General features: G+C 71.7%; 51 protein-coding genes and 1 tRNA gene (1 of these 52 running past the window's edge). 27 read left to right on the top strand and 25 right to left on the bottom strand.

The features are described from left to right. A protein-coding gene (locus tag ACFVHO_RS17715; RefSeq protein ID WP_385714864.1) for a ketose-bisphosphate aldolase crosses the window boundary here: on the top strand, window positions 1-435 show its 3' portion. The gene continues 411 nt to the left of window position 1, outside the view; only the last 435 of its 846 coding nucleotides appear in the window; its start codon lies off the left edge, out of view; it ends in the stop codon at window positions 433-435. 43 nt (window positions 436-478) lie between these two features. On the opposite strand, the gene ACFVHO_RS17710 is transcribed toward ACFVHO_RS17715, so the two are convergent. Both ACFVHO_RS17710 and cdgB read right to left on the bottom strand, forming a co-directional pair. Further along, window positions 479-1,528, bottom strand: a complete 1,050-nt coding sequence (locus ACFVHO_RS17710; RefSeq protein WP_385714861.1) for a carbohydrate-binding protein — start codon at window positions 1,526-1,528, stop codon at window positions 479-481. Between the two features lie 264 nt (window positions 1,529-1,792). Beyond that, entirely contained in the window at window positions 1,793-3,469 is a 1,677-nt protein-coding gene (gene cdgB / locus ACFVHO_RS17705) for a diguanylate cyclase CdgB (RefSeq protein ID WP_385714858.1), read from the bottom strand. A 583-nt stretch (window positions 3,470-4,052) separates the two neighbouring features. Between cdgB and ACFVHO_RS17700 the strand changes: the two genes are divergently transcribed. After that, window positions 4,053-4,571, top strand: a complete 519-nt coding sequence (locus ACFVHO_RS17700; protein ID WP_385714855.1) for a flavin reductase family protein — start codon at window positions 4,053-4,055, stop codon at window positions 4,569-4,571. Between the two features lie 85 nt (window positions 4,572-4,656). Here ACFVHO_RS17700 and arfB read toward each other — a convergent pair whose 3' ends face one another. Next, complete coding sequence (gene arfB, locus ACFVHO_RS17695; RefSeq protein WP_030363499.1) at window positions 4,657-5,100, bottom strand: alternative ribosome rescue aminoacyl-tRNA hydrolase ArfB; 444 nt, start codon at window positions 5,098-5,100, stop codon at window positions 4,657-4,659. Between the two features lie 301 nt (window positions 5,101-5,401). Here arfB and ACFVHO_RS17690 point away from each other — a divergent pair, with 301 nt between their 5' ends. The 4 genes from ACFVHO_RS17690 to ACFVHO_RS17675 all read left to right on the top strand — a co-directional run bounded on the left by ACFVHO_RS17690 (window position 5,402) and on the right by ACFVHO_RS17675 (window position 8,608). Further along, entirely contained in the window at window positions 5,402-5,977 is a 576-nt protein-coding gene (locus ACFVHO_RS17690; RefSeq protein ID WP_030363500.1) for a TerD family protein, read from the top strand. Between the two features lie 229 nt (window positions 5,978-6,206). Beyond that, window positions 6,207-6,698 carry a PadR family transcriptional regulator gene (locus ACFVHO_RS17685; RefSeq protein WP_385714851.1) on the top strand — a complete coding sequence of 164 codons (492 nt, stop codon included), beginning with the start codon at window positions 6,207-6,209 and terminating at the stop codon, window positions 6,696-6,698. After that, window positions 6,695-7,783, top strand: a complete 1,089-nt coding sequence (locus ACFVHO_RS17680; RefSeq protein ID WP_385714848.1) for a hypothetical protein — start codon at window positions 6,695-6,697, stop codon at window positions 7,781-7,783. The genes ACFVHO_RS17685 and ACFVHO_RS17680 overlap by 4 nt, the downstream gene beginning before the upstream one ends. 300 nt (window positions 7,784-8,083) lie before the next feature. Then, window positions 8,084-8,608, top strand: coding sequence for a GNAT family N-acetyltransferase (locus ACFVHO_RS17675; protein ID WP_385714845.1), 525 nt, complete (start codon window positions 8,084-8,086; stop codon window positions 8,606-8,608). 156 nt (window positions 8,609-8,764) lie between these two features. Here the strand turns inward: ACFVHO_RS17675 and ACFVHO_RS17670 are convergent, their stop codons facing one another. Continuing rightward, window positions 8,765-10,228, bottom strand: coding sequence for a M1 family metallopeptidase (locus tag ACFVHO_RS17670; RefSeq protein ID WP_385714842.1), 1,464 nt, complete (start codon window positions 10,226-10,228; stop codon window positions 8,765-8,767). An 81-nt stretch (window positions 10,229-10,309) separates the two neighbouring features. Next, on the bottom strand, window positions 10,310-10,867 hold the full coding sequence (locus ACFVHO_RS17665; RefSeq protein ID WP_385715151.1) for a heme-binding protein: 558 nt from the start codon (window positions 10,865-10,867) through the stop codon (window positions 10,310-10,312). A gap of 652 nt (window positions 10,868-11,519) precedes the next feature. On the opposite strand from ACFVHO_RS17665, the gene ACFVHO_RS17660 reads away from it, so the two are divergent. The 6 genes from ACFVHO_RS17660 (at window position 11,520) to ACFVHO_RS17635 (ending at window position 18,797) form a co-directional block, all read left to right on the top strand. Then, a complete protein-coding gene (locus ACFVHO_RS17660) occupies window positions 11,520-12,977 on the top strand; it encodes a sensor histidine kinase (RefSeq protein WP_385715148.1) in 1,458 nt (485 codons plus the stop codon). After that, complete coding sequence (locus ACFVHO_RS17655) at window positions 12,967-13,677, top strand: response regulator (RefSeq protein WP_385714839.1); 711 nt, start codon at window positions 12,967-12,969, stop codon at window positions 13,675-13,677. Before ACFVHO_RS17660 ends, ACFVHO_RS17655 begins: the two co-directional genes overlap by 11 nt. 201 nt (window positions 13,678-13,878) lie before the next feature. Beyond that, window positions 13,879-14,379 carry a hypothetical protein gene (locus ACFVHO_RS17650; RefSeq protein ID WP_385714836.1) on the top strand — a complete coding sequence of 167 codons (501 nt, stop codon included), beginning with the start codon at window positions 13,879-13,881 and terminating at the stop codon, window positions 14,377-14,379. A 236-nt stretch (window positions 14,380-14,615) separates the two neighbouring features. Next, the gene (locus ACFVHO_RS17645; protein WP_385714833.1) at window positions 14,616-15,869 is read left to right on the top strand and encodes an NAD(P)-binding protein; all 1,254 of its coding nucleotides are present in this window, start codon (window positions 14,616-14,618) and stop codon (window positions 15,867-15,869) included. Window positions 15,870-15,951: 82 nt separating this feature from the next. Beyond that, window positions 15,952-17,019, top strand: a complete 1,068-nt coding sequence (locus ACFVHO_RS17640) for a zinc-binding dehydrogenase (RefSeq protein WP_385714830.1) — start codon at window positions 15,952-15,954, stop codon at window positions 17,017-17,019. 305 nt (window positions 17,020-17,324) lie between these two features. After that, window positions 17,325-18,797, top strand: a complete 1,473-nt coding sequence (locus ACFVHO_RS17635; RefSeq protein ID WP_385714827.1) for a GNAT family N-acetyltransferase — start codon at window positions 17,325-17,327, stop codon at window positions 18,795-18,797. Window positions 18,798-18,881: 84 nt separating this feature from the next. Here the strand turns inward: ACFVHO_RS17635 and ACFVHO_RS17630 are convergent, their stop codons facing one another. Then, the gene (locus ACFVHO_RS17630) at window positions 18,882-19,391 is read right to left on the bottom strand and encodes a GNAT family N-acetyltransferase (RefSeq protein ID WP_385714824.1); all 510 of its coding nucleotides are present in this window, start codon (window positions 19,389-19,391) and stop codon (window positions 18,882-18,884) included. Window positions 19,392-19,446: 55 nt separating this feature from the next. On the opposite strand from ACFVHO_RS17630, the gene ACFVHO_RS17625 reads away from it, so the two are divergent. After that, entirely contained in the window at window positions 19,447-20,235 is a 789-nt protein-coding gene (locus ACFVHO_RS17625) for an endo alpha-1,4 polygalactosaminidase (protein WP_385714821.1), read from the top strand. A gap of 62 nt (window positions 20,236-20,297) precedes the next feature. On the opposite strand, the gene ACFVHO_RS17620 is transcribed toward ACFVHO_RS17625, so the two are convergent. Both ACFVHO_RS17620 and ACFVHO_RS17615 read right to left on the bottom strand, forming a co-directional pair. Beyond that, entirely contained in the window at window positions 20,298-21,200 is a 903-nt protein-coding gene (locus ACFVHO_RS17620) for an aminoglycoside phosphotransferase family protein (protein ID WP_385714818.1), read from the bottom strand. 182 nt (window positions 21,201-21,382) lie between these two features. After that, on the bottom strand, window positions 21,383-22,252 hold the full coding sequence (locus ACFVHO_RS17615; protein ID WP_385714815.1) for a DsbA family protein: 870 nt from the start codon (window positions 22,250-22,252) through the stop codon (window positions 21,383-21,385). 113 nt (window positions 22,253-22,365) lie between these two features. Between ACFVHO_RS17615 and ACFVHO_RS17610 the strand changes: the two genes are divergently transcribed. Beyond that, on the top strand, window positions 22,366-23,766 hold the full coding sequence (locus ACFVHO_RS17610) for an NAD(P)/FAD-dependent oxidoreductase (protein ID WP_385714812.1): 1,401 nt from the start codon (window positions 22,366-22,368) through the stop codon (window positions 23,764-23,766). A 154-nt stretch (window positions 23,767-23,920) separates the two neighbouring features. Continuing rightward, entirely contained in the window at window positions 23,921-27,109 is a 3,189-nt protein-coding gene (locus ACFVHO_RS17605; protein ID WP_385714809.1) for a Tat pathway signal protein, read from the top strand. 62 nt (window positions 27,110-27,171) lie between these two features. Here the strand turns inward: ACFVHO_RS17605 and ACFVHO_RS17600 are convergent. Then, window positions 27,172-27,245: transfer RNA gene (locus tag ACFVHO_RS17600), tRNA-Thr, on the bottom strand. Between the two features lie 208 nt (window positions 27,246-27,453). Between ACFVHO_RS17600 and ACFVHO_RS17595 the strand changes: the two genes are divergently transcribed. From ACFVHO_RS17595 to ACFVHO_RS17585, 3 genes are all read left to right on the top strand, one after another. Next, the gene (locus ACFVHO_RS17595) at window positions 27,454-28,590 is read left to right on the top strand and encodes an ABC transporter ATP-binding protein (protein WP_385714806.1); all 1,137 of its coding nucleotides are present in this window, start codon (window positions 27,454-27,456) and stop codon (window positions 28,588-28,590) included. Between the two features lie 240 nt (window positions 28,591-28,830). Further along, the gene (locus ACFVHO_RS17590) at window positions 28,831-29,289 is read left to right on the top strand and encodes a hypothetical protein (RefSeq protein ID WP_087884697.1); all 459 of its coding nucleotides are present in this window, start codon (window positions 28,831-28,833) and stop codon (window positions 29,287-29,289) included. A gap of 94 nt (window positions 29,290-29,383) precedes the next feature. After that, the gene (locus ACFVHO_RS17585) at window positions 29,384-30,118 is read left to right on the top strand and encodes an NDP-sugar synthase (protein WP_385714803.1); all 735 of its coding nucleotides are present in this window, start codon (window positions 29,384-29,386) and stop codon (window positions 30,116-30,118) included. Window positions 30,119-30,241: 123 nt separating this feature from the next. On the opposite strand, the gene ACFVHO_RS17580 is transcribed toward ACFVHO_RS17585, so the two are convergent. The 7 genes from ACFVHO_RS17580 to ACFVHO_RS17550 form a co-directional block, all read right to left on the bottom strand. Beyond that, the gene (locus ACFVHO_RS17580; protein WP_385714800.1) at window positions 30,242-31,975 is read right to left on the bottom strand and encodes a DoxX family protein; all 1,734 of its coding nucleotides are present in this window, start codon (window positions 31,973-31,975) and stop codon (window positions 30,242-30,244) included. A gap of 127 nt (window positions 31,976-32,102) precedes the next feature. Next, window positions 32,103-33,047, bottom strand: coding sequence for a 23S rRNA (guanosine(2251)-2'-O)-methyltransferase RlmB (rlmB, locus tag ACFVHO_RS17575; protein WP_385714797.1), 945 nt, complete (start codon window positions 33,045-33,047; stop codon window positions 32,103-32,105). Between the two features lie 124 nt (window positions 33,048-33,171). Continuing rightward, window positions 33,172-34,575, bottom strand: coding sequence for a cysteine--tRNA ligase (gene cysS / locus ACFVHO_RS17570; RefSeq protein ID WP_385714794.1), 1,404 nt, complete (start codon window positions 34,573-34,575; stop codon window positions 33,172-33,174). A gap of 90 nt (window positions 34,576-34,665) precedes the next feature. After that, a complete protein-coding gene (locus ACFVHO_RS17565; protein WP_385714791.1) occupies window positions 34,666-35,070 on the bottom strand; it encodes a PPOX class F420-dependent oxidoreductase in 405 nt (134 codons plus the stop codon). Between the two features lie 94 nt (window positions 35,071-35,164). Continuing rightward, complete coding sequence (gene ispF, locus ACFVHO_RS17560) at window positions 35,165-35,707, bottom strand: 2-C-methyl-D-erythritol 2,4-cyclodiphosphate synthase (RefSeq protein WP_385714789.1); 543 nt, start codon at window positions 35,705-35,707, stop codon at window positions 35,165-35,167. After that, window positions 35,697-36,542 carry a 2-C-methyl-D-erythritol 4-phosphate cytidylyltransferase gene (ispD, locus tag ACFVHO_RS17555; RefSeq protein ID WP_385714786.1) on the bottom strand — a complete coding sequence of 282 codons (846 nt, stop codon included), beginning with the start codon at window positions 36,540-36,542 and terminating at the stop codon, window positions 35,697-35,699. The genes ispF and ispD overlap by 11 nt, the downstream gene beginning before the upstream one ends. Before the next feature lie 384 nt (window positions 36,543-36,926). Beyond that, window positions 36,927-37,409 carry a CarD family transcriptional regulator gene (locus tag ACFVHO_RS17550; protein WP_003953493.1) on the bottom strand — a complete coding sequence of 161 codons (483 nt, stop codon included), beginning with the start codon at window positions 37,407-37,409 and terminating at the stop codon, window positions 36,927-36,929. A 776-nt stretch (window positions 37,410-38,185) separates the two neighbouring features. Between ACFVHO_RS17550 and ACFVHO_RS17545 the strand changes: the two genes are divergently transcribed. Continuing rightward, entirely contained in the window at window positions 38,186-38,956 is a 771-nt protein-coding gene (locus ACFVHO_RS17545) for a DUF461 domain-containing protein (RefSeq protein WP_385714783.1), read from the top strand. Between the two features lie 85 nt (window positions 38,957-39,041). On the opposite strand, the gene ACFVHO_RS17540 is transcribed toward ACFVHO_RS17545, so the two are convergent. Together ACFVHO_RS17540 and ACFVHO_RS17535 are read right to left on the bottom strand one after the other, a co-directional pair. Beyond that, window positions 39,042-39,722: a response regulator transcription factor gene (locus tag ACFVHO_RS17540; protein ID WP_030362171.1), complete on the bottom strand. Its 681-nt coding sequence runs from the start codon at window positions 39,720-39,722 to the stop codon at window positions 39,042-39,044. After that, window positions 39,719-41,035 carry a sensor histidine kinase gene (locus tag ACFVHO_RS17535; protein WP_385714780.1) on the bottom strand — a complete coding sequence of 439 codons (1,317 nt, stop codon included), beginning with the start codon at window positions 41,033-41,035 and terminating at the stop codon, window positions 39,719-39,721. Before ACFVHO_RS17535 ends, ACFVHO_RS17540 begins: the two co-directional genes overlap by 4 nt. A gap of 349 nt (window positions 41,036-41,384) precedes the next feature. Between ACFVHO_RS17535 and phoU the strand changes: the two genes are divergently transcribed. Then, a complete protein-coding gene (gene phoU, locus ACFVHO_RS17530; protein ID WP_190116020.1) occupies window positions 41,385-42,065 on the top strand; it encodes a phosphate signaling complex protein PhoU in 681 nt (226 codons plus the stop codon). Window positions 42,066-42,476: 411 nt separating this feature from the next. On the opposite strand, the gene ACFVHO_RS17525 is transcribed toward phoU, so the two are convergent. Then, a complete protein-coding gene (locus ACFVHO_RS17525; RefSeq protein WP_030362183.1) occupies window positions 42,477-43,238 on the bottom strand; it encodes a phosphoglyceromutase in 762 nt (253 codons plus the stop codon). Window positions 43,239-43,391: 153 nt separating this feature from the next. Between ACFVHO_RS17525 and ACFVHO_RS17520 the strand changes: the two genes are divergently transcribed. From ACFVHO_RS17520 to ACFVHO_RS17510, 3 genes are all read left to right on the top strand, one after another. Further along, window positions 43,392-44,801 carry an MDR family MFS transporter gene (locus tag ACFVHO_RS17520; protein WP_385714776.1) on the top strand — a complete coding sequence of 470 codons (1,410 nt, stop codon included), beginning with the start codon at window positions 43,392-43,394 and terminating at the stop codon, window positions 44,799-44,801. Between the two features lie 7 nt (window positions 44,802-44,808). After that, a complete protein-coding gene (locus tag ACFVHO_RS17515) occupies window positions 44,809-45,057 on the top strand; it encodes a hypothetical protein (RefSeq protein WP_385714773.1) in 249 nt (82 codons plus the stop codon). A 65-nt stretch (window positions 45,058-45,122) separates the two neighbouring features. Next, window positions 45,123-45,323, top strand: a complete 201-nt coding sequence (locus tag ACFVHO_RS17510; RefSeq protein WP_385715145.1) for a hypothetical protein — start codon at window positions 45,123-45,125, stop codon at window positions 45,321-45,323. Window positions 45,324-45,330: 7 nt separating this feature from the next. Here the strand turns inward: ACFVHO_RS17510 and ACFVHO_RS17505 are convergent, their stop codons facing one another. The 3 genes from ACFVHO_RS17505 to mshA all read right to left on the bottom strand — a co-directional run bounded on the left by ACFVHO_RS17505 (window position 45,331) and on the right by mshA (window position 49,263). Then, window positions 45,331-46,995, bottom strand: coding sequence for a glycosyl hydrolase family 28-related protein (locus tag ACFVHO_RS17505; RefSeq protein ID WP_385714770.1), 1,665 nt, complete (start codon window positions 46,993-46,995; stop codon window positions 45,331-45,333). 425 nt (window positions 46,996-47,420) lie between these two features. Then, window positions 47,421-47,921, bottom strand: coding sequence for a YbjN domain-containing protein (locus ACFVHO_RS17500; protein ID WP_385714767.1), 501 nt, complete (start codon window positions 47,919-47,921; stop codon window positions 47,421-47,423). Next, window positions 47,914-49,263: a D-inositol-3-phosphate glycosyltransferase gene (gene mshA / locus ACFVHO_RS17495; RefSeq protein ID WP_385714765.1), complete on the bottom strand. Its 1,350-nt coding sequence runs from the start codon at window positions 49,261-49,263 to the stop codon at window positions 47,914-47,916. The genes ACFVHO_RS17500 and mshA overlap by 8 nt, the downstream gene beginning before the upstream one ends. A gap of 186 nt (window positions 49,264-49,449) precedes the next feature. On the opposite strand from mshA, the gene ACFVHO_RS17490 reads away from it, so the two are divergent. The 3 genes from ACFVHO_RS17490 (at window position 49,450) to ACFVHO_RS17480 (ending at window position 53,412) form a co-directional block, all read left to right on the top strand. Further along, a complete protein-coding gene (locus ACFVHO_RS17490) occupies window positions 49,450-50,256 on the top strand; it encodes a class I SAM-dependent methyltransferase (protein ID WP_385714762.1) in 807 nt (268 codons plus the stop codon). Between the two features lie 198 nt (window positions 50,257-50,454). Then, window positions 50,455-51,519 (top strand): NlpC/P60 family protein, encoded by a 1,065-nt coding sequence (locus ACFVHO_RS17485; RefSeq protein ID WP_385714759.1) that lies wholly within the window; start codon window positions 50,455-50,457, stop codon window positions 51,517-51,519. Between the two features lie 327 nt (window positions 51,520-51,846). Beyond that, window positions 51,847-53,412 carry a SpoIIE family protein phosphatase gene (locus ACFVHO_RS17480; RefSeq protein WP_385714756.1) on the top strand — a complete coding sequence of 522 codons (1,566 nt, stop codon included), beginning with the start codon at window positions 51,847-51,849 and terminating at the stop codon, window positions 53,410-53,412. A 67-nt stretch (window positions 53,413-53,479) separates the two neighbouring features. Here ACFVHO_RS17480 and ACFVHO_RS17475 read toward each other — a convergent pair whose 3' ends face one another. From ACFVHO_RS17475 to ACFVHO_RS17465, 3 genes are all read right to left on the bottom strand, one after another. Beyond that, window positions 53,480-53,812 carry a DUF2516 family protein gene (locus tag ACFVHO_RS17475; RefSeq protein WP_164328415.1) on the bottom strand — a complete coding sequence of 111 codons (333 nt, stop codon included), beginning with the start codon at window positions 53,810-53,812 and terminating at the stop codon, window positions 53,480-53,482. Between the two features lie 149 nt (window positions 53,813-53,961). Beyond that, window positions 53,962-54,585: a hypothetical protein gene (locus tag ACFVHO_RS17470; protein ID WP_385714753.1), complete on the bottom strand. Its 624-nt coding sequence runs from the start codon at window positions 54,583-54,585 to the stop codon at window positions 53,962-53,964. A 37-nt stretch (window positions 54,586-54,622) separates the two neighbouring features. Next, window positions 54,623-55,207, bottom strand: a complete 585-nt coding sequence (locus ACFVHO_RS17465) for a helix-turn-helix domain-containing protein (protein ID WP_385714750.1) — start codon at window positions 55,205-55,207, stop codon at window positions 54,623-54,625. A 290-nt stretch (window positions 55,208-55,497) separates the two neighbouring features. On the opposite strand from ACFVHO_RS17465, the gene ACFVHO_RS17460 reads away from it, so the two are divergent. Next, window positions 55,498-56,046 carry a DUF1062 domain-containing protein gene (locus ACFVHO_RS17460; protein WP_385714748.1) on the top strand — a complete coding sequence of 183 codons (549 nt, stop codon included), beginning with the start codon at window positions 55,498-55,500 and terminating at the stop codon, window positions 56,044-56,046. Window positions 56,047-56,132: the final 86 nt, after the last annotated feature.

Genomic DNA, 56,132 nt, shown 5'->3' with positions numbered 1-56,132 from the left:
GGCGAGGTCCGCGGCAAGGACGGCGAGACCCCCCTGGACGCCCACGCCCCCGGCGCCCGCACCGACCCCACCGAAGCCGCCGCCTACGTCACCGCCACCGGCGTCGACGCCCTGGCCGTGGCGGTCGGCTCCGCCCACGCCATGACGGAACGCACCGCCACCCTGGACCACGCCCTCATCCGCTCCCTACGGGACGCCGTCCCCGTGCCCCTGGTCCTGCACGGATCGAGCGGCGTCCCCGACACGGAGATCCGCGCGGCCCTCGCGTCGGGCATGACGAAGATCAACGTGGGGACCGCCCTGAACGCGGCGTTCACGGGCGAGGTACGCGACCACCTGGCGGCGGACCCGAGCGTGGTCGACCCGCGGAAGTACCTGACCCCGGCCCGCGAGGCGATGGCCGGGGTGGTGGAGTCCTTCCTGCGCCTCATGTGAGCCCGTCCGGCGGGCATCGAGGAACGCCTTACTCCTTGACGGACTACTCCTTGACGTGCCCGGCCTTCAGCCACACCCGGTCCAGCACGGCGTCACACTTGTCCCCCGCCTGGCAGGACACGGACACCGTGTTGGTGCCCTTGTTGAGCTGGACGAAGGCGAACGTCTTCGTCCACCCCTTGTCCCAGGCCCCTTCCTTCGCCCCCGTGAAGTTGTCCATGTTGAGCTTCCGCCCGGACGCGGTCCCGTTGATCCCCAGGGTCGTCTCGGCGGCCTTGCCGGGCACGGAGTACCCCACGAACACGGTGTAGGCCCCGCTCTTGGGAATCCCGTCGACGGTCCATGTGACCTGCGCGCCGGGCTTGTTGAGCCCGGCGACGTACACGCCGCCCGAGGACTGCGCCCCCTCGATGTCGGAGGCGGTGGTGGTGCCGCCCTCCAGCTTGAGGGCCTTGGCGTCGGACTTGGGCAGCTCGGCGTCGTCCTTGTCGTCGTCCTTGGGCGCGGAGGGGCTCGGCGCGTCGGTCTCGGACTGGCTGACCTTCGACCCCGGCTTCTTCGCGTCGTCGCTGCCGCCGTCGTCGTCACCCCCGCCGAAGACCATCGCGGCACCGATGCCGACGGCCACGACCGCGACGACGGCGATGGCGCCGATCAGCAGCCCCTTGGTGTTGGGCCCGCGCCCGCGGCCACCGCCACCGGCGGGGGCGTGCGAGCCGGGGGCCCCGGGCCCGCCGGCCTGCCGCATGGGCGCGGTGACACCGGCCTGCGCCTCTGGAGCCGCGTAGTGGGCGTTGGGCTGTCCGTAGGCCTGCTGCGGGGCCTGGCCGGGCTGCTGGCCGTACGCGGGCTGCTGACCGTACGCCGGGGCCTGACCGTAGGCGGGAGGCTGGCCCTGGGCCTGCTGCCCGTACTGGCGCTCTCCGACCGCGCGTACGTGGTTGTACGAGGACCGCGGCCCCGGGTAGCCGTACCCGCCGCCCGAAGGCGGTGTCGCACCGGCCGCCTGGCCGTCTGCGTACAGGTAGCCGAACGGGTCGTCATCGCCCTCTGGCGCGCGCGGCGTGTGCTCGCCGTTATTGCCGGGCGTCATTCGCAGGTCACTCCCTCGCATCGCGGATGCGGGCGAGCCTACCCGCTCCGGGTGACCGCCCGAGTTGACGTTGACTTCTTCCAGGACATAGGTGGGGACATGGGCGGGGGCATCGGCCGGAACACCCGCGGTCACGCCCGCCGGGACAGCCGCCCGGGCGCCCGCGCCGGGGCACTCCGCGCACCGCATCCGTTACCGCGTACGGGAGTTCACACCCCTACCGCGCGCACGGCGCACAAGCGGCGCCCGCCTGTGCGCACACGCTCACCCGGCCCGCCGGTGCTGCTTGGCCCGCGACCTTTTCTCCACATACATCCGCTGGTCGGCGGAGTGCAGCACTTCGTCCGCGGACATCCCGCAATGTGCCCATCCGATGCCGAAGCTGGCGCCGACGCGCACCGCGCGCCCGTCCACCCTGATCGGCGGGATGATCGCGTTCCGCAGCCGCACCGCGAGGTCCTGCGCGTCGGCCCGGCCGAGCCCGTCGGCGAGCACCACGAACTCGTCGCCGCCGAGCCGCGCCACCGTGTCCCCGTCCCGGACACCGTTGGTCAGACGCCGTGCGACCTCGATCAGGACGGCGTCGCCGGTGTGGTGCCCGAAGCGGTCGTTGATCGACTTGAAGCCGTCCAGGTCGCAGAAGAGGACGGCGAGGCCCTTGGTGCCGTCGTCGGGGGCGGCCTCCTCGGGCGGGGCAACTGTATGGACGTGGTGGTCATAGCCGTCGCCGTGCGCCCCCGCGTGCGCGCCCCCGGAGGGCCCGTGCCCGTGGCCGAGGGCGTGCCCCGACGCGTAGAGCCCGCTGTTGTCGTACGCCGCGTCCAGCGAGTCCACCGGCGACGGCTGACCCGCGTGCGGCCTGCGACAGAGCCGGGAGCTGAGGCGGGCGCGCAGCTCCGCGGAGTTCGGCAGGCCGGTCAGGGAGTCGTGCGAGGCGCGGTGCGCGAGCTGCAGCTCGCGGCGCTTGCGCTCCTCGATGTCCTCGACGTGGGTGAGCAGAAACCGGGGCCCGTCCGCGGCGTCCGCGACCACCGAGTTCCGCAGCGACACCCACACGTACGTCCCGTCGCGCCGCGCGAACCGCAGCTCGGCCCGCCCGCCCTCGGCCGATGTGCGAAGCAGCGTCCCGATGTCCTCGGGGTGCACCAGGTCGGAGAAGGAGTAGCGGCGCATCGCGGACGCGGGGCGGCCGAGCAGACGGCACAGCGCGTCGTTCGTCCGCAGGATCCGCCCGTGCTGGTCGCCGCCCATCTCGGCGATCGCCATGCCGCTCGGCGCGTACTCGAAGGCCTGCCGGAAGCTCTCCTCGCTGGCGCGCAGGGCCTGCTGCTCGCGCTCGAGGCGGACCAGGGCGCGCTGCATGTTGGCGCGCAGCCGCGCGTTGCTGATCGCGATGGCGGCCTGGAAGGCGTACATCTGGAGCGCCTCGCGCCCCCACGCGCCGGGGCGCCGCCCGTTGCGCGGGCGGTCCACGGAGATCACGCCGATCAGCTCGCCGCCGGACGACCCGGTCGCGTACATGGGCGCGAAGAGCCGGTCCGAGGGGTGCCACTCGTCCTCGAAGCGGGGCTCGGGGCCTTCGGTGTACCACTGCGGCACGTCGTCCTCGTCGAGGACCCAGCCCTCCGTGTACGGGATGAAGCGCAGCGCCCCCCAGGCCTCCCCCATGGCCAGGCGGCGCTCCCAGGACTCCCGGGAGCCGACGCGGCCGGTGATCAGGGCCTCGGCGGCCGGGTTGCCCGCGAACGCGGCGACGACGAGATCGCCGTCCGGGCGTACGAGATTGACGCACGCCAGTTCATAGCCAAGGCCGTTGACCACGCCGTCGGCGACGGTCTGCAGCGTGTCCGCGAGGCTGCGGGCCGTGTTGAGGTCCGCAACCACCTGATGCAGCTGCCGCAGGGTCGCAAGACGGACGTACGGCTCCGACTCGGTCTCCATGCTCGCTCTCCCCGAGACCTCGACAGCAACTCCAGGATCCGCAGCGTCCTCAGTGTCCGTAACTCTGAAACTCTGAATCTCTAGCTCTGACTCTGAATCTCTGACTCCGCTGTGCGTTCCTTCGCGCCCCGTCGCGCTGTGGCGCCCCAGCGTCTGTGCCTGTACGTGCCTGTTCCGTGCCTGTCTGATTGCCACCGTCACTGAATCACAGCGAGCTGCCCACCCGGTACACAGGGTCAACAAAATATGGCCCCTGTGACTCAAGTCACAGGTGAGAGGTCCGATTTGAGCCCTGGAGTTGAGACAAATTTGAGCTATGTGGAGGGTGATGCACAAGCCTTGGCCAAGGGGCCACGGCACTGCACCACCGGAGTCGACGCCCGACACCGGAGCCCCGCGCACGATACGCCTCTCCGGAGCCCGCCACCCCCGGAAGTCCTAGGTCTCGTCCTAGGTCCACCCTCGGCCCGGGGTCCGATGCGGAGCGCCCGAATCCGCGACTAGCGTCAACAATGTGGCTGCCGATCTGACCCTCAAGACCCAGACCCCGACCCGGGCTCCGTCCACCCCTCATCCTGTGGGGGTGAGCAACGACGAGTTCCGCGCCGCCATGTCCCGCCTGGCCGCGGGCGTGGTCCTGGTGACGGCCCAAGAGCCCCCGCTGGACCCGGACGACCCGACGGCCCCGGGCGGCGAGGACGTCGGCATGACGGCGACGGCCTTCCTCTCCGTGTCCCTGGACCCGCCCCTGGTCATGGTCAGCCTCCGCGAGGGCTCCCGCATGGACGACCTGCTCGCGGAGCAGCCGCTGTGGGCGGTGTCGGTCCTGACCGAGAGCCAGCGGCACATCGCGGGCCGCTTCGCCATGAAGGGCCGCATCAGCGACCGGCTCCTCTTCGAGGACATCCCCTACGTACGCGGCGACATCACCGGCGCCCCCCTCGTCGGCGGCGCCCTCGCGACACTTGAGTGCCGCACGGAACAGACCGTGACGGCGGGCGATCACACACTGGTCATCGGCCGCGTACTGACGGCCGAGCTGCCGAGCGCGGACGGGGGCCCGCTCCTGTACTTCAAGGGCCGCTACCGCCAGCTGGACTAGCCGCCCGGACGGGCTGGGCCTTGACGACCTGGAGCCGGACAGCCCGGACTCCGGACAGCCCGGGCAGCATGGAGCCGGTCCTGGACTAACCCCAGTCCTTCCCCGACCGCCCCTGCTTCGTCTCCCCGCGCCGCTTCTTCTCGCGCAGCCGCCGCTCGTTGATCCCGCGCGGGATGCGGGTGGCGCGGCGCGGCTTGGGCGGCGGAGCGGTGGCCTCCGCGAGCAGGGAGGCGAGGCGGGTGGCCGCCATCTCCCTGTTCCGCCACTGCGACCGGTGCTCGCTCGCCCGTACGCTGATGACGCCGCCCACGAGCCGCGACTCGAGCCGCTCGAGCGCCCGCTGCTTCCACACCTCGGGCAACGCCTCCGTGCGCGCGAGGTCGAAACGCAGCTCGACCTGCGAGTCACTGGTGTTGACGTGCTGCCCGCCGGGCCCCGAGGACCGCGAGAAACGCCACATCAGCTCGGCCTCGGGCAGCGAGACGGAGCCACGGATGACGTAAGCGCGGTGACCGGACATGTGCTCCATGGTCCCGCGTCCGAACACCCCACGTCACCCGCTTTTCCCGCCCGCACCCCGCCCTCCCCGAAGACCGGGCCGACCGCCCCGTCAAGGACCCACATCAAGGACCCTCATCCAGGCCCCGCATCCAGGACAGCTCCGGTCCGCATCGAACGAGTAAAGAAAGTAAAGACAGTCCTCGGCATATGGAACCTTCGATACCCCCCTCGGCGTTCATAGGGGTGTCGGTAGCTTCGTCCCAGCACGAAGCCCGCAAAGTACGCACGTACTACACGGTTGTACTCACGCTAGGAAGGGACTCCCAACAATGGCTGTAAGCCTGTCCAAGGGCGGCAACGTCTCGCTCACCAAGGAGGCACCTGGCCTGACCGCCGTCACGGTCGGCCTCGGCTGGGACGTCCGCACCACCACGGGCACCGACTTCGACCTGGACGCCTCCGCCATCGCGGTGAACCCCCAGGGCAAGGTCTACTCGGACGCCCACTTCGTCTTCTTCAACAACAAGGCGACCCCGGACCAGACCATCGTCCACACCGGCGACAACGTCACCGGCCAGGGCGAGGGCGACGACGAGCAGATCAACGTCAACCTCGCGGGCCTCCCCGCCGACGTCGAGAAGATCGTCTTCCCGGTCTCCATCTACGACGCCGAGAACCGCTCGCAGAACTTCGGCCAGGTCCGCAACGCGTTCATCCGCATCGTGAACCAGGCCGGCGGCACCGAGATCGCCCGCTACGACCTCTCCGAGGACGCCGCCACCGAGACCGCCATGGTCTTCGGCGAGCTGTACCGCAGCGGCGCCGAGTGGAAGTTCCGCGCCGTCGGCCAGGGCTACGCCTCCGGCCTCGTCGGCATCGCGCAGGACTTCGGCGTCAACGTCTGAGGTTCCACCGCCTAGCGGACCAGCACCAAGCAAGGGCCCCGACCCCACCAGGTCGGGGCCCTTCGCCATGCCCCCACCCACTCCACCCCTTCTTGCCCCGCCTCCCCGCCTCCCCGCCTCCCATCACCCCATCACCCCATCACCCGGACTAGCACTAACCCCCCTCTCCAACTATTCTAAATTCCCAACTAGTCGAGAAGACGTGACCAGAGAGGAAGGGGGACCTGGAATGCCAGAAGCCCCGAAAGCAGCCGCCGCCACGGGCACCGGCGCCGTCAACACCGCCTGGACCCGAGCCGCCCTGCCCCTCTGCCTCCTGGCCATCCTCGACACCGAGAAGCAGAGCTACGGCTACGCCCTCCTCAACCACCTCGCCACCGCAGGCATCCACGGCGTCAAGCCCGCCACCCTCTACCCGGCCCTCACCCGCCTCGAAGAGGACGGCTCCGTCGAGATCGAGTGGGGCGCCGGCGAGGGCGGCCCCGGCCGGAAGTACTACCGCATCACCGACGCGGGCCGAGCCCGCCTGCACCACGACCGCACCGCCTGGGCCTCCTTCACCCACTCCGTCGCCACCCTCACCGGAACCGACACACCCGGCACGCCCAGTGCACCCAGTGCGCCCAGTGCATCCGGCGCATCCGGCGCATCCGGCGCACCCAGCGAGCCCGGTACGGCACAGCTCACACCTCACGCAGCGGAACCGGGGGAACCGACATGACCAAGGACCGCCAGCCGAAGCTCACTTGGGAGCGCAAGGAGGACGAGGCCTGGGCCGCCTCCGTCGAGCTACGCCTCGTCCTCGACCACGACGCCCCCGCCGGACTCGCCGACGCCGTCCTCGCCGAGGCGTACGAACTCGTCCACGAGGAGGGCCGCCCCGCCCTCGACCTCCTCGGCGACCCCGACGCCTACGCCCAGTCCGTCGCCGACGAACGCATCCCCGAAGAACACCGCGCCCGCGTCGACGCCCACGGCCTGACCCCCGGCGAACGCGTCTCGGCCTCCTTCGTCTCCCTCGGCATCGGCGGGCTCCTCTTCTGCGGCTTCGAGTGGCTGCGCGACGGCCTCCAGGTCGGCATCGGCTGGCCCTCCTTCACCATCACGGCGGCCGTCGTCCTCGGCGCCACGCTGGCCACCGCGGCCCTCGCCGCCCGCGCCGCCGGCCGGGTCCGCGGCGCCTGGTATTTCGCAGCCGCCGCAGCCGGAGCCGTGTGCGCGGGAGTCAGCGCCACCCCCTTCGTCCCCGCGGGCCAACTCTTCGCCGTACCCGCCCCCATCCTGATGCTCGCCTGCTTCGCCCTCATCACCGCAGCCGTGAAGTTCCCCGACGCCACCATCGACCGCTGGTTCACCCCCGCACCTCCCAGCGATGACGACGAGGCCTGGTTCACCCGCCTCGACGGCCTCCTGCGCGGCCGCCACGCCATGCCGTCCGCCCAGGCCCGCGACCACATACGCGAGGCCCGCCACCACCTCGCCGCCACCCCCGGCACCGAACCCGCCGCCGACGTCTTCGGCGACGTCGAGGTCTATGCCCTCCGCCTCTCCGAAGGCCCCCGCCGCACCCAACGCCTCGCCCGCCGCCAGTTCTACGGTTCCTGCCTCCTCGCCGCCTGCCTCACCATCCTGCTCATCGACAACCTGACCGACCCCGACCCCTCCCCCTTCTGGCTCGCCGCCAACACGGGTGCCCTCGGCGCGACTCTCTGGTCCCTCCTCGGCGAATGGCGCCGCTCCACCAAACGCGACACCCCCACCACCCCGGACCGCGGCAACTCCCCCTCCCCCGACACCCCGTCCTAGCCCCAACCTCGACGCATCCCCTGGAACCACTGGAACCACTGGAACCACTGGAGGCGGCCTTCATCCTCTGGACGCGGTTCATCCTCTGGACGCGGTTCATCCTCTGGACGCGGCCCTCACCCTCCGCCCGCTCCCCTGGACGTCGTCATCCACTCGCTCGCCCTCGACGCCGCTCCACCCCCGCTTCCCCTGGACGCCCATCAACCGCCCGCTCACTCGGCCCCGTCGTCCCGGAAGGCCGGCCCACGCCGCTCCCGGACGGCCACCCCGTTCCCCTACCGGGCGGCTAGCCTGCGCCGCATGATCCTCGAACCGCTCGTCTCCGCCGCCGACAGCACCTCCCCCGGCGACCTGCCCGGCCCTCTCCTCACGGAACTCACCGCCCTCTACGCCTCCAACCACGAGTTCTTCGCACTCAGCGGAGACTTCCCGGACGCGCACGACATCAGCACCGAACAGGTCGCCACCGCACTCGCCGACGAACTCTCCCAACCCGGCGCCGAAGTGCTCCTCGGCCGTTCCGAGGGCCGGCTCATCGGCGTCGTCGTCACCCTCGACCGCCACCCCGACCCGGCCGACCCCGACCCCTGGATCGGCCTCCTCCTCGTGGACGCCCGGGTCCAACGCACCGGCCTCGGCCGCCGCTTGGCCACCGCCACCGAGGACCGCTTCCGCACCGCGGGCCGTACCGCCGTGCGCCTCGCCGTCCTCGACAACAACCCCAAGGCCCTCGCCTTCTGGACCGCCCTCGGCTACGAACTCCTCGACCACCGCAAGGACACTCAACTCGGCCGCCCCTGCGCCGTACTGCGCAAGCCTCTGTAAGCGCGCGGCATAGGCTTCTGCAAGTACGGGGCACAGAGGGGCTCACGCAGTGGTCGCACTCTGCGGACCCGTCCCTTGGGCAGGTGTCCTGCGGACCGACGCCCTGTGGGCCCACGCCCTGCGAACCGACATCCTGTGGGCCAACGGCCAGTGGACCTACGGCTTGTCCGGCTTCCCGTCGCCGTAGAGCCAGTCCGCCCACACCTTCTTCAGTTCCTCACGCGCTTCATCGTCTCCCGCGTGCTTCTCGACGTATGTCGTGAAGTCCTTGGTGTTCGCGTTCCGGTGGCGGTAAGTCTTCGCCCAACCCTGGATGATCTCGTAGAAGGTTTCGTCGCCGACCGTCTCGCGGATCTTGTGGATCACCATCGCTCCCCGGTCGTACACCGGATCGCTCGAGATGTGCGCGGCGTCCGGCTGCCTGGCCGGCGGGAAGGCCCAGAGGTCTTCGTCTTCCCCCTCCTCGTACAGCGCGTCGAAGATGTCCTGCGCGCTGTCCCCTCCGCTGTCCTCCTCCCACAGCCACTCCGCGTAGCTCGCGAAGCCTTCGTTCAGCCACATGTCCTGCCATGTCTTCGGCGTGACCGAATTGCCGAACCACTGGTGTGCCAGCTCGTGGACAAGCGTCGACGTGTTGACCTCGGAGACAGGAAACACCGGCTTGGTCTGGGTCTCCAGGGCATAGCCCAGCTTCACCCGGTCTTCGACGATCGCTCCGGTCGAGGAGAAGGGGTAGGTGCCGAAGTTCAGCTCCGCCCAGTCCATGATCTCGGGGATCTTCGAGAGGACCTTCTCGGTCTTCTCGCGCTCGTCGTCCGGCAGTGTCCAGTCGATCGCCGTGAACACCGGGATTCCGGAGTTCGACTTGGCCGTCATGGACTTCTTGGTGTCGTACTTACCGATCGCCACGGTCGCCAGGTAGGTCGCCATGGGCTCGGCGTTATGCCAGGCGAACGTGGTGCGGCCGTTCGTCGTGGTCTCGTGCGTCAACTCGCCGTTGGAGATCGCCTTCAGCCCCTTGGGCACGGTGATCTTTATGTCGTATGCGGCCTTGTCGCTCGGGTGGTTGTTGCTCGGGAACCACGCCATCGAACCGGCCGGCTCGCCGACCGCGAGCGCACTCTCCTCCCCCTTCAGCCAGCCCTCCTTGGAGTGGTCCGCATCGGTGACCGTCTGCGGTGTCCCGGAGTAGCGAACGGTCGCGCGGAACGTCTCGCCCCGGTCGAGATCGTCACGCGGGCGCACGGTCAACTCGTCACCGGTGCGGTTGAAGCGGGCTTCCTTGCCCTCGACGGTGACTTCCTTGACCTCCAGGCCCTTGAAGTCGAGGTTGAAGGCGCTGAGCTTCTTGGTGGCACGGGCCGTGATGTCCGCCGTGCCGGTGAGGTGGCGGTTCTCCGGGTCGTAGCCGAGAGTCAGGCCGTAGTGCGCGACGTCGTATCCCCCGTTGCCGAGCTTCGGGAAGAACGGGTCGCGCACACCTGCGGCGCCGGGGGTTCCGTCGACCCCGCCGCCGGTGCAGGCGGTGAGGGCGGTCAGCGTCAGGGCGGCCAGGGCTGCGGGGGCGATACGGCGGGCGCGGGGCCCCTTGGTCAGGGGGGCGGTGGCTCGGTAGTTCACCTCGGTGATCCTATGGCCACCGCCCCGCGAGACCTCATGTCAGGGGCGTCAGCTGAGCGGCGTCCGCTGGGGCCGGAGCAGTCAGCGGTTGAGCGCCGCCACTCCCGCCTTCGCGAACTTCTCGTCCAGGTCACCGCTGGGCGCGCCCGCCACGCCTATGCCCGCGATCGGGGCGCCCTTGGCGGTGACCGGGGCGCCGCCCGCGAGGAAGAGCGTGCCCGGGATGTCCTTCAGGTTCGGCGTCTGGGTGAGGCGCTTGGCGAGCTCGGAGGTGGGGGCGTTCCACGACACGGCCGTGTAGGCCTTGCGCTCGGCGGACTCGTACGACTGCGGGCCGGCGCCGTCGCCGCGCAGTGTGACGACGGTGTTGCCGTTGCGGTCGACGACGGCGACCGTCACGCGCTGGTTCTCCTTCTTCGCGGCGTCCAGGGCGGCCTCCGCGGCCTTGGTCGCGGCGGCCACGTTGAGGTGCGTGGAGGTGGTGAGGTGGCGGTTCCCGGCGTCGGCGGTCACGGCGGCCTTGGCGGCGGCGTCCGGCGTGCCGGCCGTGGCCGAGACCGTGCCGAACGTCGCGGCGCCGACCGTGGCGAGGGCCGCGGCAGCAGTGAGGATTCGGGTGCGCGGGGAAAGCTGCTTCATCGACTTCATGTCCGTTGACTCCTGTGCGGATGCGGGCTGTTGAGAGTGGGCGGTGAGTCGATCTCCGCCTCGCAATCCATCGTCCGGCCGCTGACCGCCTCTCCTCGTCGGCACTACGGCTGCCTGCCGCGCGCGATTCGGCTGACGGCCATGTCAACCGATCGGTTGATCCGGGCGCTCGATGCCACAGGCCAGAATGGGGATGTCTTCCCAGTTCAGGCGTGTGCGATCGAGCGCGTGCGGTCATGCGCGTCATCGTGTGAGGTCAAGCGGGCGAGCCAGTCAGGCGCGTCGGATCGAGCACTCGGGACCAGACGCTCAAGATCAGACGCACAAGGCCAGCTACTCAAGACCAGATGCGCAAGATCAAGTGCACAAGGTCGAGCGCATGGGCCAGGTACACGGGATCGGGCGCACGGGATCAGGCCCGTGCGGTCAAACGCCAGCGGCGGCCGAGAAGGAGGCCAGCGTGGAACGGCACACAGACGGCCTCGGCGCCGTCGAGCAGGACCCGGACGGCCTCAGCGCCATGGATCAAGGCAAGGACGGCCTGCGCGGGACGCGGCAGGACGAGGACAACACCCACGCCGTGGATCAGCGGACGGCCGGACTCCACCCGGCGGACCCCGAGTCGCGCTGGCTCGGCCCCGTCATGCACACGGCGTTCTTCCTCCTCCTCGCCGCCTCCCTCACCCGCTTCCTCCTCCGCCACCCGGGCGAGCCCCGCACCCCAGGCATCGTCGCCCTGTCCGTCGCCCTCGCCGTCCTCTATCTCCTCGGACCCTCGCCAGGCGCCACGCCCAGCACCCGCCGCCCGCTCTGGCTGGGCTCGGTGGTCGGCGCGTGGGTGGTCCTGGTCGTCCTCGCGCCGAGCTTCGCGTGGTGCGCGGTGCCCCTGTTCTATACGGGACTGCGCACGCTCCCGACGCGAGCGGCGCTCATCCTGGTCACCGCCCTCACCGCCCTCGTGGTCGCCGCACAGCTCAGACTCGCCGGCGGCTTCGACCCGAACCTGGCCTTCGCACCCCCCGCCGTCGCAGCCGTGGCCACCGCCGTGTTCATCCACATGCAGCGGCAGACAGCGCAGCAGCGCGCCTTGATCGACGACCTGATCCGCACCCGACGCGAGCTGGCAGCGACCGAAAGACGCGAGGGCACCCTCGCCGAGCGCCAACGCCTCTCAATGGAAATCCACGACACCCTGGCCCAGGGCATGTCCAGCCAACAGATGCTGCTGCAGGCCGCCGAGCGGGTATGGGACGCCGACCCGGCGACAGCCCGCACCCACGTCCGGACAGCGGCAGCCATCACCGAGCGCGGGCTGGCAGAAGCCCGCAGGTTCGTCCACGATCTGGCGCCGGCGGACCTCGCGGACGCCGGTTCCGACGACGGCGAAGCCCTGCCATCGGCCCTGAGCACCCTGGCCGCACGCGAATCGGAAGCGGAGCTGGCCATCCGGTTCCACGCCGAGGGCAAGCCCGTCCCTCTGCCCGGCAGAGCCCAGTCGGCGCTGCTCCGGATCGCACAGGGCGCGCTGGCGAACGTACGCGAGCACGCGGACGCGAGCGCGGCGGCGCTGACACTGACGTACCTGGACGACCAGGTGGTTCTCGACATCGCGGACAACGGGAAAGGGTTCATGGTCGCCGGGGACGACGTGGGTGTCGTCGGCGGGCAGGACGAGCAGGTGTCGGAGGCCGAGGGCGACGTACGAGGGGCCCCGGCCACGGACGGTCGGCGAGGGCTCAGTTCACGCGAGCCGGGTGCGCGGGCCGGACGAGGGCATGGACTGCCTGCGATACGGGCACGGGCTCGGCAGCTCGGGGGGACGCTGACGGTGGAGTCGGCGCCGGGCGAGGGGACGGTTCTGTCGGTCTCGATCCCCTTGACCGCGCCCTCGGCCTCGGGCACGGGCACGCTGGCGGCGACGCCTTCGCCCACGCCGGGGGTGACTCTCTCGACTCCGTCCACGTCGACGCTTCCGCCCACAGCCTCGTCCGCACCACCACCCTCGTCCCCGTCCCCGTCCCCAGCCTCGCCGTCGAGCCCGCCGTCCGCGGCGCCGCCACCCTCCGATCCACCGTCATCCGGGAGTGCCCATGAGCAGTAGTACGCCCACGAGTGAGCCGGTCCGGCTGTTGGTGTGTGACGACCATGTGGTGGTGCGTGCCGGGTTGCTGGCGCTGTTGGCCAGTGCGTCGGGGATCGAGGTGATCGGCGAGGCCGGGACAGGTGAGGAGGCGGTGGCGCTGGCGGCCAAGCTGGCGCCGGACGTGGTGCTGATGGACCTGCAGCTGGGTCCGGGGATCGACGGTGTGGAGGCGACGCGGCGTATCGCGGCCGGGGAGGGCGGTGGCGGCAGCGACCGCGGTGACGATGACGGTGGCGGCAGTGGGGAGGGGGGTGGCGGTGGGGCGCCGCGGGTGCTGGTTCTCACCACGTACGACACCGATGCTGACATCACGCGGGCCATTGAGGCGGGGGCAACGGGGTATCTGCTGAAGGCCGAGCGGCCCGAGGAGTTGTTCGCGGCGATCCATGCGGCGGCGCAGGGGCGTACGGCGCTGTCGCCGCCCGTCGCGTCCCGGGTGATGGCGCAGATGCGGGAGCCGCGGCCGACGCTCACGGCCCGGGAGCTGGACATTCTGAAGCAGCTCGCGCAGGGGATGGGTAATCGGGAGATCGCGAGGACGCTGTTCATCAGTGAGGCGACGGTGAAGACGCACCTGGGGCGGATCTACGAGAAGTTGGGGGTGGATACGCGGGCGGGGGCGGTGGCGGTGGCCAAGGAGCGGCGGTTGCTTCCCTGAGGGCGCCCCGGGATCGCTCCGGGGCCGACCGAGACCGACCCGAGGGTGAGGCGAGGCCACCCCGAAGGTGCGCCAGGGATCCCCGGGAGTGAGGCGAGGGCGTCCCGAGGGTGAGGCGGGAGCGGCTCGGGGTGAGGCGGGGGCGGCTTGGGGGTGAGGCGAGGGCGGCTTGGGGATGGGGAGCGTGGCACCATCGGGCGCGTGCTCGATATTGGTTACGCCCTTTCTCGCCGTTTTCCGGACCCGCCGCAGATGGACTACCGCGTGGCGGATGTTCACGCGCTGCGGCACGACCTGTTCTGCGGGGATGTGTATCTGGCGGACACCAAGGCGGACCGGGAGGTGGGTACGGCGTGGGGGTGGGTGCCGGTGCTCGACTTCGCTTGGGCGCTGTGCGACATCGTGGAGCAGTTGGACCGGGATCCGCTGGGGAGCCGGGCGTCGCGGTCGCAGTTCGCGGAGCTGGACTTCACGGAGTCGACAGACCGGATGTTGTTCGAGCGGCGGTTCGGGTGGGTGGACATCGAGGCGGACTGGATGAGGGCGGAGGAGGAGCCGCTCACGTTCTCGCACGGGGAGCTGCGGAAGGAGGCGCGGGATTTCCTGCACGACTTGTTGGCCGACCTCATCGACATGCATGAGGGGCTGGGGGCGAATCCGGTGATCTGGACGTTGCAGGCGCAGTTCCCGCGGGTGGGCTGACGTCCGGTCGGCAGGGTGGGCCGGGGGTGAGACTCGGTCGTGGGCGAGGTCCCGTCGTGGGCGAGGCCCGGCCATAGGCGGCCCGGTCGTGGGCGGCCCCGTCGTAGGCGAGGCCCGGGCACAGGCGGCCCACTCGTGGGGCCCGGTAGGGGGATGTCACATTCGGGGTGGGGCGTCCGTCGTAGTGGTGAACGCGTTCTCGTGCCCGTGAGGGTTGACTGAAACGGAGGCCGCCCATGGCCCGCGCCACCCGTGCTCCCCACTCCCCCGGCCGTTCCCAGACCCACATCAGCGTGGTCGGTGGCGGGTTCGCCGGCCTCACTGCGGCCATTACGGCTGCGGAGGCCGGTGCACGTGTCACGTTGCACGAGGCGCACCACACGTTGGGCGGCCGGGCCCGGACGGCAGAGGGGGCGTACAAGACGAATGAAGGGCCGCACGCGCTGTACAACGGTGGGCCGCACTGGACGTGGTTGAAGCAGCGGGGGCTGATCGGGGAGCTCGCGCCGATCCCGCCGATCGAGGGGACGCGGCTGCGGCTGCGGCACCACGGGGCGCTGCGGCGTACGCCGCCGTTCGCGATGCTGAAGTTGTTGCGAAGGGCGCCGGAACAGGCGCCGGTGGATGTGGACTTCGCGACGTGGGCGGGGGCGCAGGTGGGTGAGGAGGGCGCGCGGGCGGCGGCGCACTACTCGGCGGTGGCGTTGTTCCACCACGACCCTGGTTCGCTGTCGGCGCGGTTCGTGCACACGCGGTTGCGGCGGGCGGCGAAGTTCCCGCCGGAGGCGCACTATCCGGTGGGTGGCTGGGGTGCGGTCGTCGACCGGATGGCGGGCCTGGCGTGGAACCTGGGGGTGCGGGTGGAGACGCTGGCGCGGGTGGACGACGTGGGAGAGCTCACGGAGCGGGGCCCGGTCGTCGTGGCGACGTCGCTGGACGCGGCACGGCGGCTCCTGAAGGACGACACGCTGCGGTGGGAGAGCGGGCGTACGGCGCTGGTGGATGTGGCGGTCAGGAGTCGCCGCGGGGACCTGTTCGCGGTGTCGGATCTGGATGCGACGGGGTGGGTGGAGCGGTTCACGACGCAGGACCGCACGCTCGCGCCCGCGGGAGAGCAGCTCATCCAGGCCCAGATCCCGATCGGCCCCAAGGAGTGCAAGGCGGACGGGGTCGCGCGCGCCGAGGAACTGCTCGACCTCGGTTTCCGGGACTGGCGTGAGCGCGTGACATGGCGGCGGACGAGCGTGGCGAACGGCCGCACCGGGGCGCTCGACCGCCCCGGCACCACCTGGCGCGACCGGCCGGCGGTGGACCGGGGCGGGGACGTGTATCTCGCGGGGGATCAGGTGGCGGCGCCCGGACTGCTTTCGGAGGTGTCGTTCAACAGCGCGATCGAGTCGGTGACGCTGGCGCTGACCAGGAGGAGGGGGCTGGCCGGTGGGGGACGGCCGGGCGACGACACCCCCTGGGTTGACCTCAAGTCTGCTTGAGGTTGAAGAGTGGCGAGGATCAGCAGTCCGGGCAGCCCCCAGCGACCCGGACGGACCCCGACGTCACCCGCAGGGAGACCTCATGCACGCCGTCCGCCTCCACGCCTTCGGCCCCGCCGAGAACCTCACGTACGAGACGGTCGAGGACCCTCGCCCGACGGCAGGTCAGGTGCGTATAGCCGTCGCCGCGACGGGAGTTCACCTCGTCGACACGGCGATCCGCGCGGGCGACAAGGGGCCGATGCCGGAGCTGCCAGCGCTGCCCACGGTCCCGGGTCGCGAGGTCGCCGGAACCGTCGAGTCCGTCGGCGCGGGCGTGCCCGCGGACTGGCTCGGGAAGCGTGTGGTCGCGCACATCGGCTTCGCGCCCGGCGGGTACGCCGAGCTGACCGTGACGGACGCGGCCCGGCTGCACGAGCTCCCCGACGGCATGGACTTCGCGGAGGCGGTGGGGTTGATCGGGACGGGGCGCACGACGATGGGGATCCTGCAGTTCGCGGAGTTGGACGAGGACTCGGTGGTGGTGATTCCGTCGGCGGCGGGCGGCATCGGGACGCTGCTTGTGCAGTACGCGAAGCATGCCGGGGCGACGGTGGTGGGCCTGGCGGGCGGCCCCGCGAAGGTGGCACGGGTGCGGGACAACGGGGCGGATCTGGCGGTGGATTACACCGACGCGGGGTGGCCGGACGAGGTGCGGGCGTACTTCAAGGGGCTCGGCGACGGCGGGCGCGGGGACGCCGAGGGCAGGAACGCCGGGCGCGGGGCAGGAGGGCGCGGGGACGCCGGGCGTGCGGCGACCGTGGTGTTCGACGGGGTCGGCGGGGCCGTGGGGCGGGCGGCCGTGGATTTGCTCGGGGCGGGTGGGACGCATGTGACGTTCGGGTGGTCGGGGAAGGAGGGGCCGGTGACGCTCGGGGAGGGCGAGCTCGCGGAGCGGGGGATCACGCAGGTCAACCCCTTGGGGCCGGCGATGATGCAGAGGGCGGGCGGGGAGAATCCGGTGCGGGTGCTGGAGCTGGCGGCGTTGGAGGCGTACGCCGGGGGGTACTTCACGCCCGCGGTGCAGCGGTTCCCGTTGCGGGAGGCGGCCGCGGCGCATCGGGCGCTGGAGTCCCGGGGGACGTCGGGCAAGGTGGTGTTGATCCCGTAGCCGGGTGGGGTGGTGCCCCGTGGTTGGTGGTACTCCGTGCCGCGTGGTGGGGTGGTGCCCCGTGGTGGAGGTGGTACTCCGTGCCCCGTGGTGGGGCGGTGCCCCGTGGTGGGGTGGCACTCCGTGGCGGGGCCACCCCGAGCCCCACCCCGATCAGCGGGCCCCGACCAGCGGGCCTCGCCCCTCGGGCCCCGACCTCGCAGGCCTCGCCCCTCGGCCCCGACCCTCGGGCCCAGCCCCCACCCCCGCCCATGCGTGGCGAAAACAAGGTGCTCGTACGACAAACGGGAACTACCGTCCGTTATATGGACTCCGCACGCCCCGCTGCCCACACCCCTGGCGCCCACACTCCCGCCACCCACACCACCCACACCCAAGCCCCCACCACCCCCCTCACCATCCGCCCCCTCCCCGAGACCGACATCGACCGCGCCCTCGACCTGGCGTACCTCGTCTTCCACGACACCCCCGAGGAAGAGAAGCGCAAACACCACCACGACCTGCTGCTCGGCTGCGACCGCATCGGCGCGTACGACGGGGACGCCCTGGTCGGACTGATCGCCGCGTTCCGGTTCACGGTGTCGGTGCCGGGCGGCGAACTCCCCTGCCCCGGCCTGACGTTCGTGTCCGTGGCGCCGACGCACCGCCGTCGCGGCGTGCTCTCCGGGATGATCGCGAAGCTGTACGAGATGTGCCGGGAGGAGGGCCGCCCCGTGGCCGCGCTCTGGGCCTCCGAGGACGCGATCTACGGCCGCTTCGGCTTCGGCCCGGCCACCCACGGCAACACCGTCGAGATCAACTCCGAGCGCCCGCTGGCCCTGCGCGTCACCCCGGACGACGGCCCCCTGCGCCTCGTCGACCCGGCGGACGCCCCGGCCCTGCTCGGCGCGTACTACGACCGCACCCGCGCCGACCGGGGCGGCCGCATCGCCCGCAGTGAGGCGTGGTGGAGCGAGGAGTGGCTGGTCACGGAGGACGAGGAGGACGACGAGCTTTCGCCGCCGCGGGTGGTCGTGCTCGGCGCCGGGCCCGGCGGCACGCAGTCCGACGCCACGCAGGCAGCCACGCAGGCCGACGCCGCACAAGCCGCCGCACAGACCAACGGCACGCAGTCCGACGGCACGCAGTCCGACGGCAACCCCGACCCCATCAAGGGCTACGCCCTCTACCGCACCAAGGCCCGCGACGACGCCCCCGGCCTGGTCCGCCTCGACGAGCTGGAGGCCGACACCCCCCAGGCCGCCGCCGCCCTCTGGCGCTACCTCGCGAACATCGACCTCACGGGCGTGATCCGCGCCTGGGGCCGCCCCGTGGACGACTCCCTGCTCCTGTTCGCCGGGGACCGCGACCAGGTCCGGGTGACGGGACACTTCCCGGCGCTGTGGCTGCGGCTCGTGGACGTACGCGCCGCGCTCCTCGCGCGCGACTGGGCCGCCCCCGCCGCCCTCGTCCTGGAGGTCACGGACACCCAAGTCCCGGCGAACGACGGCCGCTTCCGCCTGACGGTGTCGCCGCAGGACACCACGCAGGACACCACGGACGACGGCACGCACGCGGAGACGTACAAGGACACGTACAAAGCCACGTACGAGCCCACCACCGCCCCCGCCGACCTCAGCATCGAGGTCCGCGACCTGGGCGCCGCCTACCTGGGCGGCACCCGGATCACGGCGGCCGTCCGGGCGGGCCTGGCCACGGAGCACACCCCGGGCACGGCGGCAGCCCTGGACGCGGCCCTGCGCACGGCCCACCTCCCGCACACCGCGGACGAGTTCTAGAAGCCGAACCCCTAGAAGCCGAACTCCTAGGAACCGAACTCCTAGGAACCGGACTTCTAGGAACCGAACCCTCTAGGAGCCGGACTACGAACCGAGCGCGGTCAACGCGCCGTCGGTCAGCCGATAAACCGTCCACTCGTCCTGTGGCCGCGCCCCCACCGCCTCGTAGAACGCGATCGACGGCGCGTTCCAATTCAAAACGGACCACTCAAGTCGCTCGTACCCGCGCTCGACGCAGATCCGGGCCAACTCCCGCAGCAGCGCCTTCCCGTGACCGCCGCCGCGCGCCTCGGGGCGTACGTACAGATCCTCCAGGTAGATGCCGTGCACCCCGCGCCACGTGGAGAAGTTCAGGAACCACAGGGAGAAACCGACGGGCTGCCCCGTCGCGTCGTCCACAGCGATGTGGGCGTACGCGGCGGGCCGCTCGCCGAACAGCGCCTCGTGCAGCTGTTCCTCGGTGGCACGCGCCTCGTGCGGCTCCTTCTCGTACTCGGCGAGCTCACGGACGAGGGTATGGATGAGCGGGATGTCATCGGGCGTTGCGGTACGAATCATGCGCGCAGCAAGCCACAGGCCGCCGCGCCGGGTCAACCGCGTTTTCGCCGCCCACCGGTGCGTCCCCCGCCTCGCCGTCACCCTGCCGCCCGTGGCAGCCACCCTGACCGGCTGCGCGGAGAAGCCGAGCCAGGCACCCGAGGGCTCACGGCTCCGGTACGCCGACGGCGAGGTGATCGACGTACCCACGGGCCCGCTCGCCGGGAAGATCGACGAGCTGCACGCGCGCCGCCCGCGCCCGGTCGTGATCTGTTACGTCGACACCGGAGCGTACGAGCACTACCGCCCCGACGCGGCCCGCTTCCCCGGCCACGAGAAGAACAAGAACGCCATCCCGAACCGGCCGGAGGTCCCCGCCGAGGGCTCGGTGATCGGGTGGGACACCGGCTGGGCGGGCGAGCGCTGGCTGGACATCCGCGAGGGCTCGCGGGACGCGTTCGCGGAGGCGGTCTGGGCGCGGCTCGACCTGGCGGAACGCATGGGCTGCGACGGCGTCGAGCCCGATCAGAACAATCCGCGCGGCAACGACCCGGGCTTCCGGATCCCGCTCGCGGACCAGCTCTCCTGGTACCGGGAGGTCGCGTGGCAGGCGCACGCGCGCGGGCTCTCCGTGGGCATGAAGAACGGCCACAACGAGCCGGGGACGGCGGCGCGGCTCGTGGACTCCTTCGACTGGGCGCTGCCCGAGGAGTGCGTGGAGTTCGCGGAGTGCGGGGAGCTGAAGCCGTTCGTGGCGGCGGGCAAGGCGGTGTTCGCCGTCGACTACAGGAAGTCGGTGGCCGACCCGGCGAAGGCCTGCCGTACGCATCGGAAGCACGGCCTGGACGGACTGATCAAGGACGAGCCGCCGACGGGGGCGTACCGGAAGCACTGCGACTGAGGCCTACCGGACGGCGACGCACGCCGACCCCAACACCCGCCCCCGTCAACGCGAGTGCCCCCTCAGCGCCCCAACAGCCGCCGAGCCACCTCCAGATCATCCGCGGGCAGCGGCCGCCCGTCCTCGATCTCCCAGAGGGCGTTCTGCAACAGCCGCCCCATCGTCCACGCCCTGGCCCGCTCCCGGTCCAGGCCGAGGATCTCCGTCATGGCGTCGAACCGCCAGCACACCTCGTCCGCCTCGAAGAGGTTGTCGAGGGCGGGCCACAGGTCGAACCCGGGGTCGCCGGCGAGCGGCTTGGGGTCGATGGCGAGCCACGGCTCGCGGTCGGAGGCGAGGACGTTGTCGAAGTGCAGGTCCCAGTGCAGCATCCGGTCGCCGGGCTCCCCCACGACCTCGCGCACGGCGTCCGCGCAGCGCGCGATCAGGGCGCGCTCGCCCGGGTCGCGGATGGCCTTGAGCGCGGCCGGGGTGTCCTCGAGCATCCGGCCCGCGATGTCGCCGAGGGTGCGCATGCCGGGCGGGGCGGGTACGGAGGTGAGGCGGGCGAGGAGTTCGGCGAGGATGACGACGGCCTTGCGGGTCTCGGCGGGGCCGGTCTCGGCGTACTCCGACAGCTCCAGGCCGTCGCGGGCGCGTTCGAGCAGCATGGTGCCGGTCGCGTCGTCGTAGTCGAGCAGCCGCACCGCGCCGTCGCCGTTCCACACGCGCAGCGCGACCGGCTCGCCCTCCGTCTCCTCGTCGAGGACCTGGAACTTCACCACGGCGTCGCTGCCGTCGGCCCGGCGCACGGGCAGCACGAGCGCCGCCATGCCGTACATGGACTCGCCGACGACCTTCAGCTCCCAGCGGTCGACGAACTCCGCGACCCGCGCGGGCAGGGCGGCGATGAAGGCGCGACCGGCCTCGCCCGCGTACTCGTACTGGGACTCGATCAGCTCGTCAGGGACCTTGATATCGATCACGCGGGCGACACTACCGACGTACCGGAATCACCACATGCGATTTATTCCGGACACGGGACGCACCACGTTCCGGACACGGGACGCGCCACGTTCCGGACACGGGACGCGCCACGTTCCGGACAGGGAGGCCTCGCTCCCGTCCGGGCCCCCGGGCCCCCGTGCCCCCGTGCCCCCGCGCCGCCTCAGGAGATCCCCGCGTCCTTCAGCACCTTCCGGAACCCCGCCTCCGTGTACAGCGCCTCGCTCGCCGCCTTCTCGCCGTCCACGACGACCGTCGGCGTCCCCGTGACCCCGTCGTCCGTGAAGGCGTCCATCGCGGTGCCGACCCAGCTCTTGTACGTGCCGTTGGTGACCGCCTTCTGGAAGGCGGCGTCGCGCAGGCCCACCTTGTCGGCGATCTTCAGGAGGAACGCGGGCGTGAACGCGTCCTCGCTCTCCTCGGGCTGGTTGGCGAAGAGCGCGGAGTGGAACTGCGGGAACTTGCCCGCCTCCACGGCGGCCCGCAGGGCGTTCGCGGCGTTCACCGAGCCGCTGCCGCCCAGGTTCCGGTCGAGGAACGAGGCGATCGTGTACTCGACCTTCACGTCACCGGCGGCCAGCGGCCCCACGAGGGCCTGTGCGCCGCCCTCCTCGAACTTCTTGCAGAAGGGGCAGCGCGCGTCCTCGTACACCTTGACGGTGTGCTCGGCGCCCGGCTTGCCGACGGTGATCACGCCGCCCTTCACGGCGGTGGGCACCTTGGCGAGCCGCTCGACGGAGACGGGCGGAACCTTCGCCTCCGGAACGACCTCCTGCGACGACGAGGAGGAAGGACCGTCGGAGCCCCCGTCGGACGGACCGCCCGACGCCCCACTGTCCGAATCCGCATCCGAAGCCGAATCCGACGACGAGGCCGAAGCGGACGGCGACTTCTTGCCCGCGTCCATCCAGTCGTCCCCGCCGTCGTCGGAGTCGCACGCGGTGACGGCGACCCCGAGCAGCGCGACGGCGGTCACCGAGGCGGCCACGCGCCCAGCCTTGCGCCCGGCCTTGCGTACGGCCCGTACGGCCATGAACAGCCCTCCAAAAACGTCGTACATCCGCTGGTGCCAACGTCGGTACCAGTGGCCCGAAAATCTATCCGACCCCTGCCCAGCGGCTCACGCGACCAGTAACGTCCCGCCCCATGAGCAGCACGAACACCGTGAACGGCGGCATCTCCTTCTGGTACGCGGACGATGGTCTGCCCACGGCCCGGGAACCCCTCACCGGCGACACGACGGCCGACGTGTGCGTGGTCGGCGGCGGCTACACGGGCCTGTGGACGGCGTACTACCTGAAGAAGGCCGCGCCCTTCCTGCGCGTCACGGTCCTGGAGCAGCGGTTCTGCGGCTACGGCGCCTCGGGCCGCAACGGCGGCTGGCTCTACAACGGCATCGCGGGCCGCGACCGCTACGCCCGCCTGCACGGCCACGACGCCGCCGTCCGCCTCCAGCAGGCCATGAACGCCACCGTCGACGAGGTGATCCGCGTCGCCGCCGAGGAGAAGATCGACGCCGACGTCCACCACGGCGGCGTACTCGAAGTCGCGTACACGCCCGCCCAACTGGCCCGGCTGCGCGCCTTCCACGAGGCGGAACTCTCGTACGGGGAGAACGACCGGACGCTGCACGGCGCCCGCGAGACCGCCGACCGGATCCGGGTCGCCGGGGCCGTCGGCTCGTCCTGGACGCCGCACGGCGCCCGGCTGCACCCGGTGAAGCTGGTGAAGGGCCTCGCGGCGGCCGTCGAGGCGCTCGGCGTCACCATCCACGAGTCGACACCGGTCACGGAGATCAAGCCGAAGCACGCCATCACTCCCTACGGCACGGTCCGCGCCCCCTACGTCCTGCGCTGCACGGAGGGCTTCACGGCCTCGCTCAAGGGCCAGCGGCGCACCTGGCTCCCGATGAACTCTTCGATGATCGCCACCGCCCCGCTGCCCGCCGACGTCTGGGAGACCATCGGCTGGGCGGGCCGCGAGACGCTCGGCGACATGGCGCACGCGTACATGTACGCGCAGCGGACCGCCGACGACCGCATCGCCCTCGGCGGCCGCGGGGTGCCGTACCACTTCGGCTCCAGGACGGACAACGACGGCCGTACGCAGCCGGCCACCGTCGACGCCCTGCGCGAGATCCTGGTCCGCTTCTTCCCCCAGCTCACCGGCGTCCGCATCGACCACGCCTGGTCGGGCGTCCTCGGCGTGCCCCGCGACTGGTGCGCCACGGTCACCCTGGACCGCGCCACCGGCCTCGGCTGGGCGGGCGGCTACGTCGGCTCCGGCGTGGCCACCGCCAACCTCGCCGCCCGCACCCTCCGCGACCTGGTCCAACACGACTCGGGCCAGGCGGGCCAGACCGACCTGACCGACCTGCCCTGGGTGAACCACCGCGTCCGCAAATGGGAACCGGAGCCGCTGCGGTGGCTGGGGGTGCACGGGATGTACGCCACGTTCCGGGCGGCGGACCGCCGTGAGGAGAGCTCCCACAGCCCGGCCTCGTCCCGGCTGGCACAGCTGGCTGACCGGGTCGCCGGACGCCACTGAGACCAGCCATCCCCCGGCGCTGAACGTCACACCCTTGTGTCACGATCACACGATCTTGTTCGTCCAGCCCGGGGGGGCCTTGATGCCACGACCACACACCTCTGCGAGACCTGACTCCGCCGCGAGACCCGTTCCTGCCCCGGCGAGACCCGCGGTGCCCTTCGCCCTGCTGCTCGCCCTGACGGCGCTGCTGTCCCTGTGCGTCCCCGCGGTGCTGCCGACGGCGACCGCGCGGGCCGCCGAGCCGGAGTGCGCGCCGCTGGCCCTCGCCCCGTTCGGCGACCCGGGCGACGCGGTCGGCAGGGCGGTGGTCGCGCCCGACGCGACCACCTGTTTCACCTTCTCCGCGACCGAAGCCGGTCTCCACCAGATCACGCTCGACGCCGGCGGCAACGAGGCGTACCGCCAGGTGTACCGCGGTGACACCGAGATCGACTGCTCCGACCGCGTCTGCGACCTGCCCGCGGCGGGCGCCTACACCGTGAAGGTCGTCAACGACGGCTTCGAGGAGGCGAAGACGGCCCTCGCCGTCGTCCCGCTGGGCGGTACCCGCGGCTGTGCCGCGTCCACCGGCACCGGCTGGGACCAGCCGACCGTCTCCAGGACTTCCTCCGGCCGCGTGCAGGTCGACTGCCAGCCCTTCGACGCCGAACCCGGTGACCGCATCCAGCTCACCCACGGCACGAAGGTCTACGGCGACACCCTGGCCTGGATCACCGACGCCACCGGCGCCCGGATCTGTCCGCGCGACCCCGAGGACGGCGAGGACAGCTGCGTCCTGCCCGGCAAGGGCCCCTACCGCGTCCTGTCCCACGTCACCCACGCGGGGAGCGGTTTCCCCGCCCAGTACGCGGTCGACGCCCGGCGGCTCAACGACCCCCAGGGGTGCCCGTCCGTCCCGGTCCGGCCGTACGGCCCGCTGACCGCACAGGACTTCACGACGACGCCCTGCTTCACCGTCACCACGGACAAGGCGGGCAGGTATCTCGTCAGCTCCGTCGCCAAGGAGGACGACACCGACCGCGCCTCCGTCCGCGTGCACGACCGCTCCGGCAAGACCGTCTGCCGCACCACCGAGGAGCCCTGCCGACTGCCCTCCGCGGGCACCTACACGGCCGTCCTCGGCGGAGAGTCCCCCTTCCGCTCCGCCCCGAGCGACCTGGTCGTCCTCGACCGGGCCTCCGACAGCGGCTGCGTGAAGGCCGAACCCGGCCTCCACCAGGGCAGGTTCAGCACGCCCGGACAGTACGACTGCCTGCGGCTCACCGCGCCCAAGGACGCCAGGGTCGCGGCCCTCACCCCGCTCGGCGGCTCCGGGGTCGACGCCGACGTGGAGGTCGTCGACAGCGCCGGAACCGAGCAGTGCGACGCGGAGAAGCTCGCCGCGGGCACCTGCGCGCTCACCGGCGACGCGCCCTACCGCGCGCTCGTCCACGCCGACGGGAACCCCCGCACCGGCCCGTACGGGGTCGCCGTGCACCGCACGGACGCGGCGGGCGACTGCCCCGTACTGCCCGCGGGCAGCTTCGCGGCCGACGGCGCCAAGGCCACGTTCGCCACGGGCGACGGCACGTTCTCGCGCTGCCTGACGATCCCGGCGGACGACCACACGTCGGCGGAGGTGCTTCAGCTCGTCAACACCTCCGGTGACGTGCCCGCCAAGTTCTCGGTGCTCGACTCCTCGGGCAAGCGCGTCTGCGACCGCTACGCCACCACCGACGGCTGGACGCTCTGCGCGCTGACGCCCGGCAAGGCGCACACCGTCCTGGTCACCGGCCGCGACCAGGCCGCCGACTACACCCTGACGCGCCGGGACGTGACGTCGACGGCGTCGTCCGCGGGCTGCACGAAGACCCCGGCCACCAAGGTCGGCGGGCCCTCCGTGAAGGGCACGTACGGCGCCCCCGGCTCCCTGCGCTGCCACCAGGTCACCACTTCTGAGGCCACGGACGTCCTGCACGTCGACGTACGGGACGCCCTGGGCACCGCCAACATCACCGTCCTCGGCGGCGACGAGTCGAATTGCTCCAACCGCAACAGCGCCTGCGCCGTCACCGGCAGCTCCAACCACCAGGTGCTCGTCCAGGTACCGGCGAACCGCAAGGCGGCGCCCGAGTACCGCCTCGACGCCCTTCGCGTCGCGACGGCCGAGGGCCCCGCGCCCGAGTGCGCCGAGGTCCCGTCCGTCGCCTACGGGTACGGCCCGATCACCGGCAAGCTCGACGAGTCCCGTACGGCGGTGTGCGCGGTCCTGCCCACCGCCGGCGGCGACCACTTCGAGTCCGAGATCACGGACACCACCGGAGCCACGGACACGGCCGTCCCCGCGCTCTACAACAGCGAGTGGAAGAACGGCTGCAGCTGGTTCTCGGGCGACGACGGCGAGGGCTACGACTGCGGCGTGACGGAATCTTCCTCGACGCCGCGCAAGCCCTCCGTCCTCCTCCTCGGCCTCCCGGAGAAGGCGTCGAGCACCTCGTACCGCGCCACGATGAAGTGCACGCGCGGCCCCTGCGGCGACGAGAAGGTCACCGTCACCGACGTGACCCCCAAGACAGCGGCCAGTGGCACCAAGCACACGCTCACGGTGACGGGCACCGCCCTCCACCCCGACTTCACGGTCCGCCTCTCCCAGGCGGGCAGGACCCTCACCGCGAAGACGACGTCGGTGTCCGCCGACCACCGCACCCTGAAGGCGACGCTCGACCTGACGGGCGTTCCCGCCGGGACGTGGAGCATGAGCGTCCACACCGGCGGCATGGAGTTCTCACGCGGCACCTTCACCGTCACCGAACCGGAGCTGAGCAACACCACCGCTCCCAAGGTGACGGGTACGCCCGCCGTCGGCTCCAAGGTCACCGCGACCACCGGGACCTGGACGGGCGCGCCCTCCTCGTACGCCTACCAGTGGAAGGCGAACGGCACGGCGATCGAGGGCGCCACGGCATCGTCGTACAAGATCCCGGCCGCGCACCTGGGCAAGAAGCTGACCGTCACCGTCACCGCGCGCAAGCCCGGCCGTCCGGACGCCACCGCGACCTCCTCGCCGGTCAAGGTCGCCAAGGGCGCCGCGCCCAAGGCCACGAAGGCCCCGTCGATCACCGGCACCGCCCGCGTCGGCAAGGTCCTCAAGGCCGCGCAGGGCACCTGGTCGCCCGCCCCGAACTCGTACTCCTACCAGTGGTACGCGAACGGAACGGCGATCAGCGGCGCGACCAAGTCCTCGCTCACCGTGAAGTCCGCCCAGCGCGGCAAGAAGATCACGGTCAAGGTGACGGCGCACCGCACCGGCCACCGCGACGGAACGGCGACGAGCAAGGCGACGAACGCGGTCGCCCGCTAGCCGCGGGAGGGAACGCACGAAGGCCCCGGCACCTCATCGATGCCGGGGCCTTCGCCATCCGGAGCCCCCTGTCGGATTCGAACCGACGACCTTCGCTTTACAAGAGCGGCGCTCTGACCAGCTGAGCTAAGGAGGCAGTGCGGGGACGTGCCCGTGCAGTGTAACCAACGGGTCCGACACGGCCGGGGGGCGTCTCGAAAATTTCCGCGAAGGTCGTGACCTTCCGGCTACTGACAGACCAACGACCTGCGGGGTACGGTCACGGACAGTTCACCCACGTGGACTAGACCCATCCTTTACTCGGATCGTCCGGCACGTTCCTGCCGGTGAAGGGGGCCCTCACCATGGCCACTGTTTCGTTCGACAAGGCGACCCGGATCTACCCGGGTTCCACCAAGCCCGCCGTCGACGGTCTCGACATCGAGATCGAGGACGGCGAGTTCCTCGTCCTGGTCGGCCCGTCCGGCTGCGGCAAGTCCACCTCCCTGCGCATGCTCGCGGGCCTGGAGGACGTGAACGGCGGCGCCATCCGGATCGGCGACCGCGACGTCACGCACCTGCCGCCGAAGGACCGGGACATCGCCATGGTGTTCCAGAACTACGCGCTGTACCCGCACATGTCGGTCGCCGCGAACATGGGCTTCGCCCTGAAGATCGCGGGCGTCGACAAGGCCACCATCCGGCAGAAGGTCGAAGAGGCCGCGAAGATCCTCGACCTCACCGAGTACCTGGACCGCAAGCCCAAGGCCCTCTCCGGCGGTCAGCGCCAGCGCGTCGCGATGGGCCGCGCCATCGTCCGTGAGCCGCAGGTCTTCCTCATGGACGAGCCGCTGTCGAACCTCGACGCCAAGCTGCGTGTGTCGACGCGTACGCAGATCGCCTCGCTCCAGCGCCGTCTCGGCATCACCACGGTGTACGTCACGCACGACCAGGTCGAGGCCATGACGATGGGCGACCGGGTCGCCGTCCTCAAGGACGGTCTGCTCCAGCAGGTCGACTCGCCGCGCAACATGTACGACCGCCCGGCGAACCTGTTCGTCGCGGGCTTCATCGGCTCCCCGGCGATGAACCTCGTCGAGGTCCCGATCACCGACGGCGGCGTGAAGTTCGGCAACTCCGTGGTCCCCGTGAACCGCGAGGCGCTGTCCGCCGCCGCCGACAAGGGCGACCGCACGGTCACCGTCGGCGTCCGCCCGGAGCACTTCGACATCGTCGAGCAGAACGGCGGCGCCGCGAAGTCCCTCTCCAAGGAGACCGCGGACGCCCCGGCCGGCCTCGCCGTGTCCGTGAACGTCGTCGAGGAGCTCGGCGCCGACGGGTACGTCTACGGCACCGCCGAGGTCGGCGGCGAGCAGAAGGACCTCGTGGTCCGTGTGAACGGCCGCCAGGTGCCGGACAAGGGCGCCCAGTTGCACGTCGTGCCCCGCCCGGGCGAGACCCACGTCTTCTCGACGTCGACGGGCGAGCGGCTCAGCGACTGATCACCGGCCACTCACGACGAGGGGCCCCGCACTCCGGTGCGGGGCCCCTCGTCGTACCCGGCCGCCGTACGCCGCACACTCCTCGCCCCCGCCCCCGTCAAGGGTTGTCGACAAATACCCCGGCACATCGGTCATTTCGATCCTTGTGCGTCAACGCGCGAGCAGAAAGACACCTGCCCCCGTAGCTCGACCGGGTGACTAAATGTCGCCAAATCATCACCTACCGCTACTCTCACTCGCGTGACGCACTCCGCCAACCACACCCAGAAGTCGCGCCGGGGCCACCGCGGCCCCGGCCGCCGCATCGGGCGCACGCTCGCCCTCGTCCTGCCCGTCGTCCTGGTGCTGTCCGGCACGCTCGCGGTCACCCGGGTCAACTGGTCCGGCAGTTCCTCCGACTCGGTCCTCACCGCGTCGGCGGGCGACCTGTCCGTACCGGCCAAGTCCCGTGCCCCGCAGGACGTCCTGCGCCACCGGCTCCTCCTGGAACTCCAGGAGAAGAACCCCGGCGTCGCCCTCACGCAGCTCCAGCAGGAGGTCGACCGGCACCCCTCGCTCGCCAAGCACTGCGTGTCCATCGCCCGCGCACTCGGCCGCGCCGCCGTCCGGGCGTACGGCCCGAGCCGCGCCCAGTCCTACGCGCGCCCGGTCTGCGACACGTCCTTCGCCACCGGCGTCGCCGCGCACCAGAACGGCTGAGCGCTCCCGTACGGCGCCGACAAGGGCCGGTAGGGGCCACACAGGGGCCGAGGCGGCACAGAACCCTGCGCGGTACGCCGCGTAGGGTTCCGTCATGACCACCGGTGCCCACCACCCCGCACGGCCCACGCAGGCCGTCGTCCTGGCCGGCGGCCAGGGCTCACGCCTTCGCCCGTACACCGACGACCGGCCCAAGCCCATGGTCGAGATCCCCGGCACGGGGACCCCGATCATCGGCCACCAGCTGGCCTGGCTCGCCGCCGAGGGCGTCACGGACGCGGTCATCTCCTGCGGCCACCTCGCCGAGGTGCTCCAGGAGTGGCTGGAGTCCGCGGACCTGCCGCTGAAGGTCACCACGGTCGTCGAGAAGGAGCCGCTCGGCCGCGGCGGCGGCCTCAAGTACGCCGCCGCGCACCTGCCGCACGCCGACCGGCCCTGGTACGCGACCAACGGCGACATCTGGACCCGCTTCTCGCTGCGCGACATGGCGGCCTTCCACGCCGAGCGCGACGCCACCGCCACCCTCGCGCTGGCCCGCCCCCGCATCCCCTGGGGCGCCGTGGAGACGGACGCCTTCGGCCACATCACGGACTTCATCGAGGCCCCGCCGTCGCCGTACCTCATCAACGCGGGCGTGTACGTCTTCTCGGCGGCCTTCACCGGACTGCTGCCCGACCGCGGCGACCACGAGCGCACCACGTTCCCACGCCTGGCCCGGGAGAAGCGCCTGGCCGGTTTCCCGCTGCCGCAGGGCGCCTACTGGCGCGCCATCGACACCGCCAAGGACCTCACCGAGGCGGCCAAGGAGCTGGCGGCCCAGAACCGCTGACCCGTCCCTGAGTTCGTCGCGCATACGTCGACGGGGCCCCGCACACACGCTGTGTGCGGGGCCCCGTCGACGTACCAGGGACGTACGGAGGCGCGGGCCCCGGTGCAGGGCGCGCCGGGCGCCTCAGCCGAGGACACCGCCGAGCAGGCCCGGCTTCGCGCCGCCGCCCGTCGTGCCGCCACCCCCGGTGGAACCGCCGGAGCCGCCCGTCGTGCCGCCACCGCCGGTGGAGCCGCCGGAGCCCCCGCCCGTGCCGCCGCTGGTCGCGGCCGGGCCGCTGCTGGCCGCGGGCGGCTGTTCCTGCGTGGGCGGCTGCTGCTGTGACGACGGCGCCTGGCCGTCGGTGCCCTGCGTGGCGCTCGGCCTGCCCTGGCTCGCGCCGCCGGTCTCGGGGGCCGCGCCCGGGGTGCCCTCGGCGCCCTGGGTGGGGCTGGCCGTGCTGCCCTGCGTGGGCGCGCCGTCGGCGGTCGCCGACGGGCTCTGCTTGTCGCGGCGCAGCTTGCGTTCGCCGTCGGAGTCCTCCGGCAGGGGAGAGCCGGGCAGTTCGTTGCGCGGGGACTCGCCGGGCCCCGGCACGGTGACCCGGTCCGCGTCCCGCACGGCGCCGCCGAGCAGCGAGCCGACGAGCAGCGTGAGGCCGACGACGACGGTCCCGATGAGCGCGCCGCGCCGCAGCACCCGGCGCCGCAGCTCCCACAGCTCCGCGCGCGGCCCGAGCGTGCGCCAGGCCTCGTTGGCGAGGCGTCCGTCGACGGAGTAGACGGGCGCGCCCGCGATGATCAGCGGGGACCAGGCGGCCAGGTAGATGATGTCGGGCGCGTCGTACGCCGGGACGGTCTTCCAGCTCACCGTCACCAGGAGCGCCGCGGAGAGCAGCACCCCGATGGAGGCGGCGAGCCGCTGCCAGAGGCCGAGCACGGTCAGCACGCCGACGATGACCTGCAGGAAGGCGATGACGAGACCGGCGCCCACGGGGTGCTGGAGCGCCCAGTCCCGCAGCGGCTCGGCGAGCGCCCACGGGTGCAGCGAGTTCAGCCACTTGACCATGGAGCCGCGCTCGCCGCCGTCGAAGTAGACGGGGTCGCAGAGCTTGCCCATGCCGGCGTAGATGGAGATGAAGCCGAGGAAGACGCGCAGCGGGAGCAGCACGACGCCCAGGTTGAGGCGGCGGCCGGGGAAGTAGGCGTGCCGCTGCGCGGCCGCCGTGCCGGTGCCGCCGCGGCGCCCGGTGGCGGTGTCCCTGCCGTCCCGGTCGTAGCCGTCGTCGTCGTACCGCGCGGCCTCGGCCTCGTGGTGCTCGTCGTCGGCGCTGCCGGGCAGCCGCATCTGCGGGAGCAGCCGGGTGCCGTCGCCGGGGTCGCGGGGCGGCGTGAAGGCGGCGGTCTCGGCCGGGTCGCGGGGCGGGGTGAAGGCCGCGGTCTCGGCGGGGTCGGCGTACGGATCGTCGAGGTCGACGCGCGGGATGACCTGGGTGGAACCGCCGTCGTCGAAGGCGTCGCGGCCGCTCCCTTCGGCCGAACGGCGCACACCGCTCGCACGTACGGCCTGAAGCAGTCCGCTCGCGTCGAGGTCGCCCGGCGCGGACTTGCCGCTCCACACGACGGGGGCGCGCCTGCGGGCCGGCGCGGCCCCGGCGGCGGGGATCCGCACGGTGTCGTCCGTGGTGTTCAAGTCGCGTGCGATACGCGGCGATTGGGTCCGCCCGGAGGTCCGGAGCTGCACGCGGAAGCTCGCGTGATTGACGATGACCTGCGCCGGGTCGCAGGGCACCTTCACCATGCTCAGCGCGGGAGTGTCGTCGAACCCTGACGAGCGTCCCCCCGTGGGTGTGCGGGGTGTTCTGGTGTCCACACTCATCTAACCGAGTGATGTGTGGTTTGGACACTGCCTTGACCCACGGCAAATGTCCGGACCCCGTCAAGCAGCCGTGACCCGGCGGGGCCGGACGGCTCGACGGGGTCGGCGGGGCCCGCCCCGCCCGCCCTCAGCGGCGTCGGCGCGCCGCCTCGTACAGCACGACACCCGCGGCCACACCGGCGTTCAGCGACTCCGCGCCGCCGGGCATGTCGATGCGCACCCGGAAGTCGCAGGTCTCGCCGACGAGCCGGGACAGGCCCTTGCCCTCGCTGCCCACGACGATGACGACCGGGCCCTCCAGGGCCTGCAGGTCGCCGATCTCGTGCTCGCCGTCGGCGGCGAGGCCGACCACGGCGATGCCCGCCTTCTTGTACGCCTCAAGGGCGCGCGTGAGGTTGGTGGCGCGCGCGACCGGCGTGCGCGCGGCGGTGCCCGCCGACGTCTTCCAGGCGCCGGCCGTCATCCCGGCGGCCCGGCGCTCGGGCACCACGACGCCGTGCCCGCCGAAGGCGGAGACGGAGCGGACGACCGCGCCGAGGTTGCGCGGGTCGGTGACGCCGTCGAGGGCGACGATCAGCGGGTCCTCGCCGTCGTCGTGGGCGGCCGCGACCAGGTCCTCGGGGTGCGCGTACTCGTACGGCGGCACCTGGAGCACCAGGCCCTGGTGGTTGAGGCCGTTCGTCATCCGGTCCAGCTCGGGGCGCGGGGCCTCCATCAGGTGGATGTCGCCGCGCTCACCGGCGAGCTGGAGCGCCTCGCGGACGCGCTCGTCGTTGTCGATGAACTGCTGGACGTACAGCGTGGTGGCGGGCACGCCCTCGCGCAGCGCCTCGTAGACGGGGTTGCGGCCGACGACCAGCTCGGACGCCGACTTGCCGCCCCGGCCGCGCGGCGCCTGCTTGCCGCCGGTGGCGCGGCGCGCCTTGGCGTTGGCGGCGCGCTGCTTGACGTGCCCCTTGCGCATCTCGGCGGGCGGCGTGGGCCCCTTGCCCTCCAGGGCCCGGCGTCGCTTTCCGCCGCTGCCGATCTGCGCGCCCTTCTTGCCGGACATGCGGCGGTTGTTAGCGGCCATGACCTACCTGTCTGTGTGATGCGTGGTCGCGTCCGCGCGCGGAGGCGTACGGACACTTCTGAAGTCGTCGTATATGCAGTGTGCCGCCCGAGTCCCCGGGCGGCACATCAGCGTGTGGTCCGCGCTAGCGCGGACCGAGCGTCCAGCGGGGGCCCGACGGGCTGTCCTCGATGACGAGGCCCGACTGGCCGAGCTGGTCGCGGATGGCGTCGGCGGTGGCCCAGTCCTTGCGGCCGCGGGCGGCTTCGCGCTGTTCCAGTACCAGGCGTACGAGGGTGTCGACCACGCCGTGGAGGTCTTCACCGGCGTCGCCGTCGCCGCCCGCCCAGTGCGGGTCGAGCGGGTCGAGGCCGAGGACGCCGAGCATGGCCCGCACCTCGGCGAGGCGGGCGATCGCGGCTTCCTTGTCGTCGGCGGCGAGCGCGGAGTTGCCCTGCCGGACCGTGGTGTGGACGATCGCGAGGGCCTGCGGGACGCCCAGGTCGTCGTCCATCGCCTCGGCGAACGCGGGCGGCACCTCGGCGGCGGGCTCGACGACGCCCCCGGCCTTCTCCACCACGCGCTGCACGAAGCCCTCGATGCGCGCGAACGCGGACTCGGCCTCGCGCAGGGCCTCCTCGCTGTACTCGATCATCGAGCGGTAGTGCGGGGTGCCCAGGTAGTAGCGCAGGACGATGGGGCGCCAGTTCTTGACCATCTCGCTCACGAGGACCGAGTTGCCGAGCGACTTCGACATCTTCTCGCCGCTCATGGTGACCCAGCCGTTGTGCACCCAGTACCGCGCGAAGGCGTCGCCGAAGGCCTTGGCCTGGGCGATCTCGTTCTCGTGGTGCGGGAAGATCAGGTCGATGCCGCCGCCGTGGATGTCGAAGGCGGTGCCCAGGTACTTGTGGGCCATGGCGGAGCACTCCAGGTGCCAGCCCGGACGGCCTCGCCCCCAGGGCGTCTCCCAGCTCGGCTCGCCGGGCTTCGCCGCCTTCCACATGGCGAAGTCGCGCGGGTCGCGCTTGCCGGTCTCGCCCTCGCCCTCGGGCTGGAGGAGATTGTCCAGCTCCTGGTTGGACAGCTCCAGGTACTCCGGGAAGGAACGCACGTCGAAGTAGACGTTGCCGTCGGCCTCGTAGGCGTGCCCGCGCTCGATCAGGCCGCGCATCATCTCGATCATCTCGGTGATGTGGCCGGTGGCGCGGGGCTCGTACGTGGGCGGCAGGCAGCCGAGGACGTCGTAGCCGTTGTTGAACGCGCGCTCGTTCTCGTAGCCGATGGACCACCAGGGGCGGCCCTGCTCCGCCGACTTCTTGATGATCTTGTCGTCGATGTCCGTGACGTTGCGGATGAACGTCACGTCGTAGCCGCGGTGCGCGAACCAGCGGCGCATGATGTCGAAGTTGAGGCCCGACCGGATGTGCCCGATGTGCGGGGCCGCCTGCACCGTGGCGCCACACAGGTAGATCGAGACACAGCCTTCGACGAGGGGGCTGAAGTCACGGATCTGCCGGGCGCTGGTGTCGTACAGGCGAATCGTCACCACACCAGGGTAGTGGCCCCGGGGCAGTGCCCCGCGCCCCTAGGGGCGACAGGGCACACAACTGTGATGAACGGCTGTCCCGCGTGCCGCTCAGATCCTCCCGACGACCTTGCGGGGCGTGACGCGGACGACCACGCGCTGCGCGTCCTGGCCCGCCGCCGGGTTGAAGTCGGCGTACTCCTTGCCCGTGTACTTCAGGGACAGCTCGTCGATCAGCTCCTGGCCGCCCTCGGTGGTCAGCTCGGCGGTGCCGCGGATCTCCGCGTAGGTGTACGGGGCGTCGAAGGGCTGGAACAGGACCGTCACGCGCGGATCGCGGCGCAGGTTCCTCTCCTTCTGCCGCCCGATGGTGGTGGAGATGAGGACGTCGTCGCCGTCGCGCTTCACCCAGACCGGTGAGACCTGGGGGCTGCCGTCGGGCTGGATGGTGGCGACGGTGACGAAGACCGGGGTGTCGAGCAGGGACTTGAGGTCGTCGGAAAGCTGGGCGGACATGGCTTCACTCCTCGGCGATTGATCGCTTGACGACTCGTAGCCCTACCCGATCCCGGGTCACCGCGCCACGGGGCGGGGCGGATTCCGGCCCCGCTCAGCCCGTACGGACGACCAGCGCCGTCGCGATGCCCATGAGGCCCTCGTCCCGGCCGGGGAAGCCGAGGCCGTCCGTCGTGGCGCCGGAGACGGTGACCGGCGCGCCGGCCGCTTCGGACAGCACCTTCTGGGCCTCCTCGCGGCGCTTGCCGATCTTCGGGCGGGGGCCGATGACCTGCACGGCGACGTTGCCGACGGTGAAACCGGCCTCCCGGACGATCCGCGCGGCCTCCGCGAGAAGGGTGAGCCCCGACGCCCCGGCCCACTGGGGCCGTCCGGTGCCGAAGTGGGCGCCGAGGTCGCCGAGCCCGGCGGCGGAGAACAGCGCGTTGCAGGCGGCGTGCGCGACGACGTCCGCGTCGGAGTGCCCGGCGAGCCCGGGCCCCTCCCCCTCCCACTTCAGCCCGGCGCACCACAGCTCGCGGCCCTCTTCGAAGGCGTGGATGTCGGTGCCGATGCCGACCTGCGGCAGGGGGTACGGGAACGCGGGCGCCCCCGGCCCCGGCTGGGCCTCGGGCCGCTGTGTCGGTTCAGAAGCCATCGTTGGCCCTCCTGCGGGCGAGTACGGCCTCGGCGAGGACGAGGTCGAGGGGCCGGGTCACCTTGAACGCCTCCTCGTGGCCGGGCACGAGGACGACGGGCTCGCCGAGCCGCTCCACGAGTCCCGCGCAGTCCGTGGCGCCCTCGCCGACGACGGCGGCCTCGTGGGCGCGGAGCAGCGTGGCGCGGTCGAAGCCCTGCGGCGTCTGCACGGCCCTGAGGCGGGCGCGCTCGGGGGTGGCGAGGACAGGCTCGGGCTCGCCGGGCGTTCCTGGCTCGACCTCCTTGACGGTGTCGGCGACCGGCAGCGCGGGGACGACGGCGGGCGCCCCGTCGCGGACGGCCTCGATGACGCCGTCGACGGTGTCGACGGGGACAAGGGGCCGGGCCGCGTCGTGCACGAGGACGATGTCGATGCCGGGCGGCAGGGCGTCGAGGCCGAGCTTCACGGACTCCTGGCGGGTCGCGCCGCCGGGCACGACGAGGAAGTCGGTGCTGCCGGGCAGGGCGTGGTCGGCGAGCAGGGTCTTGACCTCGGGGGCGCCGTCCGGCGGGGCCACGACCACGACGAGCGAGACGGCGCGGGACGCGGCCATCGCGCGCACGGCGTGGATGAGCATGGGCGTGCCGTTCAGGGCGCGCAGGGCCTTGGGGGCGCCGGGGCCGAGCCGGACGCCGCGCCCGGCGGCGGGGATGACCGCGGCGGTGCGGGGGCGGGGGGCCGGGGCCCCTGAATCCTCGGCGGCCGCGGCGGTCCCGGGAGGCTCGACGGGGTGCGTGGACTGGGCGTGCTGGGCGGGACCAGGCCGGCCCGCCACAGAAGATGCGTCAGACATCGGTTCCGTTCAGGTTTGTGTGCTCGGCCGACATGGGTATGGCCACAGCGTGCCGGGCGCGACGCCTTGACCGGACCCTTCCGTGACATCCGGTCGAGCCAGCTGCCCGAGCCCGGCACGCCAAAGTACCGGGGGATCTTTCCGTACACGCGAACCGGCGGTGAAGACCGGGGTACGCGCTCGCGCGCCCGGGGACGACGCCTGCCCGTTTTCGGGTACGAGGGTGCCCTCGGGGTACGAGGACGCCTTCGGGGTACGAACATGCCGCAGTGCCCGGCAACACCTTTCAGGAGTCGGCGGGCACCGCGGCAATGTGTGCGCTGTGTGAGTTCGTCCCGGGACGCACGCCAGGTGGTGTGGCGTCGCGCTGCGTCGGTCAGGACTTCAGGACGCGAGGACCTCGTCGAGCAGGGCCTCGGCCTTGTCCTCGTTCGTGTTCTCCGCGAGGGCCAGCTCGCTCACCAGGATCTGACGGGCCTTGGCGAGCATGCGCTTCTCACCGGCGGACAGTCCGCGCTCACGCTCCCGACGCCACAGGTCACGGACGACTTCCGCGACCTTGATGACATCGCCGGAGGCAAGCTTCTCAAGATTTGCCTTGTAACGGCGCGACCAGTTCGTGGGCTCTTCTGCGTACGGCGCGCGCAGTACTTCGAAGACCCGGTCGAGGCCGTCCTGGCCGACCACATCACGCACACCGACGAACTCCGCATTGTCCGCTGGCACACGTACCGTCAAGTCGCCCTGGGCGACCTTCAGCACCAAGTAGGTCTTGTCCACGCCTTTGATCTGGCGAGTTTCGATGGCCTCGATCAGCGCGGCCCCGTGATGGGGATAGACCACGGTGTCGCCAACCTTGAACGTCATGTGACAGGTACCCCTTCCGTGGCTATCCAGGGTAACACGGATACGGCGTCTTCTGAATGGCGTTTTCGCAGGTCAGGGCATATCTCGGGGCTTGACAACAGCAACAGGAACGTGCTGCGCGAGGGCTGCGGAAGGGGGTATTCGCAGGTCGGAGCGGCTGTCCGGGGACGGTGAAACACCACCGTTACGCACCCCGGGGCGGTGCCGCAAGGGGACGAACGTCCCGGTTTGCCAGGTTCCCGTAGGTGAACTTCCGCTACTCCGTTCGGCACGCGGTGACATGTACGAGACGACGCGCCGGACGCGTTCGGGATGACTTCGCGACGGCCCCGGAGGCAGGTCCGGCGTGAATCCGGAATTGATCAAGAAGCGCGAGCGCCGGTGCGCCGGAACCGCGCTCCGATCCACCTGGTCGTACGTCCCGTGCGCCATCCACTGATCAATTTCCCCGCCCCCTCCGATTTCCTTATCCGAAAATCGCCGGAACACCGCCGGCCGCGGATTTACGAATACGGAACGGGCCAGGGAACGGGTGGGGCACGGGAGGTCTCCGGAGGCCACCGGGGGGTCATGGGGAGGGATGCGGCGAGAGTGTCGGACGGGGGCACCGGGTGGCTCGCGGCTCCGAGGGGCGGGTCGGGTGCGGCGGCGCGGGAACGGCTCGGTAACCTAAGCCCGCTGACACACCCTTAGGGCGGCTTTACGGTCGCCCGCCAGGACGGCGTCAAGGCCGCCCGCCCCCTCCGTACCGCCCACGTTTAGGAGTTGCCGCCGCCGTGAGCCGCAGCCTTCGACGCGGCGCCATCGCCGCCACCGCCCTCGCGTTCTCGCTCGCCACGCTCACCGCCTGCGGTGCCGGAAACAACGCCCAGACGATCGAGATCAAGCCGGACAACGCGGCGACCGCCGTCGGCGACATCAAGATCCAGAACGCCATGATCATCACGCAGCCCGACCGGGAGTCGACGGGCCCCGCCGTCATCGCCGCGACGGTCTTCAACAACGGCCGCACCGCCCAGACCCTGGAATCGATCAAGGTCGACGGCACCGGCAAGAAGGCCGAGCTCAGCCCCGCCAAGGGCGAGAAGAAGGGCAAGAGCGGCGGCCTGACCATCCCGGCCGGCGGCTCGATCACCATCGGCGGCAAGGACAACGCCGCCGCGGTCCTGCCCAGCAGCCGCGAGTCCGTCGAGGACGGCAACGCGCAGCCGGTCACCTTCGCCTTCAGCAAGACCGGCGACGTGAAGCTGAAGACGTTCGTCGTGCCCGCCGAGAGCTACTTCCAGAAGTGGGGCCCGAGCGAGCTCCCGAAGGCCCCGGACGCCAAGCCCTCGGGCGACGCCTCCGGCAAGCCGTCCGGGAAGCCGTCGGGCAAGCCCTCGGGGACGCCCTCCGGCAACCCGTCGGGCACGCCGTCCGGGGACGCCGAGAACGGCGCCGAGGGTGCCGCTGACGGCGCCGCCGGTGCCGAGGGCGGCGAAGGCGCCCAGGGCGCGGGCAGCACGCCGTCCGGCGAGGCCGGGCACGACGGCGCCGCCCAGCACTGACGCCCCCTCCGCGGGACGGCTTGAGAACAGCAGGAAGGGCGGGAACCCCTCGGGGTTCCCGCCCTTCCTCGTGCTGTTCCGCTGTCTACGGCTCGAACTTGTAGCCCAGGCCGCGGACCGTCACCAGGTAGCGCGGCGCGCCCGGGTCCGGCTCGATCTTGGCGCGCAGACGCTTGACGTGCACGTCCAGGGTCTTGGTGTCGCCCACGTAGTCGGCGCCCCAGACACGGTCGATGAGCTGCATGCGGGTCAGTACGCGGCCCGCGTTGCGCAGCAGCATCTCCAGGAGGTCGAACTCCTTCAGGGGCAGGTCGACCTTGGAGCCGGAGACGGTGACGACGTGGCGGTCGACGTCCATGCGGACCGGGCCCGCCTCCAGGGCCTGCGGGGCGACCTCCTCGGGCTCGCCGCGGCGGCGCAGGACCGCACGGATGCGGGCCACCAGTTCGCGGGACGAGAAGGGCTTGGTGACGTAGTCATCGGCTCCTATTTCCAGGCCGACGACCTTGTCGATCTCGCTGTCCTTGGCGGTGACCATGATCACCGGCACGTTCGAGCGGCTGCGCAGCTGACGGCAGACCTCGGTGCCGGGCAGGCCCGGCAGCATCAGGTCGAGCAGGACGAGGTCGGCGCCGTTGCGCTCGAATTCGTCGAGTCCGTCGGGCCCGGTGGCCGCGATCGCGACCTCGAAGCCCTCCTTGCGGAGCATGTACGACAGGGCGTCGCTGAAGGATTCCTCGTCCTCGACGACGAGCACTCGGGTCACGGAAGGACCTCCGGGGCGGCAGGAATGGGTTCGTATGCGGTTGTGTCGTCGGGCCTGGCGCCCTGGTGCGCGCCGTTCGCGGACAGTCCCTGCCCGGCGCCGCGGTCGCGCGTCGCGCCCGCCTCGGGCAGGCGCAGGGTGAAGGTGGAGCCCTGTCCCTCCGAGCTCCACACGGTCACCTCCCCGCCGTGCGAGGCGGCCACGTGCTTGACGATGGCGAGACCGAGGCCGGTGCCGCCGGTGGCGCGCGAGCGGGCCGGGTCGACGCGGTAGAAGCGCTCGAAGATGCGCTCCTTGTCCTTGTCGGAGATCCCGATGCCCTGGTCGGTGACCGCGACCTCGATGTGGTCGCCGCCCGGTGCGGTGACCCGGCGCGCCGCTATGCCGACCCGGGTACGGGCCGGGGAGTAGTTCACGGCGTTCTCGACGAGGTTGCCGAGAGCCGCGGCGAGCTGGCCGCGGTTGCCCCAGACGTGCAGGTCGGAGACCGCCGTCCGGCTTCCGGTGCCGCTGTCGGCGGACGGCGCCGCGGCGCTCCCGACGGTCGCGGCCATGGTGATCTGCTTGGTGCCCGCCTGGTGTCGGCAGCGGTCGATGGCCTCGGCCACCAGCTCGTCGACGCGCACCGGCTCGGCGTCCTCCAGGGGGTCGTCGTTCTGCACCCGGGAGAGGTCGATGAGCTCCTGCACGAGGTTGGTCAGGCGGGTCGCCTCGTTCTGCATCCGGCCCGCGAAGCGCTCCACGGCCTCGGGGTCGTCGGCGGCGTCCATGACGGCTTCGGAGAGCAGCGAGAGCGCCCCCACCGGCGTCTTGAGCTCGTGGCTGACGTTCGCCACGAAGTCGCGGCGCACCGCCTCGATGCGGCGGGCCTCCGTGAGGTCCTCGACGAGCAGCAGGACCAGGCGGGAGCCCAGGGGCGCCACCCGCGCGGAGACCGCGAGCGCGTCCCCCCGGCCCGTGCCCCGGCGCGGCAGGTCCAGCTCGACCTGGCGTATCTCACCGTCGCGCCGGGTGTCCCTGGCCATCTGCAGCATCGGCTCGACGGCGAGTTTGCCGCCGCGCACCAGTCCGAGGGCGTACGCCGCGGAGCTCGCCTTGACCACGCTGTCCGCCTCGTCCAGGACGACCGCGGAGGAGCGCAGCACGGAGAGGACCGTGTCGACGCCGGGGGGCAGGACCGCGTCCGTGTGCAGGGAAGTCCGGGTGGGCCTCTTCTGGTCGCGTTCGCTCCAGCGAAACGCCAGCATGGCGATGACGCCGGTGCACACCCCGGCGATCGCTGCCGCTGCGGCGACCGCCGCGTTCACGTCCATGCCTCCAGGTTATGCGCGGTCGGAGTACCACCCACAGCCATCCGGGTGGCCACTCGAACACTCGTCGCTCAGAGTTCACTGTGGGGACGGCAGTGGTTCATTTCGGCGGGGCGACCCGTCGGACCGGCGGTTTCCGGTGTGCGGCACGCGTTCCGGGTGGGGAACGCGGGTCGCCCCGCGGGGCCCCTGGTGCAGTCTGGCGCATCGGGCGCGCGGCGGGACTCCGACGCCCATAGTTCACCTTGGCGACAGGGGTGATTCATTTGAGATGACTTAAACGGACGCGTCGGGCCGCCACCGTGGGAGCGTGGGGGTGAGCCCCTGTGACGTACGAGAGAGGGACAGCCACATGCGTGACGCGTACCACGAGGAACTTGACTCGATCGGCGAGGGCCTGGTCGAGATGGCCCGCCTTGTCGGGTCGGCGATCGGGCGCGCCACCACGGCCATGCTCGACGCCGACCTGAAGCTGGCCGAGAGCGTGATCGCCGCCGACCAGAAGGTCGACGACCTCCAGCACGAGCTGGAGGCCCGCGCGATAGCCCTGCTGGCGCGGCAGCAGCCGGTCGCCACCGACCTGCGGATCGTCGTCACCTCGCTGCGGATGAGCGCCGACCTGGAGCGCTCCGGCGACCTGGCCCAGCACGTGGCCAAGCTGGCCCGGCTGCGCTTCCCGGAGTCGGCGGTGCCGCGGGACCTGCACGCGACGATCCTGGAGATGGGCCAGCTCGCGCAGCGCCTGATGGCGAAGGCGGCGGAGGTCATCATCACCAAGGACGTCGATCTGGCGCTGCAGCTTGAGCAGGACGACGACGAGATGGACCTGCTGCACCGCACGCTGTTCCAGCACCTGATGGACGACCGCTGGAAGCACGGCATCGAGACCGCCGTCGACGTGACGCTCCTCGGCCGCTACTACGAGCGCTTCGCGGACCACGCGGTGTCCGTCGCCAAGCGCGTCGTGTATCTGGTGACGGGTGAGCACGCGGACGAGATCCAGCCGGGCTCGGCGCCCGTCGAGGGCGCGTAGCACCTGCCGGTGCGCCGGGGTGGGCGCCGAGGCGTGCGCGCCCACCCCTCTCGTACCGTGTCAGCCGCTCGTACGGGGTCAGCCGCAGCCGCCGCCGCACTGGCAGGCGCCGCCGGACTGGCAGCCACAGCTACAGCCGGGACCGCACTGGCAACCGTCGGCGTGGGTTTCGGGCCTGGGGGACTCAGCCATGTGTCTCCTCCTCGAAGGCATCCTGCGAAGACGTACTGCCTGCCTCCCCATTGCAAGCCCGAGGCGGCGGGGCGCGTCAACGGCGCACGCGCGCGCACCTGTTCACCCCACGCCGCCGTCCGCCGCCCGCCCCCTCCCACGCGCCCCCGCGCGCACGGAATCGCACACAGAAAAGGGGCTCCACGCGCGCGTGGAGCCCCTTTTTCCGTACGGGTGGGCCTACTTCTTCTTGCCCTGGTTCTTGACCGCCTCGATGGCCGCCTTCGCGGCGTCCGGGTCGAGGTAGGTGCCGCCGGGGTTCAGGGGCTTGAAGTCGGCGTCCAGTTCGTAGGAGAGCGGGATGCCGGTGGGGATGTTCAGGCCCGCGATGTCGGCGTCGGAGATGCCGTCGAGGTGCTTGACGAGGGCGCGCAGGCTGTTGCCGTGGGCGGCGACGAGGACCGTGCGGCCGGCCAGGAGGTCCGGGACGATGCCGTCGTACCAGTACGGGAGCATGCGGACGACGACGTCCTTCAGGCACTCCGTGCGGGGGCGCAGCTCCGGGGGGATGGAGGAGTAGCGCGGGTCCGCGGACTGGGAGAACTCCGTGCCGTCCTCGAGGGCGGGCGGCGGGGTGTCGTAGGAGCGGCGCCACAGCATGAACTGCTCCTCGCCGAACTCGGCGAGGGTCTGCGCCTTGTCCTTGCCCTGGAGGGCGCCGTAGTGGCGCTCGTTCAGGCGCCAGCTGCGGTGGACGGGGATCCAGTGACGGTCGGCGGCCTCCAGGGAGAGCTGCGCGGTGCGGATCGCGCGCTTCTGGAGCGACGTGTGGACCACGTCGGGGAGCAGGCCGGCGTCCTTGAGCAGCTCACCGCCGCGGACCGCCTCCTTCTCGCCCTTCTCGTTCAGGTTGACGTCCACCCAGCCGGTGAACAGGTTCTTCGCGTTCCATTCGCTCTCGCCGTGGCGGAGGAGGATCAGCTTGTACGGTGCGTCGGCCATGCCTCTGAGCGTAATCGAACCGCCGGAGGGGTCGCCCCCGGGAGCGATTGACGGTTGCCGTCAATCGAGTGGCGGGGGAGTTCCCCGGGGTCGTAAGTTGTGCATGCGGTTTTCGCCACTTACAAGCAGCATCTGTGCCACCTCGGGGGATCCATGCCATTCGTCGCCATGAGACGTGCCGTCAAGGAGTCCGTGTCAGGGCTTCCACCCGCCTTCTGGTGGCTGTGGACCAGCACCCTGGTGAACCGCCTCGGCGGCTTCGTGGCCACCTTCATGGCGCTGTATCTGACCGTGGAGCAGGGGTACTCGGCCACGTACGCGGGTCTCGTCGCCGCCCTGCACGGGCTCGGCGGTGTCGTCTCCTCGATCGGCGCGGGCGTCATGACCGACCGGCTCGGCCGACGGCCCACGCTGCTGATCGCGCAGGTGTCGACGGCCGCTTCCGTGGCGCTCCTCGGGTTCATGACGCACCCGGTGGCGATCGCGGGCGTCGCCTTCCTGGTCGGCATGGCGAGCAACGCCTCGCGTCCGGCCGTGCAGGCGATGCTCGCCGACATCGTGCGGCCCGAGGACCGGGTGCGGGCCTTCTCGCTCAACTACTGGGCGATCAACCTGGGGTTCGCGATCTCCACGGCGGGCGCGGGCTTCATCGCCTCGTACAGCTACCGCGCGGGCTTCCTCGTCGAGGGCGCGATGACGCTGGTGTGCGCGGTCCTGGTCTTCGTGAAGCTGCCGGAGTCCCGGCCGACGCAGAGTGCGGCGGCCGCGGCGGCCGAGGAGCAGGTCGGGCTCGGCACGGTGCTGCGGGACGGGCGGTTCATGGGCGTGGTCGGCCTGTCCTTCCTGGTCGCGCTGGTCTTCCAACAGGGGGCGCTGGGGCTGCCGGTGGCGATGGGCGAGGCGGGATTCTCGCCGAGCGACTACGGCCTTGCCATCGCCGTGAACGGCGTCATGATCGTCGTGCTGCAGATCCCGGTGACGCGGTTCATCGAGCACCGCGACCCGCAGCGCCTCCTCGTGCTGTCCTCACTCGTGGCGGGGTACGGCTTCGGGCTCACCGCGTTCGCCGGTTCGGTCGGGGTGTTCGCGCTGACGGTGATGGTGTGGACGCTCGCCGAGATCATCAACGCGCCCACCCAGACGGGCCTGGTCGTGCGGCTCTCGCCGACGCACGGGCGCGGCCGCTACCAGGGCATGTACACGATGTCGTGGGCCGTGGCGGGCCTGGTGGCGCCGCTGATGTCCGGCTTCCTGATCGACCGCCTGGGGGCGGAGTGGCTGTGGGGCGGCTGTGCGCTCGTGGGTACGGTGGCGGCGCTCGGGTACTGGGGTCTGATGCGGGGGCTTCCCACGGAGGCGGAGGCCGCGGGGCACGACGTCCCGGCGCCCGAGCCCACGGTTCCGCAGGCCGCGGTGCCGGAGGTCGCGGAGTCCGAGGTCGCGGAGCTGGAGGCCGCGGTGCGGGAGGCCGCGGTGCCCCGGGCCTCGGCGCCTGAAGGTTCCGCCGACCGCCGCTACCGTGAGATCAGCGCAGGGCCCACCCAGGGATCCCAGGGAGAGTGACCCGACCATGGCCGAACCACTGAAGACCTTCATCGGCGGCGAGGAGGTCGACGTCCCCAACACCATCCCGGACATCCGCGCCGCCCTGCCCGAGGACCGGCGCGCGGAGTTCGACCGGGCCATCAACGAGGCCGGGGTCGACGAGATCCACTCCGTGATGCGGCACTGGATGCTGGAGTCCGTGCCCGACCCCGAGGCCGAGGCCCTGCTCGACCGGCTGGCCGCCGACGAGGCCGAGAGGCGGAGCATCGCGTGAGCCGTCACCGGAGCCGCAGGTATCGCATCACCTACGCGCCGCCCGCCGACGACACCCTCGCCAAGATGAACGACGCGGACGCCTTCCGGACGGCGATGGAGCGCACGCTCGGCCGCGACCCCTACGGGCACGGCTCGACGGCGGTCTCCACGGACGCCGCCGAGCGCGACCGCCGTGAGGCGACGGTCGGCGGCGCGATCGTCCTCTACTACGTCTCGGGTTCGGTCCTCACCGTGACGGTGGTCCGCCTGGTCCCCTTCGGCTGAGCCCGCCTCACTCCCCCAGAGCGCGCTGGGCCTCGTACAGGTTCCGGGGCCGGACGGAACCCGGTGAACCGTACGCCTCGATACGGGAATTGAGCTCTCCGGAGAAGTCCGGTACGTCGATCTGGTCGAACTCTCGGACCCGGGAGATGCCGACCGTGGCACTGTACGGAGCGATGCCATCAATTTTGACCAGTCCGGCGCGCTGGTTGGTGACCGTGACGTTCCAGTGGGCGAACCGCGCTCCGTAGAGGGGCCCCGCGCTGGCGTCGCCGCCGTGCCGTCCGTCGTTCTCGACCGTGATCTCGGTGCGCACGTTGGCGAACGGCATCCCCCGGTGCGTGTCGAACGTCCCCATCTCCATGACGCCCCGGGACCAGACGTTGTACGAGGACAGGCCCTCCACGTTGATGCCGTGCAGCTGGGTCCCTGCGGGCGTCGGCACGGTGCGCCGCTCGATGCGGAACTCCTCGATCAGGTTGTCGTGCGAGCCCTCGCGGCAGAAGTACGGGTGGTGCGAGCCGCGGCCGCCCACGGAGGTGCGGCGCAGCGTGCAGGCGGAGGCGGCGACCAGGCCGAACCCGTTGTCCACGTGGCGGACGTGGACGTCGTCGGCCCAACAGTCGTACGCGCACTGGAAGGTGACGCCGTTGTGGCCCTTGTCGAGCAGGTGCGGTGACTGCGGGGTCTGCACCGCCTCCAGGGTGAGCCCCTCGACTCCGGAGCCGGTCAGCGCGGGGACGTGGGTGGTCAGCCGGGGGTCCCACTCCGGGCGGACGTCCAGCGGCAGAGGGCGTTCGAAGGTGACGGTGTGCCCCTTGACCTGGGCGATCCGCACGGGCCACTCGTAGGGCACGTACGACGTCAGCTTCGTCTTGTCGTCCCACGTGTACGCCTGCGGGCCCGCGCCGCCGCCCGCCATGTGCTCCAGGAGCGTGTGGTCCGCGTCGTCGGCGAGGCGCAGCAGGACGAGGCTGCCGCGGCGCAGCCGAGAGGTGTCGGCGACGCGGACGGACCAGGAGCCGCGGGTGGCGGGGGCGACCGTGGTGAGGGTGCGCCACTCGTCGCGCTTGTTGCCGGTCCAGCCCTCGAACGGCCAGTCCTTGGCCCTGATGGCGGCCGTCAGGCTGTCCAGGCGGTCGCGCGGGCACAGCCAGATGAGGCCTCCGGCCCAGGACCAGCTGGACTTGTCGCCGCCGTAGCGGCTGCCGTAGGGGCCGATGAGCTCGGTCAGGTTCTTGGTGGCGAGCAGCTTCGTGCGGCCGCTGCCCGCGCCCCGCAGGACGACGTTGTCGTCTGTGACGCGGATGACGTCGTCGATCCGGTACGTCCCCGGGGCGAGCTGGACCGTGCCCCCGCCGGCCCTTCCGGCGGCGGCGAGGGCACGGTTGATGGCGGGCGCGTTCGACTCGGCGTCGGGCCTTGCGCCGTATCGGTGGGCGTGGAACACGGCCTCCGGGCGCCGGAGGTGCCGGGCGCCCCGGCGGGCTCCTGCTCGTCCTACGTAGGGGATCTGGGGGTGGGTGTAGGGGGCCTTGGTGAACTCTCGCCAGAGGGTGGGGGGTTCGGCCGCCTGGCGGGGTCCGGGTGCCGCCGTCGCGACCGGGCCGGTGACGGCGGTCGCCGCGACGGCGATGGCTCCGCCGAGGATGCCGCGTCTGCTGAGGTTGCTCATGCCCGCTCCGCCTCCCGTATACGTACATGAACTGCGTTCACGTTTACGTTGAGCGGGAGCATGCCATGCGGCTGGCCGCCGGGGGAAGAGTTCTTACCGCGGGTATTACGGGCACCGTCGGCCGGGGGCTGTGCCCACCCGTCCCGCCCTGCGGGACAATTGCCCACAGCGCTAGAAGCAGTGTGGGGCGGGCAGTCGCAGCGCCCCGCCGCAGCCGACGGTGAACGCCCCCGCGAGCGGCGTTCACCATGCTGTGAGGTAGAAAGGGCGGGCGGCAGGGTCACGGGCCCGCAGTCGCCGATGGCGGGTGGCCCCCCACGGGCGGCGTTCACCGTGCTGTCGGGCAGAAATGGGCGGGCGGGTGGGAGAGATCCGCCGCGGAGCGGCGGGGCAGGGTCGCCACCCACCCGCCGCGAGGGAGCGAACTACCTCGGCTGGGTCAGGTGGGTGAACGCGTCCAGGTTCCGCGTGGATTCGCCGCGCGCGACGCGCCACTCGTACTCCTTGCGGATGGCCGTCGCGAACCCCAGCTCCAGGAGGGTGTTGAAGGAGCCGTCGGCCGCTTCGAGGACGGAGCCGAGGAGACGGTCGAGCTCGTCGGGGGTGACGGCGGCGAGCGGCAGCTTGCCGGCGACGTAGACGTCCCCCAGGGAGTCGATGGCGTAACCGACGCCGTACAGGCGGAGATTGCGCTCCAGGAGCCACCGGTGGACGCCTTCGTGGTTCTCGTCGGGCCGACGGATCACGAAGGCGTTGAGGGACAGCGAGTGCTTGCCCACGCGCAGCGAGAGGGTCGTGGAGAGCTTGCGCGTGCCGGGCAGCTTCACCACGTACGCCCCGGGCTCGGGGGATTCCCATTCGAGCTCGGCCTCGTCCAGCGTCCGCTCGATCACCGCGGAAGGCGCCCCGCCAGCAACGTCACCCATGGTGCGAGCGTACGTGACGCCGATGATCGTGCACGGCGGCGGTGTACACGTCGGCCGTGGCGGACGCGGCGGTGCCCCACCCGAAGGACTCGGCGTGCCGCGCGGCCGCCGCGCCCATGCGGTCCACAAGCTGTGGAGAGTCGGCGAACTCGCCCAGCACGCGCGCGTAGTGGGCGGGTTCGTGGCCGGACACGAGGAACCCGGTGACGCCCTCGCGCACGGCGACGGGCAGCCCGCCCACCGAGGCGGCGAGCACCGGCGTCCCCGCGGCCTGCGCCTCGATGGCCACGAGCCCGAAGGACTCGCTGTACGAGGGCATCACGAGCACGGACGCGGCCCGGAACCAGTCCGCGAGCTGCTCCTGCCCGACGGGCGGCTGGAACCGTACGACATCGGCGATACCGAGCCGGGCGGCCAGCTTCTGCAGGCCCTCCGGCTTGGCGAGGCCGCTGCCGCTGGGCCCGCCGACGACGGGCACGACGATCCGCGAGCGCAGCTCGGGCCGCTCCCCCAGGAGGACGCCGACGGCGCGCAGCAGCACGTCGGGGGCCTTCAGGGGCTGGATGCGGCCCGCGAAGAGGGGGATCAGGGCGTCCTGCGGAAGGCCGAGGCGGTGGCGGGCGGCGGCGCGCCCGTCGGCGGGGCGGAAGCGGTCCAGGTTCACGCCGGGGTGGACGACGGCGACCTTGCCGGGGTCGGCTTCGTAGTGGCGTACGAGCTCGTCGGCCTCTTCGGAGGTGTTGGCGATGAGCCGGTCGGCGGCGCGCACGATCTGGGTCTCGCCGATGACGCGGGCGGTGGGCTCCGGGGTGTCGCCCTCGGCGAGCGCGGCGTTCTTGACCTTGGCCATGGTGTGCATGGCGTGCACCAGGGGGGTGCCCCAGCGCTCGGCGGCCAGCCAGCCGACGTGGCCGCTGAGCCAGTAGTGCGAGTGGACCAGGTCGTAGTGGCCGGGCCGGTGGCCTGCCCAGGCCTGCATCACGCCGTGTGTGAAGGCGCACAGCTGGGCGGGCAGCTCCTCCTTGGCGAGGCCTTCGTAGGGGCCCGCGTCGACGTGGCGCACGAGCACGCCGGGGGCCAGTTCGACGGTGGGCGGCAGGGCGCCGGTGGTGGCGCGGGTGAAGATCTCGACCTCGATGTTGATCGCGGCCAGGCGCTTGGCCAGCTCCACGATGTAGACGTTCATGCCGCCCGCGTCACCGGTGCCCGGCTGGTGCAGTGGTGAGGTGTGCACGCTGAGCATGGCCACCCGGCGGGGGCGGCGCGAGGAGCCCGGCAGCCGGATCCTCGCGTACGAAGGGGTTGGGGAGCGACGCCCGAGCCTGGTCACGTAGTGGCTCACGTGGCGGTCCTCCTTGGCCTTGACGGCGGGCTTTGCCTGGAACGGCGGGCACGACGAGGCGGAGACCGGGTGCGGGCCTCCTGGAGGAGCAACACCGGAAGCTCCACCTCCATTTCCTCTTTGCCAAAGCATTACCTTGACCGGCGCCGCCGGGTCCCGCCCCGGCCCTTGCTTAGGCTTGCCCTCATGGCCCCCCGCGCTCCCCGTCCGCCCTCCCGACCTGTGGGAACCGTGACGCGCGGGACCACCAACCCCAACCGGCTGCGCCGCATGGACCGCTGGATCGCCGCCACCCACGGCGCCGCCCTGCGCCGCGCGGACGAGCCGATCGCGGTCGACCTCGGCTACGGCGCCGCGCCCTGGACCGCCGTCGAGCTGCTCCTTCGACTGCGGACCGTCGCCCCGCACGCGCGCGTGGTCGGCATCGAGATCGACCCGGAGCGGGTGGCGGCGGCCCGGCCCTACGCGCGCGAGGGCCTCACCTTCCGGCACGGCGGCTTCGAGGTGCCGCTGCCCGCCCGGCCGCTGCTGATCCGAGCGGCCAACGTGCTGCGGCAGTACGACGAGGACGCGGTCGCCGCCGTGTGGGAGCGGCTGTGCGCGCGGCTCGCCCCGGACGGCCTCCTCGTCGAGGGCACGTGCGACGAGATCGGGCGCAGGCACGTGTGGGTCGCGCTCGGCCCCGAGGGCCCGCGCACGGTCACCTTCGCGGCCCGCCTCGGCTCCCTGGACCGCCCGTCCGACCTCGCCGAGCGGCTGCCGAAGGCACTGATCCACCGGAACGTGCCGGGGGAGCCGGTGCACGCGTTCCTGCGCGACTTCGACCGGGCGTGGGCCGCGGCCGCGCCGTACGCCGCGTACGGGGCGCGGCAGCGGTGGCTGCGGGCGGTGCGGGACCTGACGGCGGACTGGCCGGTCCTGGACCGGAGTTCGCGGTGGCGGCAGGGGGAAGTGACGGTGGCGTGGGGGGCATTGGCGCCGGGGCGGGGCTGAACCCGGCGCTCGGCGGGCCCGGGTGCCGGAATTGTTCCGCGCATGCCCCGCGACCTGCGGGGAACGATCTTCGCGTGCGGTTCGTCACATGTGACGGGTGGGAGTTCGGAGTTGTCACGCGGCCCTGTCGCATTCGGCACCGGCATGGCACCATCCCGGGAACACCGAGAAGTTACTGACGGTAAATCAGCTTTGGGGGTGGCGGGCGTGACCGGCAAGAGGCACTCGACGACGACAGCCGTGGCACTGGTCTGCGCGTGCGCGGCCGCGGTCCTCGCCGCGCCGGGCACGGCGTTCGCGAGCCCGGCCGAGCCCACTCCCCCGTCGAACAGATCCCTGGAGAAGGTCCGCAAGGAGATCGAGCGGCTCTACCGCGAGGCGGGCACGGCCACGGACGCGTACAACGCCGCGGAGGAGAAGGCCGAGAAGCAGTCGGAGGAGATCGTCCGGCTCGCCAGAGCCATCGACAAGGGCCAGACGAAGCTGGACGGGCTGAAGGCCCGCGCGGGCGCCGCGGCCCGCGCGCAGTACCGCGGCGGCGGCGTCCCGGACGAGGCCCGGCTGATGCTCAGCGACAACCCGAGCCGCTTCCTGGACGGCGCGGGCCGGCTGCGCCAGGGCCAGCACGCGACGAAGGCCATGCTCACGGAAATGAGCCGCACCCAGGCGGACTTGAAGACGTACGCCAAGGACGCCTCCGCGCAGTGGAAGCGCCTTGAGGCGGGCCGCAAGGCCAAGGCGGAGGCGAAGAAGGAGATCAAGAAGAAGATCGCCGCCGCCGAGAAGCTGGAGTCGCGCATGGAGAAGAAGGAGCGCGACCGGCTGCGGAAGCTGGAGGAGGAGGCCGCGCTGAGACAGCAGTCGGCCTGGGTGGACACCGGCATACTCAAGGACGCCAAGGGCAAGGCGACCTCCCCCGGCAAGAAGGCGATCGCGTTCGCCACGGCGCAGATCGGCAAGCCCTACGTATGGGGCGCGGAGGGCCCGAAGTCGTACGACTGCTCGGGGCTCACGTCCCAGGCCTGGGCGGCCGCGGGCAAGGGCATCCCGCGCACCTCGCAGGAGCAGTGGAAGCGGCTCCCGCGCGTCGACGTGAAGAACATGCGGCCCGGCGACCTGATCATCTACCACAAGGACGCGAGCCACGTCGGGCTGTACGTGGGCGACGGCGCGATCGTGCACGCGCCCCGCCCCGGGCGCAGCGTGACGCTCGCGGGGGCGGGCTCGATGGAGATACTCGGCGTCGTGCGGCCGGACAAGTAACCGGACAAGAAGCCGGACAAGAACCAGGCAAGAACGGGACAAGCAGGACGGGCGGGACGGGCCCGCCCGGTGACCGGGCGGGCCAGGCGGGCCGCGCACTGTGACCCACCGCACGGCCCCGCGCCCCGCTCAACCCTCACGGCGTGACGTTCGTCATCCCAGGCAGACCGGGTTCGTGCCCAAATGCGGTCCAGGATGCGGCATATGCCTTCGGCCGCGTGCCGCACGGCATTCCACACACGCCCCGGGTGACGCTATGGTCCCCGTCTGGTGGGGCGTGCGACCGTCGCCCCGCCATGCCCTCGGGGGGAGGGAAGGATGTAGACGATGCCCGTACCCATACCGCGGCAGCGAGCGATACCGGCCGCGGAAGGCGGTCAGGCTCACGCGGCGCCGACAACCGACGGCACCGGCCCCACCGCCCACCACACCGCGGGCACCGACCCGGTTCGCGACACACCCGTACGCGACACACCCGTACGCGACGGCCTCGCGGACGACGACCCCATAGGGAGCGACCCCATGGTCAGCGACCCCGTGGGCAACGGCACCGGGCTCACCCTGCTGGTGATCGAGGACGACCCGGCAGGCTCCCTGAGCGTGCCCGAGCTCCTGGACGCCGCGGGCAAGCCGATCCGCATCCGCACCGCCCGCAACCTCACCGAGGCCGAGCGGCTGCTCACGGACGACGTGCACTGCATCCTGCTGGACCTGGCCCTGCCCGGCCGCGCCCCCGCGGGCGGCTCCGGCAACCCCGGCACCCCCAACGGCTTCAACGGCCCCAACAACCTCAGCGGCCCCGGCACCCCCAACAACCACACCAGCTCCCCCAGCGGGCCCGGCAACCACGGCGGCTCCCCCAGCCCCGAGCCCCCCAACGGCAAGGACGGCGAAAGCGCCGCGGGCGCCGACGCCGCCCCCGACGAGCTGGCCGTCCTCAAGCACGTCCTGCGCCTCGCCCCGCGCCACGCCGTCCTCGCGCTCACCGCGTCCGGCGACGCCGAGATCGGCGCGCAGGCCGTGGGCGTCGGCGCGCAGGACTATCTGCTGCGGGAGGAGCTGGACGGCCGCCTGCTCAGCCGCGCCATCCGGTACGCGGTGGAGCGCAAGCGCGCCGACGCCGCGCAGCGCCAGCTCACCGAGTCCCGGCTGCGCGCGCAGGAGAACGCCCGCCTGGAGCGCGGCCTGCTGCCGACGCCGCTCCTCGAGGGCTCCCCGCTGCGCTTCGCCGCCCACTACCGCCCCGGCCGCTCCCGCGCGCTGCTCGGCGGCGACTTCTACGACACGGTGCGCATGCCCGACGGCTCGGTGCACGTGATGATCGGCGACGTCTGCGGCCACGGCCCCGACGAGGCGGCGCTCGGCGTGGAGCTGCGGATCGCCTGGCGGGCGCTGACCTTCGCTGGCCTGTGCGGCGACGAGCTGCTCTCCACGCTCCAGCGGGTCCTGGAGCACGAGCGGGCCGACGAGGAGATCTTCGCGACGCTGTGCACGGTCGACATCGCGCCGGACGGCCGCCGGGCCGGACTGTGCCTGGCCGGGCACCCGTCACCGCTGATAGCTCGCCCCGGCCGCCCCGCCGAGCTGCTCCCGTACGACAACGGGGGCCCCGCGCTCGGCCTGCTGCCGCGCGCCCGCTGGCCGCGCCGTCAGGTGGAGCTCGGCGGCAGCTGGAGCCTGATGCTGTACACGGACGGCCTGATCGAGGGCCGGATCGGCGAGGGCAACCAGCGGCTCGGGCAGGACGGCATGGTGGAGATGGTGCGCCGCAAGATCGAGGCGGGCCTGCGCGGCGACGCGCTCCTGGAGGCCGCCGTGAACGAGGTCAGGGACCTCAACGGCGGCGACCTGACGGACGACGTGGCGGTACTGCTGCTCGACCGGGCTCGCTAGCAGGTCCGCGCTGGAGGGTCCTGACCCCGGGCGCGCCGAACGGCCCCGGCCCGTCCCGGACCCTCCCTCATCGACCGCCGTTGTACGGGCCGTACGGACCGTCGCTGCTTGAGCCGCGGCGGCCGCCGCCCCCGCCGGTGATCTGCCGCAGCGCGGGCCGCACGTCGACCATGTACACGATGGTCGCGATGAGGCCGATGATGGGCAGGAACGACAGGATGTTGAAGATCAGGTTCACCACGAAGGCGAGCCCGAGGATGATCAGCCAGAAGGGCTTGGTCTTCTTGTCCGCCGCGCGATAGGCGTCCTCGCGTCGGATCGCCGCGTCGAGCAGCGCGAAGCCGCTGAACGCGATCAGGGCCAGCGACAGCAGCCACATGAGGTTCGAGAACCCCTGCATCAGCACAACGTCCACCACCAGTCTCGGCGAGTCCCTACGCGACGTACGCAGTCACCGTACCCGCTACCCGAACAACGGGCCGGGCACTCCGAGAGTGCCCGGCCCGGTGCGGCGCCGACGAATCGACGCCCCGTCAGCCGACGGACGCCCTACTTGGCAGGGGGCGTGGTCTTCTTCGCCGTCGTCTTCTTGGCGGCGGGCTTGTCCGCGGCGGTCTTCTTGGCCGCGGTGGTCTTCCGGGTGGAGCTCTGGGTCCCGGTGTCGCCCGCGCCGTTCGACTCGGCCTGCGCCGACTGCTCGGTCTGCGCGGCCTCCTCGTCGTCCGGCTCGACGGTGTCGGCCAGCTCGGAGAGGCCCTCGGCGGCCTCGCCGCGCCAGGCGCGCACGGTCTGCTCGCCGTGCTCGGCGACCTGGTCGTACTTCTCGCGCGCCTGGACGGCGTACTCGAAGGCGACGCCGACGCCGCGCAGCGCCAGGTCCTGGGCGCCCTCGCCGATCTTCTTCAGGTCGGTGTCGAGGTTGCTGATGAGTCCGCCGACCCGGGACTGGATGACGTCACGCGCCTCCTTGGCGCGGGCGGCGGCCTTCTCCTGGACGTCCTTGGGGTCGGTCCTGCGGACGGCCTCGATCCGCGCCGGCGCCTCGGCGGCGAGCTGCTCGATGAGGCCGGGCACCTTCTTGGCCTGCTGGTAGGCCAGTTCGGCGCTGCCTGCGACGAAGTAGAGGGGCTTGGGGTCGGTGATGGTCTTGCGCACGTCGTCGGTGGTGGGCATGGCGAAAGGTCCTCCCGGATTCGCGTGAGCTCGGGAACTACTGGTCCGAGGACTTCTCGGGGCCGTCCGCGGACTTGGTGTCGCCGTCCGTGGACTCGTCGCCGCCGGAAGTCTTCCTGCTCCTCGAAGACCGCTTCCCCGAGGATGGCTTGCCTGCGGGTGCCGCATCGCTGCCGTCGGCCGTGCGGGGGCCGTCGGCGTCGGTGTCCGGGCTCGCGCCGCGGACGTCGTCGTACGACGTCTCCTCGGCGCCGCCGTCCGCGTACACGGAGGTCGCGAAGCCGTTCTCCTTGCGGAACGACTCGTAGATCTGCAGCAGCACCTGCTTCTGCCGCTCGTTGATGGACGGGTCGGCGAGGATGACGGCGCGCGTCTCCAGCTCGTCCCGCTCCTTCTCGTCGAGGATCCCGGCCCGGACGTACAACGTCTCGGCGGAGATCCTGAGCGCCTTGGCGACCTGCTGCAGAACCTCGGCGCTCGGCTTGCGCAGCCCGCGCTCGATCTGGCTCAGGTACGGATTGGACACCCCGGCGGCATCGGCGAGCTGCCTGAGCGACAGCTGCGCGGTGCGCCGCTGTTCGCGCAAGTACTCCCCGAGATTGCCGACGTTGAGCGATGCCATGCTCCGATACTGCACCCCTCGCGCTAACTTTTGCAAGCACGCTGCTTGCAAAAGTGCGCCACGTCACGCGACCGGGCCGGGACGGAGCAACAGGCCGGGAAGAGCAAGGGGAAAAACCACTGGAGGGGCGCGGGTGTGTGCCCTTACCGTGCTGCCGAACCGAGTCGTCTGGGTGAGGACGTGCCGTTGTACACCGTGTGAGACCTCCCGAGAGCTGATCTGTCGCGCGTCGCGTCTGTGCGCCGCGCTCCTTCTCGCTGCGGATTTCTCACTGAGATCGGTGTACTTCTGTGCTCAATCGCTGGGTGGTCATGCCCACCTGCCTGCCACTTGTCCTCCGCCGTTGCCACATCTGCGCCTCCGGGCGCTTCCGGGCCGACGGAAAGTTCCGCGTCAACGCCCACCACAAGCTCATCGACGCCTGGCTCCTCGTGCTCTGCTCCGGCTGCGGGGAGACCGCGAAGCTCACGGTCCTGGAGCGCGTACGCGTGCGCTCCGTACGGCCCGAGCTGCTGGACCGGATGCACGCCAACGACCCCGGCCTCGCGGCCGAACTGCTCCAGGACCCGGTCCTGCGGCGCCGCAATCACGTCGCGCTCGACTGGGACGGCGCCTGGCGCCTCGACACCGGGGGAACGGACCACCTGGACCGCGAGGTCATCGACGTCTCGGTCCGGTTCGCGGCGCGGATACCCGTCCGGCCGGTGCGGCTGATCGCTGACGGCTGCGGTCTTTCGCGGGCCGAGGTCGAGAGGCTGGTCGTGGAGGGGAAGCTCGTCTCGGCCGTCCGGCTCGGCGGCAAGGTGTCCGACGACTTCACGTTCACGCTCAAGCGCTGAGGTCTCTTCGGGGCGGGGGGCGGGGGCGGGGCGGGCGCGACCCCGGCGGGGCGCGCCGCGGGGGCCCGGGGGCCGGGGGCGGCGCC

It is taken from the genome of Streptomyces sp. NPDC127108 (assembly GCF_042677545.1).
In the GTDB taxonomy this organism is placed as follows: Bacteria; Actinomycetota; Actinomycetes; order Streptomycetales; family Streptomycetaceae; genus Streptomyces.
The sequence above is the reverse complement of the archived record's forward strand: the minus strand, read 5'-3'. Positions and strand labels throughout refer to the sequence as shown.

Coding starts and splice junctions, on each gene's coding strand:
- ACFVHO_RS17710 (WP_385714861.1), bottom strand. CDS start 1,528: ATGACGCCCGGCAATAACGGCGAGCACACGCCGCGCGCGCCAGAGGGC.
- cdgB (WP_385714858.1), bottom strand. CDS start 3,469: ATGGAGACCGAGTCGGAGCCGTACGTCCGTCTTGCGACCCTGCGGCAG.
- arfB (WP_030363499.1), bottom strand. CDS start 5,100: ATGGAGCACATGTCCGGTCACCGCGCTTACGTCATCCGTGGCTCCGTC.
- ACFVHO_RS17690 (WP_030363500.1), top strand. CDS start 5,402: ATGGCTGTAAGCCTGTCCAAGGGCGGCAACGTCTCGCTCACCAAGGAG.
- ACFVHO_RS17685 (WP_385714851.1), top strand. CDS start 6,207: ATGCCAGAAGCCCCGAAAGCAGCCGCCGCCACGGGCACCGGCGCCGTC.
- ACFVHO_RS17680 (WP_385714848.1), top strand. CDS start 6,695: ATGACCAAGGACCGCCAGCCGAAGCTCACTTGGGAGCGCAAGGAGGAC.
- ACFVHO_RS17675 (WP_385714845.1), top strand. CDS start 8,084: ATGATCCTCGAACCGCTCGTCTCCGCCGCCGACAGCACCTCCCCCGGC.
- ACFVHO_RS17665 (WP_385715151.1), bottom strand. CDS start 10,867: ATGAAGCAGCTTTCCCCGCGCACCCGAATCCTCACTGCTGCCGCGGCC.
- ACFVHO_RS17660 (WP_385715148.1), top strand. CDS start 11,520: ATGCACACGGCGTTCTTCCTCCTCCTCGCCGCCTCCCTCACCCGCTTC.
- ACFVHO_RS17655 (WP_385714839.1), top strand. CDS start 12,967: ATGAGCAGTAGTACGCCCACGAGTGAGCCGGTCCGGCTGTTGGTGTGT.
- ACFVHO_RS17645 (WP_385714833.1), top strand. CDS start 14,616: ATGGCCCGCGCCACCCGTGCTCCCCACTCCCCCGGCCGTTCCCAGACC.
- ACFVHO_RS17640 (WP_385714830.1), top strand. CDS start 15,952: ATGCACGCCGTCCGCCTCCACGCCTTCGGCCCCGCCGAGAACCTCACG.
- ACFVHO_RS17635 (WP_385714827.1), top strand. CDS start 17,325: ATGGACTCCGCACGCCCCGCTGCCCACACCCCTGGCGCCCACACTCCC.
- ACFVHO_RS17615 (WP_385714815.1), bottom strand. CDS start 22,252: ATGGCCGTACGGGCCGTACGCAAGGCCGGGCGCAAGGCTGGGCGCGTG.
- ACFVHO_RS17610 (WP_385714812.1), top strand. CDS start 22,366: ATGAGCAGCACGAACACCGTGAACGGCGGCATCTCCTTCTGGTACGCG.
- ACFVHO_RS17595 (WP_385714806.1), top strand. CDS start 27,454: ATGGCCACTGTTTCGTTCGACAAGGCGACCCGGATCTACCCGGGTTCC.
- ACFVHO_RS17585 (WP_385714803.1), top strand. CDS start 29,384: ATGACCACCGGTGCCCACCACCCCGCACGGCCCACGCAGGCCGTCGTC.
- ACFVHO_RS17580 (WP_385714800.1), bottom strand. CDS start 31,975: ATGAGTGTGGACACCAGAACACCCCGCACACCCACGGGGGGACGCTCG.
- rlmB (WP_385714797.1), bottom strand. CDS start 33,047: ATGGCCGCTAACAACCGCCGCATGTCCGGCAAGAAGGGCGCGCAGATC.
- ACFVHO_RS17565 (WP_385714791.1), bottom strand. CDS start 35,070: ATGTCCGCCCAGCTTTCCGACGACCTCAAGTCCCTGCTCGACACCCCG.
- ispF (WP_385714789.1), bottom strand. CDS start 35,707: ATGGCTTCTGAACCGACACAGCGGCCCGAGGCCCAGCCGGGGCCGGGG.
- ispD (WP_385714786.1), bottom strand. CDS start 36,542: ATGTCTGACGCATCTTCTGTGGCGGGCCGGCCTGGTCCCGCCCAGCAC.
- ACFVHO_RS17550 (WP_003953493.1), bottom strand. CDS start 37,409: ATGACGTTCAAGGTTGGCGACACCGTGGTCTATCCCCATCACGGGGCC.
- ACFVHO_RS17535 (WP_385714780.1), bottom strand. CDS start 41,035: ATGGACGTGAACGCGGCGGTCGCCGCAGCGGCAGCGATCGCCGGGGTG.
- phoU (WP_190116020.1), top strand. CDS start 41,385: ATGCGTGACGCGTACCACGAGGAACTTGACTCGATCGGCGAGGGCCTG.
- ACFVHO_RS17525 (WP_030362183.1), bottom strand. CDS start 43,238: ATGGCCGACGCACCGTACAAGCTGATCCTCCTCCGCCACGGCGAGAGC.
- ACFVHO_RS17520 (WP_385714776.1), top strand. CDS start 43,392: ATGCCATTCGTCGCCATGAGACGTGCCGTCAAGGAGTCCGTGTCAGGG.
- ACFVHO_RS17515 (WP_385714773.1), top strand. CDS start 44,809: ATGGCCGAACCACTGAAGACCTTCATCGGCGGCGAGGAGGTCGACGTC.
- ACFVHO_RS17510 (WP_385715145.1), top strand. CDS start 45,123: ATGAACGACGCGGACGCCTTCCGGACGGCGATGGAGCGCACGCTCGGC.
- ACFVHO_RS17505 (WP_385714770.1), bottom strand. CDS start 46,995: ATGAGCAACCTCAGCAGACGCGGCATCCTCGGCGGAGCCATCGCCGTC.
- ACFVHO_RS17500 (WP_385714767.1), bottom strand. CDS start 47,921: ATGGGTGACGTTGCTGGCGGGGCGCCTTCCGCGGTGATCGAGCGGACG.
- ACFVHO_RS17490 (WP_385714762.1), top strand. CDS start 49,450: ATGGCCCCCCGCGCTCCCCGTCCGCCCTCCCGACCTGTGGGAACCGTG.
- ACFVHO_RS17480 (WP_385714756.1), top strand. CDS start 51,847: ATGCCCGTACCCATACCGCGGCAGCGAGCGATACCGGCCGCGGAAGGC.
- ACFVHO_RS17475 (WP_164328415.1), bottom strand. CDS start 53,812: ATGCAGGGGTTCTCGAACCTCATGTGGCTGCTGTCGCTGGCCCTGATC.
- ACFVHO_RS17470 (WP_385714753.1), bottom strand. CDS start 54,585: ATGCCCACCACCGACGACGTGCGCAAGACCATCACCGACCCCAAGCCC.
- ACFVHO_RS17465 (WP_385714750.1), bottom strand. CDS start 55,207: ATGGCATCGCTCAACGTCGGCAATCTCGGGGAGTACTTGCGCGAACAG.